The following is a 54,334-nucleotide window of genomic DNA, read 5'->3' as shown; positions in this document are numbered from 1 at the left end:
GTCTCGCAATCAATCGTTAACGAAACTTATGACACAGTAAGACTAGGTCGTTGATTAGATGTTCAGGTAGATTGAAGTTCGATGTGACGGAGGTCAGTCGGTTCGGGACTGTGATGCCGAAGTGCTGAACTGGCCTGGTATGCAACTCGCCTGGCCCGCATTATGTTGCCCAAGGGTCGATGATCTTCTGTCGCATGCCATGGGGAAAACGACAGGCGATCCACCTCCTCGCTTATTGCACGGGTAAGCGGATGATCCAGATCGCAATTAGGGATGCGCAGTTTCGCAACTTTCACAAACGGCGCGTCCCACGCGACAGAGGTGTCTTCGATCGGGGTGCGGGTATCGTCCACATAGAACTGGACTAGGAAGTCCAGCATAAGGTCCGCCCTGCGAAGTCTCTCAGCCAGTTCATCTCGAAGGAAGTTGGGCGTTAGGGGACGTCTTTCCGTCGGCTCAGTTCCCTCCGCGGGGCATACCGTGAATTTGACGGCGTAGGGACCAAGCTTGATCGGCGCAGTGCTGGAGAACTGCTCTCTGGCCATGCTACGTACCCGACTGAGAAGAACCGTACTGATAAGGGCCCTTAGGATGCGGAAGGCTTCGCGAGCGCCCACCGCGCGAGCGAGCGTGAAGAGCATGGTCAAGCGGTTGCGTGAAGCTCGGATGAAAGCCATAAACTGCTCGACGTTTCGAACGGTCGATGTGACCGAATGGCTCGTGGCAAGAAAATCCTGAGTAATTGCATCCTCCTGACCCGGCAACAATTTCGGTCCGTGGACTCCAATCAGCTTGATGGCGACGCCTCGCGGCTCAGGGTGTTTGTCCGGCCGAGGAGCGGGCTCGCCGTTGGAAAACCGCACCAATGCCGGGAACACCCGGGGCTCGCCGAACACTCCGAAACGCGCATGGTCTGGTAGATCAGTCAGGACCTGAAACTCGGCCACAAACCCTGCGTGGAGCTTGGCATGAAAACCACGGCGGAGCGGTCCACGCGTCTTCGCGGCCACTTCTCTTTGCGAAGCCATGATCTCGCGTGCGAAGCCCTCGAACAACGTGTCCTCGGATGCCCCAACTACCTCCCTCCAGGCTGTGCTGGGAGACTGAGCGGCCGTCGGGACCGCAGCAAGGTCGGCAGTTTGTACCATGGTCTACCAGCTCTCCAGAGGACCAATTCTGCGTATGGTTAGGTCAGGCGCGCCACAACTAAAACGGGCAACTCTGCCGCATCACACAGAACCTCCAGATCGAAATATCCAAGCCTTCTTGTACTCAACGCGCAGGGCCAGAGTTACTATCGCTTGCGCCGCAAGTATAGAGCGCAGTACTTCCATACCATCGATTGCGGCGGATTGCGAGCTTCAATGCTCTCGCTCAGCAAGGGCTCGCGCAGCCGACGGGATTCGAGAAGCGCACTGTGTTGCTCAAAAAGGGCGTAAGCGCGCATTTGGCCCGCTCGATTTCCGACCTGCTCGACCTGACCTGACATGCGAAGGTCCCTCCGATGTGGACGGGCTCTTATGCATGGCAAGAGACGACAAAATGGACGCCCAGTTGGACGTCCCGAGTGGATGCTATGGCCGTCGGCTTGAAGTGATCGAAGGTCCGACAGGCCGCCGGCGGCGCGGATGCGCCGGACAAGCCGGCGCAGATGGCTGCCCGTCGGGGTCTTGCCAGGACGCAGGATCATGGCGACCGGACGTCCGGTCGCGGCGTCGCAGATGCGGGCCGGCAGGAAGCATCGCTCGTCGTAACGATGAGGTGGAACGGCCCGCTACCGCAGCATCAGAGTGCTAAAACGTGGTCGTTTATTCAACGCCACAAAATAGGAGCCGTTTCGGGAAGCATATTACCACTATCGGGCTGGATTTGGCCAAGCAAGTTTTTCAGATTCACGGCGCTGACGTCGAAGGGACTCCAATCGTCAGCCGGAAGCTCCGCCGTGCCGAGGTGTTGCGGTTCTTCGAAAAGCAGCCAACGTGTCTGGTGGCATCGAGGCCTGCGGGGGTGCGCATTACTGGGCGCGCGAGATCGCGGCACTTGGTCATGAAGTGCGGTTGATCCCGCCGGCCTATGTCAAACCGTTTGTGAAACGCGGCAAGACAGATGCGGCCGACGCTGAGGCGATCAGCGAGGCGGTGACCCGCAAGACCATGCGCTTCGCTCAGATCAAATCGGCCGAACAGCAGGCTGCCGCGATGGTGTTGAAGACGCGTGGGCTTCTGGTCCGCCAGCAAACACAGGCAATCAATGCTCTTCGTGCGCATCTGTCGGAATTGGGCATTGTCGCCGGTATAGGCACGGCGAAGATTGCTGGCCTGATCGAGACCGTGCGCGACGAGACCGACGCCCGCCTGCCGAAGGCGGCTCGCTTGGCCCTGTCGGCCCTCGCCGACAAGATCGAGCGGGAAATCATTGCCGAGGCGAAACGAGACTAGGATATGCGACGACTCGCTACGATACCGGGTGTTGGCGCCATCACGGCTGCAACCATCAAGGCGCTTGTTTCGAATCCCGGCGGTTCAAGTCCGGGCGGCACTTTGCGGCCTGGCTCGGACTAGCGCCGAAATCTCATTCGAGCGGGGGCAAGGAGCGGCTGGGAGGTATTATCGAAGATGGGCAACCCGGAGCTTCGTTCCCTGCTGGTGCTCGGCGCGACGACCGTCCTGCGATACGCGCGGGGCAACGACAAGGCGCCGAAATGGCTTGCTGCGCTTCTGGCGCGACGGCCGCTCAAGGTCGTCGCTGTCGCGCTCGCCAACAAGATGGCGCGGATTATCTGGGTGCTGCTGAACAAGGGCGGGACATATCGGGGTCTGACGGAGGCGAGCAGCGTGGCAAGCGCTTGAGCCGAAAACGACCCGGACGAGCTGACCGGCGCGGTAGCCGGCAGAGGCGAGGTGCACGAAACAGACGATGATTCCATGGGACGAAATCCCGAGGCGAGAGAGGCCGAAACGCCCGATGCGCATCACAGCGCGCCGTAATGATCAGCCACTCGCATCGCGGACTTCATCGAGGCCAGCGGTTAAATGACCGCGCTGAAAGGCCGAACATGTGACCGCACCGTTCCCGCGTGATCAGCCGTCGAAAAATGCGCTTGTCCAAAAGGGCCAATGGTATGGACCCCGCCCTTTAGGCGCGGTGAAATCTCGAACGCCAACTGCAACGAAGGAGGATGTCATGCAGGTCGTTCGAATAGGTCTGGATCTTGCGAAGTATGTCTTCGAGGTTCACGGCGTCGACAGCCACGGAAAAGTCGTCGTGCGAAAGACGCTGCGTCGCGACGCGGTAGCCCGCTTCTTCGCCAATCTGCCGCGATGTCTGGTCGGCATGGAAGCCTCGAACGGAGCGCATTATTGGGCAAGGGTGCTTTCCGATCTCGGCCATGAGGTTCGGCTGATCAGCCCTCAGTTCGTGACACCATACGTCAAGTCGAACAAGAACGACCGGAACGATGCGGAAGCCATCTGCGAGGCGGTCGGCCGGCCATCAATGCGCTTTGTGCCGCCGAAGTCGACTGATCAGCTGGCAATCCAGGCCGTTCATCGCATTCGTCGCGACGCAGCCTTGCCGTCATCGTCGGGAACGACGATGACGGCCTCAGCGACATGGTCCGTTCGCTCATGAGGGAGTTGCGGGCGGAAATGGCCGACTCGATGATCGCATTGCAACCTATGATCGGCGGATACGAGAGATCTTCCGCGCCAGCGAGCAGTGCCAGCGGCTTGGAAAGATCGAAGGCATCGGCCCCGTAACGGCAACCGCCTTGATCGCTTCCGTAGGCAATAGAACCTGCTTCAAGAACGGCCGTCAGTTCGCGGCCTGGCTCGGCCTGGTGCCGAAACAACGATCCAGTGGAGGGCGAGCCCACCTATTCGGTATCAGCAAACGCGGCGATCGCTATCTGCGCACATTGATGATCCATGGTGCTCGCGCTGCGCTCGGTAAAGCAGCCGGCAAGCAGGATCCCCGAAGCCTCTGGCTCGGTCAGCTGCGGCAAAGGCGGCATCCCAATGTCGCGGCTGTCGCGCTCGCCAACAAGAATGCGACGATTGTGTGGGCCATGCTCTCGGGCGGCACATTCTACGAGCCCGCACAGTCGGTGAAAGCAGCTTGAGGCGAAGCGGCAAACGAAGGAACAACAGAAGGAGGTCTCACCCCGGCAATTGCAGCAAAATGGTAGGAGATGGTGAAATCGTCATTCCGTCGCTTCCCGAACCTGGTGTGTGGACCGGCTTGGCTTCGGCCAATGTCTAGGGGCCGATGAGGTGGAAGCGCGCGAAAATCCATCGGGGCTCGCGGCGAAGACGTTGTCCAGCCGCATCAGGAAGCCGGATATACGTCAGCAGTTGTGACCAACGATCCTGATCCAGCCGACTTGTTGCAATCGGGCGGGGTCCATATATGGGCGTTGAAGAGCGAGAGCTGCTGATCCATGATGTTTGGCGCTGGCTTCGGCCATGACGCCGTTCACACCATCATTGTGAGGGACGACCGCCGCGACCAAAACCTCTCGGTCGCCGGCGCGAGAGGCCCGTTACCTCATCTAGGTGTGTTCAATTCCATTATCTGCCGATACATGTCTTCTTCGCTCCCTTTGAACCTCGCCAATTCGTAACAGCCTAGCGGACTGGTCGCCGTGCGGGCGCAGCAGCGGTTGCAGAAAGTGCATGGTGCTTCGGGTTTATCCAATCCTTGCTTGAAGCGGTCCACGAGATCGGGCGTCGCTATGAGGGCGCGTGCCATTGATACGAAGTCGCATCCTCGCTGCAACGCGGCCTCCATGCCCGGGCGCATCTGGTATCCGCCATTGGTTATGACAGGCAGACCGGTGCCTGCACGGAACTGCAGAGCGTCATTAAGGCTAATTCCCTCTTTGTAGCTCCAACCCAAACCGAAGATCGGACGGGCGATCCAGTTCGGTACCAGATTCAGCAGCGCGGCCCTAATGGCAGCCTTCCAACTGAGGTGTCTAGTTGCGTTACAGAAGAGCTTAACCTCTTCAAGAGGAAAGGAACCGGGATTGCCCTTGGGATTCGGGAAACCGTACCCATTCACAACATGGAGGTAGTCGACGCCGAGTTCCTTCAGCCGCAGCCCATAGCGCATAGTCGTCTCAACGGAATTGCCGAGGAAGTGATGCCGGAGCGGCCACACCCAAGGCACGCGAAAGGCGAAATTCAAATAGGGCAGATAGTTGAAATCGGCTGCCGCAATGCGGACGCCCACGAGGTACTCGCGGCCGACTCGGGACCTCACAGCTTTCACGATCTCCTCGAGCAACCTGAAACGTCGCTCGGGTGACCCGCCCCAATCATCCTTTCTGCGGTTCATGCCCGGATTGAGGAACTGGTGTATCAGATAGCCCTTTTCCGCCGTGATCTCCACGCCATCTGCACCGGCGTCCTGAACTCTCGCGGCAGCAATCTCGAAATCGAAGATCGCTTTCGATATTTGCTGCGCCGACATTTCTCGCCGGAAACTGCCGTATCCATACAAGGGCTCGAAACCGTTCGAGGAAGAGAGCTCGTCCTCACGTTCGGGAAAGAGACTCAACTGGGTGGCAGCCCCTGGATCGCCGATCTGGACGATGTATCGGCACCCCTCGCCTTTTATCGCATCGATGGCTACCTTGAGCGGACGCACATATTTTTTGTCGCTGATGGTCGGATATTCCAGGGGCGATTGCCTTCGGGGATTCGTGCTGAACGTCGTCGAAATAATTCCGCCGACGCCGCCGCGCGCGAACTTCAGTTCAAAATTGCGCCAGACGTCCGTCACAGTGCCGTCATAGGCACACATCCTGCCCCCCACAGAGGAGCGAAGGATCCGATTTCTAAACGTGACATTCCCGAGCGTCCGTTCCTCGAATATCACGGCCGCAGCTCCTTATAGCGCCAGCGTTCCATCCAGCAGTGCGTCAGCGGTGCTAATGTCCGCAGTACCTTCACCCTCGGTGAACCTGGCGCGAGTTGACCGGACGGCAAATAATGCCCGCTGCCTGTCTGCTTCGCGATGGGAGTATTTGGCGACGCTTATCGAAGCTCGCAGCTCCAGCGCAGTCGCGTGCTGGTGGCGTGCAATCATGAGGGCGCGGCGGATCTCCTTCATCGCCGATCGGCTCTCCGCGCCAGTCTCAAACAGGAGTTCGCCCTTGAGTCTGTGGAGTTCCGCCTCCCAGTGACGCTCATCGTTTCTCCTAAGGCCGAGGAGAGCCTTGTCGATCGCCCGAATTCCCTCCTGGGGCCGACCCAGCGCTCGAAGGCCGGTTGCGACGAGGGTCATTGCCCAGGGCCAGCCCAGTCCACCGCTTTGCTGCTCGAAGTGAGAGAGGCCGGATATGACCAATGCGATGCCCTGTTCGGGATGACCCGAAGCAATGAGGTCCTCACCCTCGAGCACCTTGGCGGAGGCGGCCAGATATGAGATCCCATAGTCGGCGGTCACTTTGCGGAGCTCCCGGCCAAGCATCCGGGACTGCTCCCGATCGCCTCTCCACGATTTCATGATGGCCACCAGAAGCAGGGCCATGGAGAGTCCAAATGGCTGCCCGATTCGCCTCGCCAAGGACAAAGCCTCATCGCCCAATCGCAGGGCGGTATCCGGCAGGCCCATCTTCCATAGCACCCAGCACGAGTGAATCCTGGCGTTTACCGCCGGATCGATCTGTGTCGACAGCAGCTTCTGTCGCTGCTCGGACTCATGGTATTGGGACAACGCCAACTCCAGAAACGTGCGGGCGTCAATCAATCGGCCACGCCAAAGCGCGATCTGCCCGGCGAGCAGATTTGCCACGCACTGATCGCTGGGTTGCCCTGTCATGTCGGCGACTGCGCGCACGTCTTCCGCCAGTCTGGCTGCGCGCAGAAGCTGTCCGCGGCCGTAGTAGCAGCCGAATAGGCCACGAAGGGCAATGAACCGTTGGTCGAGCTTGCCGCAGTCTTCCGCCAGTTCGCGGGCGCGGAGGAAGGTGCTCTCAACCTCGGCCGACGAGAATCCCTCGATCACCCAGAAGGCAGCCCCCCGCATCAGCTGTAGGGAAAGTTCTCGATAGCGCCGCGTGCCGTCCCGGGGCAACCTTGCAAGGAGCTGGAGTCCTTCCGAAGTGTGTGCGAGAACTTCCCTGTTGGAGGCCCGCTCGAGCAGTTTCGCCGCAGCTTCGAGGTGAAAGTCCACCGCCTTGTCTAATATACCGGCTTCAGTGAAGTGATGGGCGATGATCTCCGGGGCGTAGCCTGGATCTGTGGGAGCTTGCTGTGCCAAGAGTTCCGCAAGTCTCTGGTGCAGCTGACGTTTATCGCTTCTGAGCAAACTGCCGTATGCGCCATCGCGAACGATGGCGTGATGAAAGACGAAACGGTCGCCTTTCCCAAGTGGGGACACAAACCCGGACCTAGCCAGGTCCTCGAGTCCGCGCCGAAGAACGGACTTTCTTTCGCCCGCAAGATCCTCGAGGACTTCAAGGTCGAACTCGCACCCGATCACCGAAGCGATCTGGGCCACCCTCTTGGCGGCGGCGATCTGGTCCAACCTGATCAGAACAGATTCCTTCACGCTTGATGGTAGAGTCCCTTCGAAGAGGGCTCCCATTTCGGAGCTCTTCGCCCCATTGACTCGGCCGCAGACAGCAAATGTCAGTTCTTCAACGAACAGTGGAACGCCTTCGGTTCGCCTCGCTATTTCGCCGGCCACACCGGAGGGCAACGAGGCCTTGGCTGCCAGTCGGGATATTATGGTTAGCGTTTCCGCTTCGCCCAAGCGGCTAAGCGTCAAGGTATGGGATTCCCCACCCAACCTGGCGAGATGGCCTGTAGTCCGGGTGGTCACGATCATCAATGCGCTGGTGGCTTGCAGTCGGTTCCTAAGGCCCCACAGAAGTTCGGCCGACGTCGGATCTATCCAGTGTGCATCCTCCACGTGCAACAGTAGAGGCTGCCGGTCCGCGAGCTCAGTGAAATATTCGATCAGCCCCTCGATCGTTTGCCTGCGAAGCTGTTCCGGATCGATACTTTTTTCCGGCTCCTCGATTCCGAGTAGCCTGATCAACCATGCTGGAGTATGCAAATCGGAGAACTGCGGGAGACGCTTGATCTTCTCTAGCTTCTTCTCGCGAGCATCGAGAAGTCGCATTCCGGCAGCCTCGTGAAGGTGCTGCACGAACGGAAACAGCACCGTCTTGGACCTCTGCGCGTCGCAAGCGACACTGACGTGGAAAATGTCGGGTGCAAGGTTGCCGACGAACTCCTTGACGAGCCTGGACTTGCCAATCCCGGGTTCCCCGACGACGAGAACAGACTCGCCGTGACCCGACTGACAGCGTTGCCAGGCCTCGGCGAGGGACCGCAACTCCGTTAGCCGCCCAACAAAGGGCGTCCTTGGCCTGTTGACGGCATGGTGGCGGCTGTCCCCTGAAGGCGGACGGACTTGCCAGACGGCAACTCCTTGCGAAAAGCCCTTTAGCCGTTGGACCCCGCGGTTCCGAAACTTGAAAGCCAGCCTCGCCAATGCATGCGTTGACCCCGAGACAAGCACTTCGCCGGACACTGCTAGAGACTGCAGCCGCGCCGCCAGCGTCAGAGGCTCACCCACAAACTTGGGGACGCCATGGGCAACATGGATGACAATCGTCCCTGTCGCGATGCCGGCATGGACCTCAAGAGGCGGCGCCCCCGGCAGCATGAGCCGCCCAACTCCCGAGCGGATCGCAAAGGCTGCATCGATGCTTCTCTCGGCTTCGTCGCCTCCCGATGTGGGATACCCGAAGAAGCCTACCGCGCAGTCTCCATGAAGATTGTCGAAATAGCCGCCGAACTGCTCGATCGACTGCCTACAGGTCTGCTCATAGGCATTGATCACCTCGTTGAGATCTTCCGGATCGAGGTTTTCCGAAAGGTTTGTAAAACCTACCAGATCACAGAAGAGAACGGTCAGCTGCCTGCGCTCGCCGCTGAGCGCCATGGCTTCGCGCGCCGGTCTCCGACCTGCCCTCTCCTCATGACGATCGTGCATCCTGAGGATCTCACGACAATTGTTTCGAAGAAAGTCCCGACTGCGATCCTACACCTTTTGCCGACACAAGTCGTGCGCTCAGATTCCCACCCACGAATGCCCCCCGTTGGGGCGACCGGCCAGCCTGAAGGAAGCTGCGATGGAGGTTCAGTCGCATGCAGATACCTCGTGCGTCGCGCTCGCAAACGTCCGACGTTGTTGCTTGGCACTTAACTGTAATGCGGCCGTTTCGGTCATATTTGGCGGTAAGTTATGAGAATTTGGGGCTGGTATTTCTCAAAATAAATGCACACTGCACTGGTGTTCGGGACCTATGGCTACTGGCGATCATCGTGATGGCCGAACCGGGTTCTATTTTCACCGAACGTATGGTCGTGCAACATCTCAAGCATCGCCGGTCCGCTGCGCACGACTATGGCAACGCCGGCCAACAAATCCGGCCGTAAATGAAGCGGAAGAATGAGCCTTGCTGGGGAGGGCAGATCGATCTGCTCGGCTGCGATGATGTCGTCGAGTTCTGGAAGGATGATGCCCAGAACCCCGAAGTGTCCGAGACGCCTATCGGAAGGTAGGTTTCGGGATCCGACGCATTAAAAGCATGCGAGAGATATCGGTTGGAGAGCCCAGGGTCGAATGCCGCGTTCTGCCTCAGCGTCGAGCAGTTCTTCGCCGCCCAAAACAGCCTCAAGGTAATGGCGGAAAGGGGGAGGGCACTTTGTATTTTGTCACTGTCGCCGAATGATCGTCGGCACAGCGAGCAGGTGATGCGCCATTCCAGCAACTGGCTTCGACGAGGGCCGGATCCTTGAGATCATCAGGTCGTCGCCTATTTCGCCTACGCCAACCGCACTGTGCTCGGCATCGGCGTGAGTACCCAAGCGCGACATTCTTGGATTTCCCTCGGCAATTCGGCCGATCCCGACGACTAGTCGCCCAGGTGAAGCGGCGCTTTGCACGGCATTCGCCGCCGCCCGCATGCCCGCATGCCCGCCATGCACTGCATCAGACGTCGCCGATGGCGCTGTTCGACGAACATTCGCGGCTCGTTGGCACTAAACGCGGTGTTGAGGCGGTAATCGCCGAGGTCCGGCAATCCAAGGTGCTGGAACTTTCCCTTGCGTTAAGGTAGCGTCGCCTCCTGTCCTACCGGGTCATTCAAATGAACCGACGCGACGTGATCATTCTCGGTGGCGCTGCCTTGGGCGCAAGCTACCTTCCCAAGGCGGCGGCACAGCCTGCAAGCGGGAGCGTTCGAGGCGCAATTGTCATCGGGGTCGACAGGATCGACGGCCTTGCCACGCTTTCCGCATCGAAGGATGCTGACAAAGTTGCTGCGTGGCTCGGGGGCGAAGGTTTCAAGGTCGAGAAGCTGACCGACGCGAATGGCGGCGCGGTTTCGGTAGACGATGTCTTCGATGCCACCAGCAAGTTTGTGACACCTGGCACCTTCCACGTTCTCGTCATCTACTTTGCCGGGCATGGCTTCGCCACGGGCTTCACCGAATGGTGGATGCTGACAGGCGCGCCGATCAATCCGAACCGCGCGGTGAACTTCTTCGAAAGCCAGACGCTGGCGCAGACCTGCGGCATCCCGACTGTCGTCATCGTCTCCGACGCGTGTCGGTCGCTTCCGACCAACGCGCAACTGTCGCGCGTGAAGGGCGGCCCGATATTCCCGAACACCGCCGATTTTCTGGATCAGGGTCAGGTCGACACATTGAAGGCATGCACGTTCGCTGCGCCTTCGTATGAGGCGGCTCTCGTGGATCGGATCGCTCAGAGGGGCGGCATTTTCACGGAGACGCTGATGGACGCCTTCCGCGCTCCGTGGGACAAAATGACCACGACGCTTGATAATGGCGATGTCGTCGTGAAGAACAGCAGCTTGAAAGAATATCTCAAGGCGGAGACGAACCGGCGGGTGCAGGAAGTAATTGGCCTGACGAAGAGCCAAATCCCTGACATCAACGCGTTCGCCGACATCCATCTTTCCCGAGTGCTTGAACCGACCCGGACGCCACCCGCTCCGTCCACCAGCATTCCGGTGTCGTTCCAGTCTGTCGCCAACGTGGCGCTCAACGAGGCCGGCATCAACATCAGCGACAGCTCGCCGTTGTCGTCCTCACTTTCGAACGCGATCAAGAACAGCGGTGCCTATCGCGATTTCGATACGCTGAAGACGCAGATATCGAGTTCGGCGTTCCCGTCGAGTTTCGAGACCCAGACCGGCCTGTCCGTCAGCGGGATCGATGTCGTCGACATCATCACCCATCCAAGCGTCCAGTCTGAGAAGCTGATTATCGGATTCTCGATTCAGAATATCAGAGTCGATTTCGCAGGCCACTATCGCGTCTGCGATTGCCTGGTTCAGTTCGCGGACGGAAACTTGTCCGTCTTTCCGGTCATCGATGGCTTCATCACCAACGTTTTCTACGGAGAGGTCGGGGTAGACAGCGTGACCTTCGTTCCATCGTCGAACAGCTCTCGGTGGTTTGAATATGGCGACAACAAAGATCGGATCGACAATCTTCACGCTATCGTAGCCAGCGCTTCGGCCCTTGGAGGTTTCCGGATTGAGGGCGATGCATCGACTCGTGCCAAAAATGCGGCACAGATAGCTGATCAAATCAGGCTGATGAAGTCGCTTGATCCGACACTTGGCATCTATGCTGCATATGCCTACGCCCAGGCCGGTCTCCCCGAAAGCGTGAGCTCCGTTTCAAGCTTCATGCGAGACGATCTGGGTTTCGATTTCTTCGACCTCGCAATGCTTGATCGGCGCCGTGATGTCGGAGGCGCCATCCCGACGGCGTTTCCGTTCTGGCCCATGCTTACCCAAGGCTGGGAATATTTGCGCCCCTACGACATCGCATCGCCACATGGCCTTGCGGAGTTGAAGCCGTTCCTCATGCCTTCATTGTGGACGACCCTGTCGGGGGAGGCGAAATCGATCGTTTCTCCGATCGTCAGCGGCCGCCTCCCCGAACCGAGATAGGAGAGGTCATGACCACCCGGCGAACCTTCATGGCAGTCGCGGCGGGCGCGGTAACAGCGCTCTCGATCCCGGAGGCCATGGCGACGGCCAAACGCCTCGTGCTCATCCATGGCCGCCAGCAACAGGGTCTCGACCAGGTCGCGCTCCGCGACAGATGGGTTAAAAGTCTCAGTGACGCGCTAAAGAAGAAGAACTTGACGCTCGCCAGCGACCTCCAGATCGAGTTTCCCTATTATGGCGACGAACTCGACCGGTTCGTCACGCTTTCCAAGCTACCGCTCGTAACTGACATCACTTCGCGAGGCGACGGCACGACGGATGACCTGCTCGCGTTCCAGTCACAGTTCGTTGACGAGATGATCAAAAAGGCGGCCGTGCCGGATGAGTTGGTCGACGAGGAGTTCGGCAACCGGACGACCGAACGCGGGCCGCTCAACTGGGAATGGGTACAGGCAGGGCTCCGTGCGCTGGACCGCCACACCGGCCTCAGCGGACCTATCCTCGCGGAATTCACGCGCGATGTGTACCTCTATCTCAAGGTGGACGCCTGCCGGAAGGCAATTAACGGCATCGTCGGCGCGTCGCTGAACGCCGAGCCGACCGTAGTCGTCGCACATTCGCTCGGAACGGTCGTCGCGTACGATGTGCTGCGTGCGCAGAACTCGGCCACGAACGTGCCGCTATTGATCACGCTAGGATCACCGCTGGGTATCATGCAGATCCGCAATTCCTTCCGCCCGCTCGAGTATCCGCAGGGCGTGCAGGGCTGGTTCAACGCATATGACGAGCGCGACTACGTGGCGCTCTACGCCCTGGATGAATCGAATTTCGCGATAACTCCGGCGATCGAGAATTACGGCGCCGTGCAGAACCAGCCGCCGAGCCGACATGCAATAGTCGACTATCTTTCAAACGAGAAAGTCGCGGAGCGAATATACGGCGCGCTTTAGACGTCAGCGCGCGTCGCCGGCCCGATCGGCGTGCGGGATGTACTGCCAAGTTCTTCCCCGCCTACTTCCCGTAGGCGCTGACCAAGAGCTACGGCAACACGGGCGTCGATGCAGCTGTCTTTGGTTGACAAAGGCCGCGTGTTGCTGGGAACAGTTCTTGTTCCGACCCCGCTTTCGAAGGAAAAGCTGCTGGCGGGAGACTCGCCGGCGGCGTTCGTCGATCCAGCCGGCGATGAAGATGTTGAAGCTGGGTAGAGCAGTTGGTCAGTTTCAATTTTCGGCTTGGTGGTGTCTTTGCCATTCTCTGAAGCGGCTCGAGCGGCTTAGTCGCGTTATTGCAGACCTATGTCGGCCTCTGAGCAATGTTCGAAATGCTGGTGCCCGTAGCCGCCAATGGACATGGTGGCATGGCACAAATACCATCGGCGGAAACTGGCCCTAAGGCATTATCTAAATGGCCGATGAACGCGCCAAACGCCGCCTTGCCGCCATCGCCGTCGCGGACGTCGTCGGCTACTCGCGCCTCATGGAAACTGACGAGGCGGGAACGCTTGCGGTGCTGAAGGAGCGGCGGAAGACCGTCCTGGAGCCGATAGTGCGGAGCCATGAGGGGCGCATTGTCAAAGTCATGGGCGACGGCGTGCTGATGGAGTTCGCCAGCGCGGTCAACGCAGTTGGCGCGGCGCTGGAACTGCAGGAGAAAATGGCCGAGGCCAACACGCTTTTGAATGAGGATCGACGCATCTTTCTGCGCATCGGCATCAATCTTGGCGACATCATCTGCGAGGGTTCGGACGTCTATGGGGACGGCGTCAACATTGCCGCGCGGCTGGAGGCGCTGGCGGAGCCGGGCGGGATCTGCCTCTCGGCAAAGGTGCGCGATGAGACCCGTGGCCGACTCGAGCTTGCTTTCGAAGACATGAGAGAGCAACAGCTGAAGAACATCGCCAATCCTGTGCGTGTGTTTAGGGTCGCGGATTGGGCGATATCTGCGGCCGTCGGTCCCTCGTTGTCCCTTCCCGACAAACCTTCCATTGCCGTCCTGCCGTTCACCAACATGAGCGGCGATCCTGAACAGCAGTATTTTTCCGACGGCATCACTGAGGATATCATCACCGAACTGTCGCGCTCCCGGGCGCTGTTCGTCATTGCCCGAAACTCGTCGTTTCAATATCGCGACAAAGCCGTGGACGTGCGCCGGGTCGGGCGCGACCTAGGCGTGCGCTACGTCTTCGAGGGCAGCGTCCGCAAAATGGGCAGCCGGATTCGCATCACGGCGCAGCTGATCGACGCCGTTCCGGGCAACCATCTGTGGAGCGAGCGTTTCGACCGCGGCATCGAAGAGCTTTTCGACGTTCAGGACGAGCTGACGCAGACCATCGTCGCTACTGTGGCGGGCCGGTTGGAGGACGCCGAAATCAGGATGGCCGCAAACAAGCGGACCGACAGCTTACCGGCTTATGATTGTCTGCTGCGCGGTATCCAGCGTTTGCGCGGCTATGATCCTGACGACAACCGTCTTGCTCGCGAATTGTTCGAGCAGGCAGTGGTCCTCGATCCGCGATACGCGCTGGCTCATGCCTACCTGGCCCTTTCGCTTCTGGTCGAAAATCACTACGGCGGCGTCCGATGCCATCAAACAACGGGCACTGGACATTGCCACGGCGGCGGTCCGTTTGGATCCGCACGAAAGCCGATGTCACACCTTCCTCGGGCAGGTCTACCGATTTCGAGACGAGTACGATCTGGCAACATCGCATCTCGAGCGCGGTTTGGTGCTCAATCCCAACGACTCCGTTGGCCTTGTTCATTTGGCCGCAGTGTTTGGCGTCTCCGGCCGCGCCGAAGAGGGCATCGAACTGTCTCGCCGGGCCATCAGGCTCGACCCCTATGTGAAATTTGCATGGGGCACCCTTGCCATCTGTCTATACGCCGCGAAGCGTTATGAGGAAGCCTTGGCGGCAAACCGGAAACTCGGGCACGAGATGTCCCCTTGGCTGATGGCGCGCGAAGCAGCCTGCCTGGCGCAGCTTGGGCGTCTCGACGAAGCTCGCACTAAAGCCGCAGAGGTGCTCCGCCGCAAGCCCGGTTTCAGCGTGCGAACAGAGATGCCGCACTATAGATATCCAGCCGATGCCGAGCACCTGCGCGACGGCTTGCTGAAGGCAGGCCTTCCCGAATGAAGTGAACGTCCGCCTTGCATCGGTGAACATGGTGCTACATCAAATCCCCCGCGGCAAGGCAACCGCAAAGAAGATCAGACCGACGTAGGTCAATTGATGCACGAATTGATCGGCGCCATGAAGTGCCCAGTATGCTCGCGTGTTGGGACCCGCATGACTCCGCGCCGACAATCCGGCCTTTGTGTAGTCGGTCGCGTAGTGGACCGCGAATTCGGCGACGGACAGGAGCACGATCACGGCCGGCTCCAGTCCGGTAATGAGGAAGGCCGGTAGCGAGCCCAAGGCATGCAGGCCCGCATGGGCATAGCCGCCGGCGCAGCGCAGATCCCCCTTGCCGCGCAACATCCAGCCGGGCTGCAGCAGATAGTCGGCGACAAAGTGCTTGAGCTGGAAGCAGAGAAGCATTGCGAGCGTCAAAGTCATCGTCTGCATGACCATCCTCCATGGTCGAGTGTGTTCCGTTCAGGGAGAGAGCGTATGCACAGTAACCGGCACAGCCTTCCCGCGAATATTGGCGACGCCGAGTGGCCGAGAAAGCAGACGGCTGCCGGCATGCGAAACGGTCATGTCGCTGAGCACGATCTCGACCCCGTATTCCTTGGCCACGCCGACCAGGCGGCTGGCTATGTTGACCGTATCGCCGATGGCCGTGTAGCTCAGCCTTTCGGTAGATCCGACATTGCCGACGATCGCGGTGCCGGTGTTAACCCCGATGCGCACCCTTATGTCGCCGTAGTCCGGCGAAACGGCGGGAAGCGCATGCATCGCAGCCCGGATCGCGGCGGCCGCCCGGCATGCCCGATGCGCGTGATCCGGCACAGCCGTCGGTGCGTTCCAGATCGCCATGACCGCGTCGCCGATGAACTTGTCGACCGTACCGCCTTCGGAGTGGATGGCTTCGACGGCGAGCGTCAGGAAATTGGTGAGATGCGGCTGGACATCCGGGCCGAGCCGCTCGGTGAGTTCGGTGAAGCCCGGCAGGTCGGCGAACATGACGGTCACCTCCACCAGTTTCCCGCCCGGCGCCGGTTCAAACCCGCCGGCGACGAGCGGCCTGACCACGTCGAGCGGCATGTATTTGGCGAAAGCCGACAGGCCGGCAGCCATCCGTTTCAGCGCTTCGGAAAAATCGTTGAGTTCGGCAAGGAATGTCGGAACGTGGCGCACCTGGTCGAGCGAAAAGCGCTCGATTAAGCGCAGTTGAGCAGCCAACGCGCGGATCGGCCGCGCGAAGAGCAGGTTCGAAAACAGCACCGCCGTTGCTGCCGCCAGCACGACCAGGCCGACGACCACGAGCAGAACGCGCTGCGTGTTGCGGTCGATCTCTCCGGCGAAGGTCGAACGCGGTATCGCAGTCAGAAGACGCCACTGCTCGAAGGGAAGCGTGAAGGACGAGACAAAAACCTTGCCGACATCACCGCCATCGACCTGCGTGCGGAATTCATGCGTTTTGGTCACCGAAATCGCCTCATGCGCAGCCGCAGCCAGGGCATCGTCCTGTGGGAAATCGCCCAGATGCGCAGGCATCACGCCGGGTCCGTCGGATGCGGCCAAGACCTTGTCGCCGTCACCCAGTACAAAGGCCCGCCCGTGACCGGACAGCCGCAGACCGCGCAGCCTTTCCGACAGATTGGCGAAGCTCACGGCAACCATGACGACGCCCTGATATCTGCCATAGAGCTCGACCCGTTTGGAGACGACGATCGATGGCTCGAAACCATTGGGCAGAACGTCGACGGTGCTCCGTCAAAACCAACATTCGCGGGGTTGGCGGTCAGCAGCGCGCCTGGCGAGCCAGGCCGGTTCTCGAAGTATCCGTGAGCCGCGAAATTAATCAATCGTTCGGCGACTACGTGCTCGATACGTCGATATCGCCCGCGCCCACTATCATTAGCGCTGCCGCAGGGTCGACACCTAAGGCGCACTGCGGCCGACCCCTGAGTTGCATCCCATAAGAGCCAACTTTTAACAAGCTAACGTCGCCGTCATCCATAGCGATGTCTCATACATCACTAGTTGACTATGATGCATTCTAATGTATGCCTTCAACAGGTAGAAATCATAGCTCAAAGTAGAAAAAGGGCCGACCGGTGATAACCGCACCACAGTTGCGAGCCGCGAGGGCGCTTCTCGGCATCGACCAGCGTAAGCTCGCCGAATTGTCCGGCCTTTCAGTGCCGACAATCCAGCGTATGGAAGCCAGCGAGGCGATGATACGAGGCAACGTCGACTCCCTCATGAAGTTGATCGGGGCGCTTGACGTCGCTGGCATCGAATTGATCGGGGAAGGTGCGACCAGCCTTGCCGGCGGGCGCGGCGTGCGGCTGAAAGCCGACTTCAATCCCGCCAGGATTTCCGGCGGCGGCAATGCAGACGCCAAATTTGGTGTGAGGAGCGTGGCGTGACTGCGGGCGTCGCGGTCCTTTTATGGGGTGTCGCTGCACTCTTGGGAACCTCTGTACTGGCTATTGCTGCCAGTCGAAGCAACTCGGTGACGCACGCCACCTACGGTGCAACCCTTGGCATTTCAGCCATCGTGTTGATGGCTGTCGTCAGTCGCCTCGCGGGCGATCCTGCCGCCCCATCTGTTGCCACGCTGCCACTCGGGCTGCCCTGGATTGGCGCTCATTTCCGTCTTGATGCGCTCTCGTCATTCTTTCTTGTCGTCGTCAACCTCGGCGCCGCCGTGGCCAGCCTCTACGGCCTCGGTTAGGGCAGCCACGAGCAGGCTCCGCACCGAGTGCTTCCCTTCTTCCCGGCTTTCCTTGCAGGCATGAATCTTGTCGTGCTTGCCGATGACGCCTTCACGTTCCTCCTTTCCTGGGAATTCATGTCGCTCGCCTCCTGGGCGCTTGTCATGTCCCACCATCGCGAACAGGACAATACGCGGGCGGGTTACATCTATCTCGTAGTGGCGAGCTTCGGCACGCTGGCGTTGCTGCTCGCTTTCGGTCTGCTGTCCGGTCCGGGCGGGAACTACACGTTTGAAGCGATGAGAGCGGCTGAGCCCACCCGGTTCGTCGCTGGTTCCGTCCTGGCGCTGATGCTGCTGGGCGCGGGCTCCAAAGCCGGCCTGGTCCCGCTGCATGTCTGGCTGCCACTCGCTCATCCGGCAGCCCCAAGCCATGTTTCCGCCCTTATGAGCGGCGTCATGACGAAAGTCGCCGTCTATGGCTTCATACGCGTCATCTTCGACCTGCTCGGTGAACCGGCATGGTGGTCTGGTGTCGTCGTGCTTTTCCTCGGCGGCCTGACGGCGGTCCTCGGCATCCTCTACGCCTTGATGGAAAAGGACCTCAAGCGGCTCCTTGCCTACAGCACCATCGAAAACATCGGCGTCATCTTCGTTAGCCTTGGCCTCGCGCTCGCCTTCAAGGCCAACGCGATGCCGTCGGCCGCAGCACTGGCGCTCACCGCCGCGCTCTTCCACGTTCTCAACCATTCCTTTTTCAAGAGCCTGCTGTTTTTCGGCGCGGGCGCCGTGCTGACGGTGACCGGCGAGCGCGACATGGAGAAGCTGGGCGGTCTTATCCATCGCATGCCGCTGACCAGTTTTGTCTTTCTCGTCGGCTGCGTTTCGATCTCAGCACTTCCGCCCTTCAACGGCTTCGTCTCCGAATGGCTGGCGTTTCAGGCCATATTGCTGAGCCCCGATCTGCCGCAGTGGGGCCTGAAGGTGATGGTGCCCGCAGTCGGCGGCCTGCTGGCGCTGTCGGCGGCGCTGGCCGCGGCCTGTTTCGTAAAGGCGTTCGGCATCACGTTTCTCGGCCGGCCACGCTCGGCGGCAGTGGAGCAGGCGCGGGAGGTCGATCGCTACTCGCTGGCGGCGATGTTCATTCTCGCGGCCCTTTGTCTGCTTGCCGGCATTCTGCCGGGCCTGGTCATAGACGGTCTTTCACCGGTGACGCTTTCGCTGATCGGCAACCGCATGCCGGTGCAGATGGCGCAGCCCTGGCTGTCGATCGTGCCGATCGCCGAGAGCCGCAGTTCCTACAACGGCTTGCTGGTGTTTGTGTTCATTGCAATCTCCGCATCGCTTGCGGCATTCGTCATTCACCGCTTCGCCTCCCATGCGCTGCGTCGCGGTCCCGCATGGGGTTGCGGCTTTCCCGACGTCACGCCGGCCGCGCAATACACGGCCGTCAGTTTCGCGCAGCCCATCCGCCGCGTCTTCGGCACATTCGCATTCCGTGCCAGGGAAAAGGTGGAAATGCCGCCGCCGGGCGCCACCGCTCCGGCACGCCTCACTGTGGAAATACACGATGTGGTCTGGGAAACGTTCTACCAGCCGATCGCCGGCGCTGTCGGGTTTGCGACCGAGAAGCTGAACCATCTACAGTTCCTAACCATCCGGCGCTATCTGACCCTGGTCTTTCTCTACCTCGTCACCTTGCTTCTGGTGCTCGCGCTATGGCCCTGATCGCTGAACTGGCCGTCCAGGGCGCGCAGATGGGGTTGGTGCTTTTGCTGGCACCGCTGCTGACCGGCTTCGTGCGCAAGATGAAGGCAAGGCTGCAGCGGCGCCAGGGACCTTCGCTGATCCAGCCCTACCGCGATCTCCTGCGGCTGATGCGCAAGGAGGTCATCCTGGCCGACAACGCATCCTGGCTGTTCCGCGTCATACCCTACCTGATCTTCGCCGCCACCTGGGTCGCCGCCGCGCTTATCCCGACATTCGCCACCGGCCTCACCTTCAGTTGGACCGCCGATCTCATCGCCATCGTCGCGCTGCTTGGCAGCGCGCGTTTCTTCCTGGCGCTGGCGGGGATGGATGTCGGCACGAGCTTTGGTGGCATCGGCGCCAGCCGCGAGGTGATGATCGCTTCTTTGGCCGAGCCCGCCATGCTTTTGATCGTGTTCAGCCTGGCGCTCGTCGCCGGCGCGACGCAGCTGTCCACCGTCGCCGCCTTCATGGGCTCGCCGGAGGTCGGCCTGCGGGTATCGCTCGGCATGTCGCTGATCGCTCTCGTCATGGTGGCGCTCGCCGAAAACGCCCGCATACCCGTCGACAATCCATCCACCCATCTGGAACTCACCATGGTTCACGAGGCGATGGTGCTGGAATATTCCGGTCGCCACCTGGCGATGATCGAATTCGCCGCGTTCCTCAAGCTGCTGCTCTATACGTCGCTGATTTCCTGCGTCTTCATCCCCTGGGGGCTGGTGTCCGCTCGAGCCGGACCGGGATCTTATGCTCTGGGCGTCGTTGTCTACATCGGCAAGCTTGCCGTGAGCGGCATTCTGCTTGCCGTGTTCGAGACTGCCATCGCCAAGATGCGCGTCTTCCGCGTCCCGGATTTCCTGGGCGCGGCGCTCATGCTGGCCCTGCTCGGCACGCTCTTGCTGTTCGTCTCACGGAGCCTTTGATGAACGGTCTCACCTTCGACATCGCTCATCTGCTCGCCGGCGGCCTGGTGCTGGTCAGCTTCATGATGCTGTATCAGGATCGCCTGTTTGCGCTGATCAATGTCTTTGCGCTTCATGCCGTCGTCCTCGCTTTGTCCGTGGCCTGGCAGGCCTACGTCCAGGACGCCCATCACCTCTATGTCACCGCGGCGATCGCCCTCATTTTCAAGGCGATCGTCATTCCCGTCGGGCTTCACCGCATCATCCAGCGGCTCGGCATCCATCGCGACATCGAGACCGCCGTCGGCATCGGTCTGACCATGCTTGCCGGCATCGGCTTGGTGACGCTGTCCATGGTGCTGATGCTGCGGGTCACGCCCGAAGCCGACCCGCTCGCCCGCGAGGATCTGGCGTTCGCGCTGTCGATAATCTTGCTGGGCCTGCTGGTGATGGTCACCCGCCGCAACGCCGTCAGCCAGGTTGTCGGGTTCATGTCGCTCGAGAACGGCCTGGTGCTGGCCGCCACCGGCGCCAAGGGAATGCCGCTGGTCGTCGAGATCAGCGTCGCCTTCTCGATCCTGATCGCCTTCATCGTCATCGGCGTCTTCCTGTTCCGCATCCGCGAGAGGTTCGACTCGGTCGATGTCGGCGCGCTCGACGATTACAGGGGAGAACGCCGTTGACCGCTCCCTTCGATGCGGTGGCCGCCATCCTGCTGATACCCGTCGGCGCGGCAGCACTTCTGGCGGCGCTGCCGAACTACCGGATGTCGGCGGGCCTGAATGTCGCCGCCAGCTTCTTGACCTTGCTCGCCGCGCTGTCGCTGTTCGTCACCGACCGGCCGCAGCCGGGTCAATACCTGCTCGTCGACGATCTCAACATCGTTTTCATCGTGCTCAACACATTCGTCGGCTTCACCACCAGCGTGTTCAGCGCGTCCTACATTGCGCACGAACTGGAGAGCGGCCGGCTGACCGCACCGAATCTGCGGTTCTATCACGCGATGTACCAGATCATGATGTTCGGCATGAACCTCGCCTTCGTGTCGAACAATATCGGTTTGATGTGGGTGGCGGTGGAGCTTGCGACGCTGACCACCGTGCTGATGGTCGGCATCTATCGCACGCATGAAGCGCTGGAGGCCGCCTGGAAATATTTTATCCTGGGAAGCGTCGGTATCGCGCTTGCGCTGTTCGGCACCATCCTCGTCTACATGGCCGCACAGCCGGTTGTCGGCGAGGGCACCAATGCCATGGTCTGGACGGTGCTTATCGAACAGGCGGCGCGTTTCGACCCGGCTTTGCTCAACGTCGCCTTCGTCTTTCTGCTGCTCGGCTACGGCACCAAGGTCGGCCTTGCTCCCTTGCATGCCTGGCTGCCCGATGCGCATGCCGAAGGCCCGACGCCGATTTCGGCGGTTCTGTCGGGCCTGCTGCTGAACGTCGCGCTCTATGCCGTGCTGCGCTTCAAGCTGTTGCTCGCCGCAAGCCCGGAGGCGATAGCCCCGGGACCATTGATGGTGGCGATGGGGCTCACCTCGCTCATTTTCGCCGCCTTCATGCTCTACCGCCGCCGCGACATCAAACGCCTGTTCGCTTACTCCTCGATCGAGCATATGGGCATCATCGTGTTCGCGTTCGGCATGGGCGGCCCGCTCGCGAACTTTGCCGGCCTGCTGCACATGGTCATGCACAGCCTGACCAAGTCGGCGATCTTCTTCGCCGTCGGCCACATCGCGCAGGTCAAGGGAACACAAAAGATCGCCGACATAAGGGGGCTGACGGAAACCCATCCCGGGCTCGGCTGGGCGCTCGTCATCGGCGTCGTTGCCATTGCCGGCCTGCCGCCGCTCGGCATCTTCATGAGCGAATTCTTGGTCGTGAGTTCGACATTTGCCAGGCAGCCGCTTCTGGCGATCCCGCTGGTGTTCGGGCTTCTGCTCGCCTTCGGCGCCCTGCTGCTGCGGCTGACCGGCGTCGCCTTCGGCGAGCCGCGCGGCAGCACCGCGCCCGTCGAGGCATCCTACGTGCCGGTGTATTCCCACCTGGCCCTGGTGTTTGGCGCCGGTGTCTACCTGCCGGCGCCTCTGGTCACCTGGTTCCAGCACGTCGCGACCATTTTGGGATGAAGCGGATGAGCAAAAGAAAGATGCCCGCGCTGATAGACCTCATCGAGGCCGGCCGCGCTGTCGAACACCATGCCCCTTGGCGACGCGCCGTGGTGGCTCCCAAAACCTGGAACCTTGCCGTCGAGCAGCTTGCCGAGGGCCGCTGGAGCCTGCTCGGTCTTTGGGGCGAGCCGGAGACCGTCCACATGGCGCTTCTCGACGCGGCCGACATCGGTGTCATCAGCCTGAAATGCCCCGGCGGCCGCTACCCATCGGTCGGCCAGCGGCATCCGCCCGCACTGCGCCTCGAACGCGCCGCCGCGGACCTGTTCGGGCTGCTGCCGCAGGGGCTTCCCGATCCCCGCCGCTGGCTCGATCACGGCCAATGGGGCATCAGTCATCCCCTGGCAGCGGGTGCATTGGCAGAGGCGGCATCGGCAACCCGGACCCCGCCGCCGGCCGCGGCATACCGCTTCCTGCCCGCGGAAGGCGAAAGCCTCCACCAGATCCCTGTCGGACCCGTGCATGCCGGCATCATCGAGCCCGGGCATTTTCGCTTCACGGCAAGCGGCGAAACAATTGTCCGGCTGGAAGAGAGTCTCGGGTATGGGCACCAGGGCATCGAGGGCCTGATGGCGGGCTCGCCTGTCGAGCGCGCGGCCAGACTGGCGGGCAGGACGTCCGGCGACAGCACCGTGGCCTATTCGCTGGCCTTTGCCCGCGCGGCCGAAGCCGCACTTGGTGTCGAGGTTCCCTCGCGTGCCGTCTGGCTGCGGGCGCTGATGGCCGAACTGGAGCGTCTTGCCACCCATCTCGGCGATATCGGCGCCATCTGCAACGACGCTGCCTTCGCGCTCATGCATGCCCATTGCGGCGTGCTGCGCGAACGTGTGCTGCGCGCCAGCGATGCAGTCTTCGGCCATCGCCTGATGCGCGACCGCATCGTGCCCGGCGGGGTGGCAAGCGATCTGGGCGAGGCGGGGATGACGGCAGTCCGGTCGCTGGTCGCGGAGATCAGGCAGCGGTTTCCTCATTTGGTCGAACTCTACGACAACACGGCGTCGCTGCAGGACCGGACCGTCGCGACCGGCCGGCTCAAGCCGGAGCTTGCCCGCCAATACGCAGCGGGCGGCTATGTCGGCCGCGCCTCCGGCCGGGATTTTGACGCGCGGCGCAGTCCGGGCTATCCGCCCTATGACGAACTCGCCTTCGACGTCCCTGTCCTCCAGGAGGGCGACGTGAATGCGCGCGTCTGGATCCGCATCCGCGAGGTCGAGCAGAGCCTGTCCCTGATCGAGCAGATTCTCGAACGGCTGCCCGGCGGTCCGATCCGCGTCGGCATTCCCGAGCCAGATGAACCGCGTGAAGGCATGGCGCTGGTCGAGGGGTTCCGGGGCGACATTCTGGCCTGGCTGCGCATTGGCGCCGGCGGCATGGTCGAGCGCTGTCACGTGCGTGACCCGTCATGGTTTCAATGGCCGCTGCTTGAAGCGGCGATCGAGGGCAACATCATCGCCGACTTTCCGCTCTGCAACAAGTCGTTCAACTGCTCCTATTCCGGCCACGATCTCTAGACCATGATCTCGAATCGAAGGTCAGCGAAAGCAAAAAGTGGAAACCGGTTTTCGGAAAAGATCATGGTCAAACAAAAAGGCACGCGGTCATGCGAAAGCTTCTTTTCGAAAGCCTAATAAGACCCCCTCTCATCGAGCGTCCGCCGGCGGCGAGCGACAGTGCGGTCGACGAGCTCGCGCGCGCCCTCGACGGCACTGCCCGCAAGAGGCTGGGTCGAAGCCTGTCGATCCGGGCGGTCGACGCCGGTTCCTGCAACGGCTGCGAACTCGAGATGCAAGCGCTCAACAACGCCTTCTATGACTTCGAGCGCTTCGGCCTCCGTTTCGTCGCCTCGCCGCGCCATGCCGACGTGCTGCTCGTCACCGGGCCGGTCACAAAAAACATGCGCGAGGCGCTGAAGCGAACCTGGGACGCGACACCCAACCCCAAATGGGTGGTCGCACTCGGCGACTGCGCCAGGAACGGCGGCTGTTTCGCCGGCAGCTATGCCGTCGTGGGCGGGGTGTCCGAGGTGTTGCCGGTCGATCTGCACATACCAGGCTGCCCGCCGTCGCCGGTGGAAATTCTGAAGGGGCTGCTGGCGCTGCTTGACGGGGTGAATCCAGGAACTGGAGCTGCCCGGAGTTGATGCCGGCGAACTCCCGTGCGGCAATCGGCAAGACGAAGCCCGCAAATGCGTGGTTCCGCCCGACGGACCCGCCTCAACCATGCCTATCCGACCTATCCAGGCTCCCCCTGTGCGGATCAGATTGTGAAAACGCGCCGAACAGTGACCCCAGGCATCAGAACTCTCAAGTGTCTGATTCAGCTGCTCTTTCCGGATTTTCGGAGGGTCACAACAGACTGGAAGTCCTTCAAGAAAGACGTCAAAACGATAACCGAGTTGCTCGGCCTGTATCGAGGCAAGGACGTGCACTGACAGTTCACAAATAGGGGCAGGGTAAGCCGGCTCGACGAGCTGGCCATTGGGACCTCATCTCCAAGAACTTCGGCCGGCACCGGGCCCGCAATGATTGCTGAAGAGAACTCGGCGGTGGCGAGGCATCTCTCTAATCACCGGGCAAACTGTAAGAGGGGCATCGGCGATCGATTAGATTGCAAAATCGGGATGTAGCAATGAGCCAGCCTCATCAATTGGCGCGGGTGGCGCTCGGGCTGGCTGGGACCTTTTCAAGCGTAGTTCCTGAACAGTCTCATCCGATTGATGAGAATGGCTCATCAATCGGATGCCAATTTGAGGCGCTAATCCCCAATGGGCGCCTCGACTATGTCTGCCGTGACGGATCAACTCCGTATCTGGCTGATTCATCGATGGCTCGGTAGCGGCTGACCACGGACAGACGGCCGGACTGGAGAAGCATCCAAGGGAAATCAAACAATCCCGCTGGGGCGCCGCACGCCGCCGTGGCGGGCGGCCGTCGTTCTGCGGCCGCTGCAGGCTCGAGGTAAAATGAAAATGCTGGTACAAGTCTCTTCTCTCAGCCCTGAAGCCGAGGAACGGTCCGCGGCGTGGGGATGGGGTCTTTGCGCTGTCACTAGGCGCCTTCGCATTAATCGCCTCCGCGTTCATGCCGGTCAGCCTGCTGACGCCGATCGCGGCCGACCCTTCAGATCACCGAGGGTCAGGCTGGACAGGCGATCTCGGTGTCCGGCGCCTTCGCCGTTCTGACCAGCCTGTTCATTTCCTCGCTGGCTGGCCAGCTCGATCGCAAGATGCTGCTGCTGGCGCTGACCGGCCTGATGATCGTCTCGGGCACGATCGTGGCGATAGCTCCGAACTATGAGATTTTCATGATCGGGCGCGCCTTCATCGGCGTCGCGATCGGCGGCTTCTGGTCGATGTCGGCCGCGACGGCGATGCGGCTCGTGCCGGAACATCAGGTGCCGCGGGCTCTGGCGATCCTGAATGGCGGAAATGCGCTTGCGACCGTGATCGCCGCGCCGCTTAGAAGCTTCCTCGGCGGCCTCATGTCAGGGAACAGGCTCCGCGAACCGCTGGCGAGTGCGGCGTTTGCGCAATCCTCGACCGTCAGGAACCCGATGTTACCTTGATCCGCTTTGCCGCTGCCTCCGGAGCTCTCGGGATGGCGAGGTGAAGCACACCGTGCCTCAAGTTCGCCTCAATTCCATTGATGTCGAAATCCCCGGAGAGAGTGAACTGCCGCTCGAAGTCGCCGACCGCGTACTCGCGATAGGCCTGGCTGTAGCCTTCGGGGGCGTTCTCTTCGACTCGGCCATAGATCAACAGCACCCGCTTCTCCAACGTGACCTCCAAACCCGCTGAGCTGACGCCCGGCAGATCCGCAACGACAACAAGGCCGGTTTCGGTCTCGTAGATGTCAACCCGTGGTACGAAGACCGGCCTCTCATGGGTCCGCTCGCCCGCGTCCTGCTCCGCGGACAGCTTTCCCTCCAGTTCCGGTTGGCTAGTCAGCGCGGCCTGAGACTGCTGCCTGCTCTCGCCCTTGGTTCCAGCTTTGGTGGTCTCTCGCTTAGCCATGGCCCGCCTCCTTACTCGCCTTCACATTAATGCGCTTGGGCTTGTCCTCTTCAGCGCGAGGAAGATCCAGAGTCAGCACCCCATTGACGAGATCAGCTGCAACCTTGTTCGGGTCGACCACAAACGGCAATGACACGGTGCGCACAAACCGGCCCCGACCACGCTCACGCCGGTGGTATCCCTGGGCTTCCTCAGTTTCGGTGTGCCGCTCTCCGCTGAGCGTAACGGAATCTCTGTGCGTTAAGATGTCCAGGTCTTCTGATCTTACTCCAGGCAGTTCGGCGGTGATGATGACGCCGTCCTGGTTTACGAAGACATTCACCGCCGGGAATTCCACTCGGCTCACTTCGTCTTGGAGGCGGCGTATGTTGCGGAACGGATATACGCGGTATTGCATTCGTGCGACCATTGTCTCCTCCCAAAGCCGTCCTGATAAAGCCCTCGGCTTATCTCGATATACAGCTGGGCCATCGCCGCTTTTTACCGTTCAGGCTGAACACGATCCACGCATCGGTGGTGCGGCATGGAGCGAGGAGTGCCGAGCCCGCGGCTCCCACCCTCCAGCTCTGAATTTAACTCCAGAGTCGCCTAGGTAGTGCCGCGGGTTCGTCCATCATGTTTCACCGGCAATCTGGTTCACCTCCCTGAATTCCCATTCGCTTGAACGGTTCTCCATGGCGTATCACCAGTTGTCTCCGCATGATGACGAAAAGAATGCCCAGATTGACCCTTTGCTGCTTTGATCTGAATCAATTCGACAGCTCATTGGAGGGTTCCGTCACCAATGCCGAGCTGCACCGGCCATCGAGTGCTTCTCCGCGTCGCTGCGGCGCGAGCGGGGCCAGCGGCAACCGTGGTGAATTCCTACATTGGGCGAAAGTCGCAGGAGTTTTAGGCGCCAGACAGGAGACGGAACGCAATGGCTAGCTGCGCTGCAGCGGAGCGATCTTGAAGACTGGATCCGAGACGAACTTGTCGTCCCGCAACAGGACGCGGAAAATTTGCTCTTCACCGATATGGAATTGGCACGCGTCCGTCTGATCTGCACCCTTCACTATGAATTGGAAATCGGCGTTGACGCGCTGCCGGTCGTATTGTCGCTGATCGATCAACTATACGAAACACGGCAGCGTCTACGATCATTGAGCGCGGCCGTAACGACGCAGGACAAGTCCATTCAGGCCGCAATCATCGCTGCGATGGAGCGGGACAGCGGCAGCTCTGCGCCCGGCAGGGAGGCGATATGATCGTGAACACAATCCAACGTGTCGCAAGCGAACCGGGCCATATCGGCCCTGCTCAACCGGAACGGACCGACAATCACTCAGTCGTCTTGCCGTCGAAGTGCTCTTTCGATGCCTCGGCAGCTAACTTTGTGGTGTGCACCGTTCCGTCGGCGTGGTTAGGGGGCGCGTACAGCGTGTAGAGCTTCAGGGTCTCGTCCCCAGTGTTCTTGATATTGTGGCGGGCACCAGCTGGAACGATCATCGCGGTCCCGGTCTTGATCTCGCTGATGGTGCCATCGATCGAAATCTCGCCGTTGCCTTTCTCCAGACGGAAGAACTGGTCGCGATCGTTGTGAACCTCTTCGCCGATTTCCTCACCCGGTCTCAGGGCCATGACAACCAACTGCATCTTCTTGGCCGTGTATAGCACTCTTCGGAAACTCGAATTTTCTTCCGTCAACTCTTCGATATCGTCTACAAAACCTTTCATTGCGAACTCCTTCCTGGATAGACAAGCGCCGCGTGGCAGGTTCTAGGACTTTCCGGATCACTGCTCCGCCTCGAACTACTCCCCGTACCGTCCGCGGCATTGATTCAGGACAAAAGACCATGAACCGTTCGGTCTTTTAAAGAGACCCCGCACCGGTGGCGGCGCGATCTCTCAAGCGAAAGATCTGCCGGCGGCCGAAACGGGCAGGAAATTCGGGCACGGTTGATCCTGCTTGACCTGCGTCAATGTGTGGCCGGTTCGAAAGCAGTATTCCTTGCGCAGTGGCGACCAGTTTATCGCCCTTGAGGGCTGCGATATGACAGAGAAGTTGGCTAAGCGGGTCGGCTCACATTCGCCTGCCGCGTACGACAATGCCGTATTGCATACCGCGGCGGAATGCGAGCGAGAGGAGCTCGCGCGCCTGAGGGCTCTGCTCCGTCAAAAGCACCACCTGATCGAACAGCAGAATCTCGCAGCCAAAGAGGCCGAACACAGGATGCTGAACGATCTGCAGATCGTCGCGAGCCTGCTTGCTGCGCAAGGCCGGGCTTCAGGAAATGCCGTTGTCGTTTCGCAACTTGCCGTCGCGGCCAGTCGTGTCGTCACAATCGAGCGCATCCACCGGCGGCTCCATTCCCACGACGGGGCGCAACGAATTGCGTTCAAGCGGTATCTTGAAGATCTCTGTTGCGAATTCTCAACGCTGTTTTCCGAAGATCGAACTCGGGAGCAGATGATCAGCGTGGAGGGAATCGAGGCCGACCTGCCCGCTGTCACTGGCATTTCGCTCGGATTCATCGTGAACGAGCTGGTTACGAACGCGATCAAATACGGCGCGGGGCACGTCATGGTCAGGTTAGAGCCACAAACCAGCGGGGGCTATGCGCTTTCAGTTTCCAACGATGGCCATGCTTTACCAGAAGGATTTGAACCAGCCGCCACCAAAGGCCTGGGAATGAAAATTATTCGATCTCTTGTCGAAAGGATCGGCGGGGAATTGCGCGTCGGCTTGGGTGACAATGGGCAAGGTTCGCGGTTCACCGTGCTTTTTCAGTAATGGCAGGTAACCGTCGAAGCAATCGTAGCGCGAGAAATCCCCGTCGCCTGCCGGCAGATCGGAGGGCCGCTCGCCTCAAAGGCATCGGTTGCCCCAATATCTCGCTGGCCGACCGCCCTCTTGACAAGCTCGATGCCGACCTTGCCGGAGGTCCTCCGAACGACGGTTTCGGAAGAACGGACTCTCCTGACTATTTCGCGATTGGCCGCATCCTGTGGACAAAGTGGTTGTTGCTGCGATCCGAACCGGAGAATCATTGACCCGTGCGGAACGCCACATGACCCTTAGTAGCCAGAACCGTCCCGTGCGCGTTCGGGCGAAACGGTTCTGGATTAACCTCATCTTATCCGGAATTCTTGCGCCGGCTTGATTCATGTCAATCGCCACACTGCTGGCCCAATATCATAGCGTTGCCAGAACGTGGCATGGCAGGCCGTTGGAAACGGTTCAGTTCTTTGGTCCACGAAGAGGAGCGGACGCTATGGGAAGTACAAGCGACAAGGCTGCCGGACTTGCAGATCAGGCAGCCGGAAATGTCAAACAGGCGGTCGGCAAAGCGATCGGCAATGAACGGCTGCAAGTTGAAGGCGCGGTTCAGGAAGCCAAGGGTAAGGTGCAGAAGGCTGTTGGCGATATGAAGGCAGTCGCGAAAGACGTCACCGACACCGCGGCAGCCGCTATCAACAAGAAGCTCTAATTCGAAGCGACCTGACAGGAGCCAGCATCTTCCGGCCGGGGTCGATCTTTGCTAACTCGTCTGTATCGGTTCGGCCCCAGATCAGGCTTGAGCGAACCGAGCCACAAGACGACCGGCGGATGGCGGCTGTCCTGGCAACACTCACACCCGGGATCATGAGGGCTGGAATAAATTAAGCTCTTACGATCCGCCGGGGGAGCAGACGGATGTGGGCGACGAGGAGCCAAGCCACGGCGCAGGCGACTGTGTGTTCGAAGTCCTTTGCGAGGCGCCGGCGGCCGTTGCCTACTCACAGACGGACCATGCTCGCAAAGTTCGCAGGGCAGCACAATGAACTTTGACGAGATGCGCGGCATGATCGACGAGGTGAGGGATCGCTCGTATACTCGGTTGAGCTCGTCAAGAGTCTTGGCTATCTCGACCCGACGCCATCGGTTCCGCTTAAGCACTTCAGTTTAGCGTGTTCCAGAAGGGGCGATGATCAAGCTGGTTGAAACGCCGACGGCCTATTTGCGCCGAACGTAGTTACTTCATCCAACTCCCTTGACGCAGATCAACGACCTCGCGCTGCAGAGCGCTCAATGTCGCCCCGAGCACCCGAATGCGAGGTGTGAAAGGATATCCGATGTCAAAGTTGTCGATGTGTGCAGCCGTAGTGGTCGCGGTTGGAGCAGCATTCATTTCATCATCTCACGCGCAGCCCCAACAAGGGATGATGGGTATGATGGGGGGCGGATGCCCGTCCTTCGGCATGATGGGGCACGGTCGCATGGGCCAAGGGAGCTGGGGCGATGGGGGCTGGTTTCGCGGAATGATGGGACGCCAGCCGAAGATGGGCGCCATGGTCGAGGGACGTTTGGCCTATCTCAAGGGCGAGCTGAACATCACGGTGGAGCAGCAGCCGGCATGGGACGCCTACGCGTCTGCGGTTACCGGACGCGTCGAGCTCATGCAGGGCATGCATGAGGGCATGGCAAAGACGATGCAGACGGGGACCGCGACGGAGCGCATGGATGCGCGTATCTCCGGCATGGAAGCCATGCTGGAATCGATGAAGGCCATGAAGCCCGCCACGGACGGGCTCTACTCCGTGTTGAAAGATGAGCAGAAGGCCGTTGCAGACGAACTGATTGGCGGCGATTGCGGTGCCTTTTGAGGCTTTAGTAGCGGACAAGAGGAGTTCTCGATGAGCTACCACTTCAGCAAGACCATCTCGATGCCGATGGACAAGGCGATCGATCACGTCACGGCGGCGTTGGCTGCCAAGGGGTTTGGTGTCCTCACCACCATTGAAGTCGCGGCGACGCTGAAGAAGAAGCTGGATGTCGAATTTCGAGCCTATGTCATCCTCGGCGCCTGCAACCCGGGATTCGCCTACAAGGCCCTGCAGGAGGAGAGCCGGATCGGCACTATGCTGCCATGCAACGTTATCCTGCAGCGGGTCGGCGAAGGCCTCGTCGAGGTCTCTGCCGTCGATCCGATCGCCTCGATGCAACGGGTCAACAATCCCGGCCTTGCATCGATCGCGGGAGATGTGCGGGAGTTGCTCAAGCAGGCGGTCGACGGGCTTTGACGAGTAGATCGGAGATCGGCGCGTTAACGGAGCGCGAGATGGACAACTGGAGTTCCCGTTGGCGGCCCTGACGATCATCGCCCGGCATCCCCCGCAATCGCTCGCTCGATCCCTCACGCTCACCCATGCCGTTCTCTACGGGCTGGGCGTCACCATTGGCGCCGGCATCTATGTATTGGTCGGCGTCGCTGCGGGTCGCAGCGGCATGCACGCGCCGCTGGCCTTCATCGGCGCCGCGCTGGTCATGTCGTTCAGCGCCGGGACCTTTGCCGAACTCGGCACGCGCATGCCCGTCAGCGCCAGTGAAGCTGCCTATGTTGAGCAGGCATTCGACCGGCGCTGGCTGAGCCTCGGCGTAGGATTGCTGGTCGTCGTGACCGCGATCATTTCCGCCGCAACGATCAGCGTGGGAAGCGCGGGCTATTTGGGCGTGTTCGTCGACCTTCCCGCGCCTTGGATCATCAGCCTCGTCGTGGTGGGGATGGGTCTCGTCGCCTGCCTGGCCACGCGCCAGTCCGTGACGCTTGCGGGCATCATGACGCTCATCGAGGTCGGGGGGCTTGTGCTGATCATCGCAGCCGGCCTGGGGGCGGGGAGCGACGTCGTCACCCGACTTTCTGAAATCCTGCCAGCTTCGGGTGACATCGCCGTTTGGGTCGGATTGTCCGGAACGACCTTGATCGCGGTCTTCGCCTTCATCGGCTTCGAGCATCTGGTCAACGTTGCCGAGGAGGTGAAATACCCCTCGCGCACGCTGCCGCGCGCCCTGTTCGCAACCCTCGGCCTGACCGCGGTCATCTATGCGCTCGTCGTTTGGATCGCGATTGTCGCGGTGCCGCCGGAAGAGCTCTCCCGGTCGCCCGCGCCGCTTGCGCTGGTGTTCGAGCAGTTGACCGGCATGCCGCTCGTCACGATGAGCATGATCGCCGTGGTGGCGACGCTCAACGGCGTCATCGTCCACATGATCATGATAGCCCGCGTTCTCTACGGGCTCGCCAGCCAGGGAAACCTTCCATTCGCCCTGACCCGACTGAACCCGACGACCGGGACCCCGGTTCTGGCCACAGCCATCGGAGTGGGCGCGATCCTGATGCTTGCGCTCGCGGTGCCGCTGGCAGGGCTCGCTGATCTGACCGCCCGCTGCACGCTAGCGATCTTCGCGATCGTCAACCTCGCGCTCATCCGGATCAAGTCGCGCGAGTCGGAGCCCCCGCCGGGCGTATTCGTCTGTCCAGGATGGGTTCCGTTTGCGGGACTCGTTTCAAGCATCACGCTGCTGATGCTCGATCGGGTCGCGGGATAGGACGATGGCGCAAGGAGCACCGTCGGGACACGAAAGCCGGCTCGGCACCTACGCGTTGGCTGCCGGCGGTATCGTGGGCGTCCTGGCTTGTCTTCTCATCGCGTGGCCCTTTCTCGGCGCGATCGTCTGGGCGCTGGCGCTGGCGATCCTCTTCTCGCCCGTCCATGCCAGGATCAAGCACAGGTTCGGACATCCCAACCTCGCCGCCCTTCTCTCGGTCGCGATCCTGGCCATCGTCGTCGTCGCGCCCGCCGCCTTCGTCATAGAACGCCTCATCACGGAAGCCGCCTCAGGCGCGGTCTCGCTCCAGGCACGCGTAGCAGGCGGCGAATTCCAGAAACTTCTCGACGCCTATCCGAGCATCGCGCCGCTCGGCGCGTGGATCGACCGGCAGTTCGACCTTCCTTCTATGATGGCCAGCCTCGCGACTTGGCTGAGCAACATCGGAGCGACCTTCGTCCGCGGATCGTTCCTTCAGGTCGCCGAGGTGTTCCTCACCTTCTACCTGCTGTTTTATTTCCTGCGCGACCAGGCGGCCGCCATCGCCTTGATGAAGGCCTGGCTGCCGCTCGATTCGGCAGAGGTCAATCACTTGTTTCGCCGTGTTGTCGATACCGTGCATGCCACGGTCTACGGAACGCTCGCGGTGGCGGCCGTCCAGGGGATGCTCGGCGGCTTGATGTTCTGGGTGCTTGGGCTGCCCACGCCGCTCCTATGGGGGCTGGTGATGGGCCTGCTCTCGATCATTCCCGTCCTGGGCGCCTTCGTCGTCTGGATCCCCGCCGCGATCCTGCTGGTGCTCGATGGAAGCTGGGGGCGCGCCCTGATACTTGCGATCTGGGGCGGGATCGTCGTGGGCGGGATCGACAACGTGCTACGGCCGATGTTCGTGGGGAACCGGCTTTGACTGCACACCATACCCGCCTTCATATCGATGATCGGTGGTTTGGTCCTCTTCGGCGCCCCCGGCTTCATCCTGGGGCCCTTGACGATCACCATTACGTTGCTGCTGGTTGAGTTCTTTGCCAAGCGCATGGATCGAGACGCTTCCCACGACACCAGGAAAGCTTCATCTCAATAATGGATTTTTGGTTCGGCTCCTGCTCTCAATCAGGATACGTCCGTGCCGGTGCCATTACGGTGCCCGGGGTGAGGAGAAGGGTAGATGAAAACCTTGTTGAAGTTCCACGGGGCGGCGGGCGGCGTGACCGGCTCCTGCTACGAGATCGAAACCGCCCGCGGGCGAATCCTGATCGATTGCGGGCTGTTCCAGGGGTCGAAGTCCGAGCGTGAGCTGAACTACGGGGCGTTTCCGTTCGACCCCGCCGGAATCGACGCCGTTGTTCTCACTCATGCCCATATCGATCACGGCGGTCTTCTGCCGAAGCTCGTCAAGCAGGGCTTTTCCGGCCCGATCCACACATCCGTGCCGACCATAGACCTTTGCTCCGTCATGCTTCCGGATTCCGCTCACATACAGGAGACGGAGGTGGAGCAGCTCAACCGGCGCAACGCGCAGCGGGGGCGGCCTGCGGTGTCGCCCATCTACACGCAGCAGGATGCGGCCTCCTGCATGACCCTGTTCCGGCCCGCGGGATTCGGCCAATGGATCGTCGTCGCGTCCGGCATTCGCGCCCGCCTTTGGAATGCAGGCCATCTGCTCGGCGCCGCCTCGGTTGAACTGGAGATCGAGGGTGAAGACGGGCCACCGCTGAGGCTGCTCTTCTCGGGCGACATCGGCCCGAGCCAGAAGCTTCTGCAGATGCCTCCCGAAGGACCCGAGGGAATCGACTACCTCGTCTGCGAATCGACCTACGGCGACCGTGATCGGCCGGAGGTGTCCCGCGAGCAACGCCGCTCGATGCTTGGCCAGGAGGTGCTCAAGGCGGTAGGCCAAGACGGTCCTCTCATTATCCCGTCCTTTGCCGTCGAAAGGACGCAGGAGCTCCTCGTCGATCTGTTCATGCTGATGCAGGCGGGAACGTTGCCTTCAGCGCCGATCTTCGTGGATTCGCCGCTTGCGACACGGGCGAGCGCCATCTTCGAGAGGCATGCCAGCGAGATCGAAGGCGGTGAGGTGCTGCAGGCAGCCCTGAGATCACGGGACGTGCGGTTCACCGAGACCGTTGAACAGAGCAAGGCGATCAACCGGCTCGCCGGGTTCTTCATCGTCATAGCCGCTAGCGGCATGTGCGATGCAGGGCGCATCCGGCATCATCTGAAGGCAAATCTCTGGCGCAGGAACGCCACGGTCATGCTGGCCGGGTTCCAGGCTCAGGGATCACTCGGTCGGATCCTTCTGGACGGGGCCCAGCGGGTGCGCATCCAGGGCGAGGAGATCGAGGTCAAGGCAGCGATCACCCTGTTCGATCTCTATTCCGGCCATGCCGATGCCGGTGAGCTGGTGAATTGGGTCAAGGCTCGAATGCCCGTGAGACAAGGCGTCTTTCTCACGCATGGGGAAGAGGCGGGACTCAATGGGCTGCGGCAGGGCCTCAGTGGCGAGCTTCCACCCGACCGGATTGTCATCCCGCGGATCGACGACGCGTTCGAGTTAAGCTTGCACGGGTTCAGGCCGGTCGAGCTCAATGGCCGGCGCCGCCTGCAACCGGAACGGGTCGGGCGACTCGACTGGCACAACGATCTGTCCCGGCTCCTCCTCGACATTACACAATCGGTCAACGCTGCGGCCGACGAACGCGGGCGCGCCGCGACCATCCGTCGGCTCCGACGCGCACTGGACACGAATGAAGCTTAGGATTGTGTCGGATACAGTTAGGGTAGGCCCGACACTGCCCATTCACTCAGACAGCCGTGCCGACCAGCACGCCGATTCCAGCGGTCAGCGCCATCGCAAAGGCGCCCCAGAAGGTGACCCGCAGCGTCGCCTTCATGACGTTTGCCCCGCCTGCCTTCGCGCCGATCGCGCCCAGAAACGCCAGGAACAGCAGTGAAGCAGCTGACACGACCCAGACCAACGAGGCGGTGGGCGCCACAAGCACCATCGCCAGCGGCATCGCGGCTCCGACCGCAAATGTCGCTGCCGATGTGAAGGCTGCCTGGATCGGCCGCGCCGTCGTCATCTCCGAAATCCCGAGCTCATCATGCGCGTGGGCGGCAAGCGCATCCTTCGCCATCAGTTGGTCCGCGACCGCATGTGCGAGGTCAGTCGTCAACCCGCGCTTGACGTAGATCTGCGCCAATTCCTCCCTCTCGAACTCGGGCTGCGTTTCCAGTTCCCCCCGCTCGCGGTCGAGGTCAGCATGCTCGGTATCCGACTGCGAACTCACCGATACGTACTCGCCGGCCGCCATGGACATAGCCCCTGCAACAAGCCCGGCCACACCCGCGACAAGCACCTCTGAAGTTCCGGCGGCAGCGGAAGCCACTCCCACGATAAGGCTGGCTGTGGAGACTATACCGTCGTTGGCACCGAGTACGGCAGCTCGAAGCCAGCCGATCCGCGAAACGAGATGGTTCTCCGTGTGCAGCCTGCTCATGCCTGCCTCCTGATGATACCGTTCAGCTCCGTGGCTGCAGCGACGGTGTTCGAGATGGTGCCGTATTTGCGGACGTTCCTGTGCAGCAGTTCCAGACGCTGATCCGACTCGTCCGTGTCGACCGTCAGCACGTAGTCGATTGAGACCATCTTCGGCGGGCTATCCTGCCGTACGGCATGAACTTCGACATGAACACCTTTGAAGTCGAAGTGCAGCATCGGAGCAACGCGCTCGATTCCCTTGATCATGCATGCCGCGACAGCGGCGAGCAGAAGTTCCGCAGGATTGAAAGCATCAGATCGACCACTAGGATTCGTGTCGAGCCCAATCTGTGCGTTCTTGGTCGTGGCGAGGGCGCCGTGCGCATCCACCCGACGGGCTTCGACCTTGTACTCGAGCATGATGCGACCTCTCGCTTGGAGCGCGTCATGGACGACGCACGAGAACATCGTAACACGACCGAATTCCACGAGAATTGATCCGGGTCAGGTAGCAACGGCAGGCGCGACAGAGCCGCGCGTCGGGGGGAAGGCGCCGCGATTAAGCCCACCATTGCGGTACAACCAACGTGCCCGTTCCGCCGCTTGAGCATCGGCGTTCCCGGAAATCTTCGCGGTCGGTGTCTGCGTCGCTATCCCGCCGATCGGCAAGATGCCGGTTCCGGTGGGTGTGCCGAAGACCGGCTTCATGATCGAATCCATGGTGACGGCGACGGCGCGCAAAGCATCTTGAATGACGCGGGGTGGTTGCCCTGACCCTCGCGCCAGATTCCCGCGATGGCGAGAAAGGGATGTCCGTTCAGCGTGAAGCGATGCTTGGTCTTCGGATATTTCTTGCCAGTGAACTCAAAAAATCCCGATGCCGGAATGAGACACCGGTTGCTGTTGGCGAAACGTCTTCCTTCCGACCGAAAATGAAGACGAGCCCGCCCTTGGGTCCCGAAGGCGGAAAGCTGAAATTCATCGAGACCAGCTCGATACTATTGCCGGCAGCACGCATGACCGGCGCCATGTCGTTGATCCGGACATCGTCGCTTTCAGGAAGGTCAAGCTCGCTCTGCTGAGTGGGGATGCCAAGCTCCAGGGCCTGCATCATCTTGCAGTATTCCACCCACTTCACGTGCTGTTCGTACGCGTTGCACATGCCTAAAGTTACGCCAGATCGAAAGATCTTTCGAGAGGGAGCGTCGCCCTGTCGGGACCGGGCTGCCGGCGAAGCTGAAGCCCCGGGGGGTCTTCAACCCTTCGGGCGTCCAGTGACGCGGCGGGTCAGCGGCGCAGAATGAAGGGTATGATGTTGCTTAGGGCGTTGAAGCGATGGGCAGCAAAGCGGCGCATGATCCGGAGCCGATGGCAGCAGGATGCGCGCGCACTCGTCGCCCGCGATGAACATGCGGCATATTATGAAGCGCATCGGCTCGTTGCCAGGTTTCGAGCGCGCGGCGACGCCGGCGAGGCATTTCATTGGGCGAAGGTTGCGGCGGAGATCGCGCGCATCGCACCGGGCGCAGAAATGGATATCGATGTCGTTCGTGCAGTCGTCGACGACGAGCTCGATCGTCTTCGACCTGGGTCGACGCGCAGGATCTGACTGCGGCCCTGAGCTCGCAGCAGATTATCAGCCAGTTTCTCATATCAGATCCTGATAGCTCACGCGGACGCGTGGCATGTCGTTCGATGTTCTCCGTGACACCCGGCATCGAGACACTGCCCTCCGTGTGCCGGATCATTTCCGCGGACGCCCAAAGGATTGCAGGATTAACGTAGGTCTGGAGCCCCGCTGCCGGCGACAACCCCATCACGACCAGCCGCTTCAGGATGGCGAAATGTGGGGCAGCGATCCCGATGCCCGGTGCAGCCGAGACCAACAATGGCACGTATCAGCGTTTCACTATCTGTGCTGAAAAAGTCGCATAAAGGGCAGCCTGGAACTTGAGAGCCGTGGGATCAAGCAGGGCCAACATGGTAGCCACCAGAGTCGCACACCCGATGCGACCGATATGATTGGCGTCGGCGCGGATCGTCAGGGCGGTCATGGCTTCCCGTGTTCCGATGTCTCACAGTTCATGAAGATCTCCGCCGCCAGTTATCCTCTCCGCCGCCGCGCCCATTTGCGGATCTCGCTGAACCAAAGGACGCTGCTGCCCATCGCGACGCAGACCAGCCACTGTTCGAGCGGCAGGGGGACTGTTCCGAACGCCACGTTGAGCGGGCTGAAATTGACGACCGCGACCTGGAGCAGGAATGATAGGCCAATCGCCGCCCACAGCCACCGGTTCGCAAACAGATGGCCGAAAGCGCTGGTGGTTTCGGAACGCGCATTGAAACAATTGAACAGCTGGGCAATAACCAGCACGGTGAACCCGGCCGTGCGTGCCTGATCAAGACTCTGCGAGCCCTCGATCAGCCCGCCGGGCAGGTAGAGATCGATGGTGAGAAGCGTCGCCAGCGCCATTACCAGACCGATCTCGATCACGCCGCGCCACATGCGCGCGTCGATGGCGCGCTCGTTTACCTTGCGCGGCGGACGTGCCATCACATCGTCGGTTTCCGGATCGATGCCCATGGCGAGCGCGGGACCGGAGTCGGTGATCAGATTGATCCAAAGGATCTGGGTGGCCAGCAACGGCAGCACCAACTCGCCGCCGCCGGCGCCACCCAGCCCGATCACGCCGGCCCCGACGACGCCGAGGAACACGGTCAGAACCTCGCCCATGTTGGACGACAGCAGATAGCGGAGGAACTTGCGGATATTGTCGAAGATGCCGCGCCCCTCGCGTACCGCCTCGACGATGGTGGCGAAATTGTCGTCGGCCAGGATCATCTTGGCCGCCTCCTTGGTGACTTCGGTGCCGGTGATCCCCATGGCGACGCCGATATCGGCTGCCTTCAACGCTGGGGCATCATTGACGCCGTCGCCGGTCATCGCCACCACATTGCCGTCGGCCTGCAGCGCATCGACGATGCGCAGCTTGTGCACGGGCGCCACGCGGGCATAGACCGATGTCGTGCGAACCGCGGCCGCGAAACCAGCATCGTCCATGGCGTCCAGTTCGGCCCCGGTTAGTGCCTTCTTCCCGTTTTCGACGATGCCCAGCAGTGCGGCGATGCGCGACGCGGTGCGTGGATGGTCGCCGGTGATCATCATCACTCGGATGCCGGCGCGGCGAGCTTCCGCTATCGCGACCGCCGCTTCCTCGCGTGGCGGATCAATGATGCCCACGGTGCCGACGAAAATCAGGTCGTGCTCAAGCTTCTCGCCGGCTTGCGGGTCTTCGTCGGCTCTCAGCGGCCGATAGGCGACCGCCAGGGTGCGCAACGCCTCGTCCGACAGGCGCTCTACATTGGCGTGCGCGTGTGCACGCTGCGCCTCGTCGAACGGGACCACGTCCATGCCAACCCGGATGCGATTGCAATGCCCCATCAGCACGTCCGGCGCGCCTTTTGTGATGAGGATACGTTCGCCGCCATGCTCGTGGTCGCGCTCGATGGTCGACATCATCTTGCGTTCGGAGCTGAATGGAATCTCGCTGATACGCTCGAAGCGTCGCTGGCGGCGGTCCTCGACGCCGAGCTTGCGCTCAGCCACAAGAAACGCGGCTTCTGTGGGATCGCCCTGGATCTCCCAGGCTCCGTCTTCCGTCTGCCGCAAGGCGGCATTGCCGGCCAGGCTGCCACCGCTCAGGACGACGATGTGCTCGGCGCGAAGCGCTGCTGCCGGTGCTACCCCGTCCTCGACCTCCAGGCGGCCCAGCGGCGCATAGCCGACGCCGGTAACGCGGCTGCCGCCCGATGCGGTCGTGATCCGCTCGATCGTCATCTCGGAGCGCGTCAGCGTGCCGGTCTTGTCCGAGCAGATGACGGAAGCCGAGCCAAGGGTCTCCACCGACGAGAGGGTCTTGACCACGGCGTTGCGGCTGGCCATGCGCTGCACCCCGAGCGCCAGCACGAGAGACAGGATGGCGGGGAGACCTTCCGGCACCGCCGCAACTGCCAGCGATACGCCCAGCAGCAGCACGGTGATGACGTCCGAAGGGCCTTCTATGTCGGACACCAGCAGCACCGCGGCGACGACGATAACGGCGATGACGACGACGGCGATGCCGAGCGTGCGGCCGATCAGCGCCACCTCCCTCTGCAACGGCGTCGGCTGCTCCACCGTGGCGTCGAGCATGGTGGCAATAGCGCCCATCTCGGTCTGCATGCCAGTAGCGGTGATGACGGCGCGGCCGGTCCCCTGAACAACCGCAGTGCCCTTGAACACCATACAGGACCGCTCGGCGAGTGGCGCGAGGTCATCCAGGGCGGCCGCGTCTTTCAGAACAGCCTCGCTTTCTCCGGTGAGCGAGGCTTCCTGCAAGCGAAGGCTCGCCGAGCGCAGCAGCCGACCATCGGCTCCGACGGCGTCGCCTTCCTCCAGCAGCAGGATATCGCCCGGGACCAGCTCGGCGCTCGGGATGCGCCTTCGCTCCCCGTCGCGCAGCACCGAAGAGGTCACGGCGGTCATTCGCGCCAGCGCGGCAACAGCGTTGGCGGCCCTTGCTTCTTGCACGAAGCCGAGAACCGCATTGGCCACAACCACCATGGTGATGACGATCGCATCGATAGGCCAGCCCTCACGGCCCTCGATCAGCCATGCCACAAGGGCGATGACGATCGCGCCGAGCAGCAGATAAACGAGTGGGTCCTGAAACTGCGCGAGTAGGCGGCGCCAAGCGGGCATCGGCGCCACCGCCCGCAGTTCGTTACGGCCAAATTCCGCCAGAAGCCGCGTCGCCTCGGATCCGGTCAGGCCGCGCTCGGCATCGCTGCCAAAACTCTGCACTACGGCGTCGGCTGCCAGCAGCGAATAGTCATCGAGTGTCGGAGACTGGAGCCGCTCGTTCAAATCACTGCCCTTGCTCTGCGGATTTCACGCGTGCCGGCCGCGTCGAGGAAGGACATGATCAGGCTCCGATGATTGTGACCCAGCGGTGAGGACGGTGAGGTGCCAGTGCGGTTTTGGTTCCATAATTACTGCACTTGCTGGCGAGGGTCGTATCAGAACGCGTGGAATGCTATTCCTTTGCCTCCCGCCCGGACATCTGCTCGATCGAGATTCGAAAGAAGACGTGCGGCGAATGGTCCGACACCTCAGATGCGACCGGTTTGAGACCGCCCGGCTCCCACCAGTCGAAATGTCTGCTCAATTGCGACCAAGCATGATCCCGCCCGACACTATCAAGCATTTCTTCATAACGACCGTCGACAACCACGCTTTTCCATTCGCGCCGTTCGCCCCCCTCGTGTACCTGAAGTGACACCATGGGATTGCCCCGCATCCATTCAATCTTCTTGCCCGGCATGGAGAATGCGTAAAGATGGCTGTCCGCGTAAACACAGTAGATCGGAACCACGTAAGGCCGCCCGTCTTTTGCGCAGGCCAAGCGGGCTAAGCGATTTGCCGCAAGCAGCTTCGCGCACTCTGAAGTGGAAAGTGTACGGATTATCATTGGCCGACCTCCGGCTGTAACTCCCCTCATGAAGGCGCAGTACAACTCTATGACGCCTATCGTAGACGCTTCCCCCGTTCACAGAAACACGATTCGCATGATGATTGGAGGTGATACCTCTCACCTACAATGGCAACTCGTTTTGGGTCAGCAACATATCGAATCAGTTCTCAGGAGACGGTAGGCACGAATGCATCGGCCGTAGAACACCAGGCGATGAAGCTGAACAAGGTCAGTCCAGACGATCTATCCGTCTTTGATACAGGTTAAGGCCAGTTCGAACGGAAACGTGATACCGGCATCGCATGTATTGCGCATCGCGTCGCCGTACGCGTTTGTCATGATGGTCATGAACTGCCGCCAAATCTGACAGGGCAAAACCGGAATGGTCCGGAATACACGCTTGGAATGCCAGAACCGCGAAGGCGAGCACGCAGATCAAGCCTTTGCGGCCGAGACGGCTGTTCGGGTCGGTATCATCATCCAGCGGTCTAAGGCGTTAGTTGGGGCAAGGGGTTAGGGTGGCGGGGGCGCTGCGCTTGTTGACGACATCCCTACCAGGAGGATAGCAACTGCGGCATGACAGAGCACCGCCACGCCTCCCACCCCGACATCGTCAAGCGCCTGAAACGCGCCGAAGGCCATTTGCGCAGCGTCGTCGCCATGATCGAGGCGGGAAAACCCTGCCTCGACGTCACGCAGCAGCTTCACGCGGTAGAGAAGGCCGTCGCGCAGGCGAAGCGCACGCTGATCCAGGACCATCTCGAACATTGCCTGGAGGACGCCGTCGGACCGCTTCCGAGAGAGCGTCGCCGCTCCGTCGACGAGTTCAAGGAAATCGCGAAGTACCTTTGATGCTCGGCGTTCTTTCCAACCGCACCTACCGCCACCTTTTCCTTGCTCAGGTCGTCGCGCTGATCGGAACCGGGCTTGCGACAGTGGCCCTAGGCCTGCTCGCCTTCGACCTGGCGGGCGAGAACGCCGGGGCGGTGCTGGGCACGGCGCTGGCGATCAAGATGGTCGCATATGTCGCCGTCGCGCCGGTGGCGGCCGCTTTCGCGGAACGACTTCCGCGCCGGGCCATGCTGGTCTCGCTTGACATCGTCCGCGCTGCGGTCGCACTTCTCCTCCCGTTCGTCACTGAGATCTGGCAGGTCTACGTCCTGATCTTCGTGCTCCAGTCTGCCTCCGCCGGGTTCACGCCGACCTTCCAGGCGACGATCCCGGACGTGCTTCCAGACGAGAGGGAGTACACCCGAGCGCTGTCGCTCTCGCGGCTCGCCTACGATCTGGAAAGCCTGGTCAGCCCGGTGCTGGCGGCGGCGCTCCTGACCGTCATCAGCTTCCACAATCTGTTCGCCGGGACCGTCGTCGGCTTCCTGGTCTCCTCGGCACTGGTCGTCTCCGTCGTACTGCCGAGTCCGAAGGCGAGCGCACCGCGCGGCATCTACGACCGCACCACGCGCGGCATCCGCATCTATCTGGCGACGCCGCGCCTCAGGGGCCTGTTTGCGATCAACACGGCGGTCGCTGCCGCCGGCGCGCTGGTGATCGTCAACACGGTCGTCTACGTACAGGCCGTCTTCGGTCTCGACCAGAGCGAGACGGCACTGGCGCTTGCAGCCTTCGGCGGCGGGTCGATGCTGGTCGCCCTGGTCCTGCCGAGGCTGCTCGATAGCGTGTCCGACCGAGCCGCCATGCTGGCGGGCGCTTCGGTCCTCGCCGCAGCGACTTTCGCCGCGGCAGCCGTCCCTTCCTATGGTTGGCTGCTTCTGCTCTGGTTCGTCATCGGCGCCGGCTACTCGATGTCGCAGACCCCGTCCGGGCGGCTCTTGCGGCGCTCATCGCGCGCCGAGGACCGTCCGGCGCTGTTCGCCGCCCAGTTCGCCCTCTCGCATGGATGCTGGCTTGTCACCTATGCGCTTGCCGGATGGGCCGCGGCCGCGTTCGGGCTTCAGGCAACCGCTTTGATTCTCGCCGCCATCGCTGCAAGCGCCGTCGCGGCTGCCGCGTGGCTGTGGCCTGCCGCCGACCCTGAGATCGTCGAGCATTCCCATGACGGCCTGCCCGTAAGCCATCCGCATTGGGCAGAAGGCTCTGTCGCGGGCCGGAACAGCCATGCCCATGCTTTCGTCATCGACGACCTTCACGGCACATGGCCGCATGCGCGCTGAAACCTGTTCGCATCGATTCCAACGACCCGATGGATGACATCGCCATTCTGGGCGGGCTGTTCGCGATCGCCTTCGTCGCCGCCACGATCCTGCCCGCGCAGTCGGAAGCCGCCCTTGTCGGCCTTCTCGTGGCCGACACTCACCCTGCCATTCTGCTGGTCGCCGTCGCCAGTATCGGAAACGTGCTGGGCGCCATGGTCAACTGGGCGCTCGGGCGCGGCGTGGAGCGTTTTCGCGACCGACGATGGTTTCCGATCGGCCCTGCCGCGCTCGACCGGGCGACGGGGTGGTATCGCCGCTGGGGACGCTGGAGCCTGCTCCTGAGCTGGGCGCCGATCGGCGGGGACGCGCTGACGGTCGCGGCGGGAGTCCTGCGCGAGCCGCTTTGGAGCTTCGTCGTCCTGGTCACGATCGCCAAGACCGCGCGCTACGTCGCGCTGGCCGCCACCACGCTGGGCGTCCTCGGATGATGGGTCTGCTTCAGGAACTGGTCGCGATCCAGCGCGAGATATACCTCGCCTTCGCCGACCGCATCGGGAACTTCGCCGAGACGGGCGACTGGCAGCTGCTGGCGGCATACCTTCCCATGGGGATCGTGTTCGGCGCGGTCCACGCGCTCACGCCCGGTCACAGCAAGGCGGTGCTCGCCATCTACCTGACGGGCTCGACCGCCACCCTCGCGCGCGCCCTGGTGGTGTCGCTTGCGCTGTCCTTCACGCATGTGACGATGTCCGTTCTAATCGCGCTGTTCTCCCTGCCGCTGGTGTCCGTGGCCTTGGGCAGCGTCGGCCGAGCGCCCCTGCTGGAAGATCTCAGCCGGGGCCTGCTCGGTCTGATCGGGCTGTGGATGCTGTGGCAGGCGTTTCGCGGGACCGGGCATTCGCATGGCCGCGAAGGCTCCTTGGTCGGCTTCATGGCCGGGCTGATCCCCTGTCCGCTGACGCTGTTCGTCATGACCTTCGCCATCTCGCGGGGCGTGCCGCAGGCGGGCGTCGCCTTCGCGGCCGTGATGATGATCGGCGTGGTGCTGGTGCTGGCGGCGGTGGCGCTGGCGGCCGTGCTGTTTCGGCAGCAGCTTCTGCGCCTGCTGGCAGCCCGGCCCCGCGTGGTGGACGCCGTCACCCGGACGATCCAGGTGACGGCGGGCCTCATCCTGGTGGCAGTAGCCTGGAACGCGATCGTCGGCTGAGCCTGCCTGACGCGGGCCGCTACCGGCTCGATGGATTGCGCATGCAGATCGCGGTCTCCCCATAGAGCTCGGGCCCAAGAATCGCGTCCATCATCCCGGCACACGGAAGGACGCACCATTCCAAGCCAATGACGCGCAGGCGCACGGCAAGACGGTCTTCCTTTATCCGACCAAGGTAGAGGCCCGAAACTCGCGGTCCAGACATTCGAAATGGACATGGCGAGATCAGCTGTTGCGCTGGATGAGGATTTGATCAACCCGCATGCCCTGGTTGTCGCTTATCGGTATCGGGCTCGTTCCGGTCCTGCGGTGGAGCATCGTTCCATCGCTTGTTCTTTAGTATCTGCGCTGGCTTTCTTCCCTGACCGCCAGGCTGATTCACGTATCCCCAATCGGAAGCCGCACCATAGCGTCCAACCCGCCTCCAGCGCGGTTCCGCAGCAGGACCGTTCCGCCATGCGCCTGAACAATGGTTCGGGCGAGGGCCAGACCCAGGCCAACCCCGCCCGTATCCCGGTTGCGAGACCCTTCCAGCCGCACGAAAGGCTCAAAGACGGCCTCAAGCTGATCCTTGGGCAATCCCGGACCCGTGTCGGCGATGGTGATGATGACCGTTCCCGGTTCTTGCGTCAGGGTAACGTTTGCCACGTCGCCATAGCGGACCGCATTGTCGATCAGGTTGCGCAGCGCTCGGTTCAGCGCGTGAGGGCGAATGGTGACGGGCATCGGCTGCGATGGTGTGAGGTTCGCCCGATCCCCGCCCACATCGCCCACTATATCGGCCAGCAGAGCAGCTAGATCCACCGTGGCTTCGGGTTCCGCCTTGGCGACTCCGCGCGCATATTCCAGCGTCGCTTCGACCATGGCCTGCATTTCCTCGACAAGCGACTTCAGGCGGACACTGTCCTCGGTTTCGTCCAACATCTCGATCCTGAGCCGCATCGCGGTAAGGGGTGAACGCAGATCATGGCTCAGCGCCGCGAGCATATGTGTGCGCTCGGTCACAAAGCGCGTCAGCCGGTCCTGCATCCGGTTGAAGGCCAGCGTGGTGTTGCGGATCTCTGATGGCCCGGTCATGGGCAGCGGACCAGCATCAAGACCACGCCCCAGCCGGTCGGCCCCTACGGCAAGCGCGCGCATCGGGCCCACGACACGCCGAGCCGTCCACCAAGCCACCAGGGCCACGGCAACTGCCATCAACAGCAGCGGCAACAGGGCCTTCGGCGAAAGTTGCGGCCCCGGGCGATGGAACATCGTGCGCACATTCAGCCAATCGCCTCTGGCAAGACGGATCGAAAGCGTCATTTCCACCGCTTCCGTCCGCCCGGCCATCATCGCGTCGTGCATGGGGCGCATTGCGGCTGGCATGCCCTCGGGCATCGGCATAGGTGTTATGGAATTGGCATGAATATCTGCCCGGATTTCACGTTCTGGATTGCCGAGGATCTGCCGGATCTGGCCCAGAACAGAGTCTGTATCGGTGCTATCGTGCGGTGCTTCAGGCGTAGGTCCGACTTCAAACCGAACCAGGGGCGAATCTGCCGCCCTCAGGATAGAGGGGCGCAGATCTGCTGGCGCGTCGTCCAGCAGCAGCACGACATTCGCGGCGCGTCCCGCCACCTCGAAACTCAAGGCCGCCCGCACGGCGAGGTTGCGCTCGTCGGTCAGCAGCAGGAGTCCAAGCCCCTGCGTCGCGACGAGCGCCAAAAGCAGCATAGCCAGCAACTGACCACCCACGGATTGCGGGAACAGATTGCCCAGACGGGCGAAGCGCGCCTTCACGGCACCTCCCTTACATCGGCGGCAAAACTGTAGCCGCCTCCCCAGACGGTGGCGATTAGTACGGGCTTGGTTGGATCCGCCTCGATCTTGCGGCGCAATCGGTTGATTTGATTGTCGATGGTACGATCAAACACCTGTGCCGCCCGGCCAGAGGTCAGGTCGAGTAGTTGATCGCGACTGAGCACGAAGCGTGGGCGGGCCAGGAACACCGTCAGAAGGCGGAATTCGGAGGTGGTCAGCGCGACTTCGGCGCCTTCGGTATCGATCAGCTTTCGCCGGTCGGTATCCAGAACCCAACGGTCGAACGCCAGCCTGTGCCCGGCAATGTTGCGGCCCGGCATCCGCGCCCGTTCGGACCGTCGCAGGATTGCCTTGATCCGGGCCAGGAGTTCGCGCGGATTGAACGGTTTCGGCAGGTAGTCATCGGCCCCGACCTCAAGTCCTACGATGCGGTCGGTATCATCCCCCAGTGCGGTCAGCATCAGGATCGGTATGCCATCCTGGGCGCGCAAACGGCGGCAGACCGACAGGCCGTCTTCGCCCGGCATCATCACATCCAGCACGATCAGATCGAACTGCCCCACCTTCATCGCCGCGTCCATCGCCAGGGCATTTGCCGCGGTCGTCGCGCGCATGCCGTTCTTTTCCAGATACTTGGCAATGGCATCGCGGATCTCGCGGTGGTCATCGACGATCAGGATATGGGGCGAACCGGTCATCATCATATCTCCTGGACCTGACCCTAGCCGATCCTGGGGGTAACGCGGGCGGAAGATTGTCGCAAACCTTCACCGGGACGGTGTTTGCGACAGTTTGATACAAATGACCTTCCCGCCTGACAAACCTGTGGGACACCTGCATCCCAGATTGAACCCATCGCAGATCAATTCAGGAGTGATGATCATGAAACGTTCAACGAAGCTGACCCTCTCAGTCGTTGCAGCCCTTGGGCTTGCGGCGGTTGCAGTACCCGTCATCGCCCAGCAGGCGCAGATGCAGTATGGCGGTATGATGGGCGATGGCATGGGTATGATGCGTGGGCACGGCGGCATGAGGGATGCCGGCCATCACGGCATGATGGGCGGCGGTATGGGCATGATGATGGATGGGCACCAGAGCAATGCCATGGCCGCCTTTGATACCAACAAGGACGGTACGCTCAGCCCCGAAGAGATGACGGCAGGCATTCAGGCAGAACTCAAGACCTATGACACCGATGCCAATGGCAAGCTGTCGTTGGAGGAATTCGCGGTGATGCATGCGGCCCACACCCGGCCGATGACGGTGCGCGCCTTCCAGATGCACGACGCCGACGGTGATGCGCAAGTGACCGAGGCTGAAATGGCTGCCATGGCTGAAACGATGCAGAGCCACATGGCCGGGCAGCAAGGCGGAATGCCGGGAATGGGTAAAAGTATGATGGACAACAACTGACATGAGTGCTGCCCCCGCCGCTTTGACGCAGGTCTGTTGTCGGGGGCAGAACCATCACGTGATAAGGAGAATTCGATGATGAACGATTACGGTATGGGCTTGGGGATGGGGTTCGGATGGCTGGGGACGATCGTCATTCTGGTTCTTGTGGGTCTAACAATCGCCGCCCTGGTCAAGTATTTACGAAAATGACCTACAGGGAGAAATCGCCATGAATTATACGTTCAATCGGTTGGTAACCGGGGCGAACTTTGACGAGGTCGACGCCCGCACCCGGAAGGCGCTTGCAGACAAAGGCTTTGGCGTCCTGACCGAAATCGACGTCAAGGCGACTATGAAGAAGAAGCTCGACGTGGACATGCCGCCCTATCGAATCCTTGGCGCCTGCAATCCGAAGATGGCGCATCAGGCCATCGGTATCGAGCCGCGCGTTGGCGCGATGCTGCCCTGCAATGTGATCCTGCGCGAGGTCGCAGGCGGGGTTGAGGTCAGCGCCATTGACCCGGTGGCCTCGATGCAGGCGATCGATAATCCTGAACTGCATGCGGTTGCGGGTCAGGTACGCGACCTGCTGGCCGAGGCGGTCGCTGCGATCTGACAGGCAGGCCCGCCGATCTCGGCGAGTCGCCGCACGGCGGTAGCCGTCCGTTTCGAGCCCGAATTCGGCCGCCGCCTCAACAAGGTGATGGGAGGCTCAAGACTGCCGGAGGTGTTTTCGGTACGGTGCTCTTTGGAGGGCGGCGTCCTCCACAAAGCAGGGCAGGGACGTCAAGAGTAGGATCCCGACAAGAAAGGTCCCTTGCGAAAAGCAGCTACGGCTGTGTTCTTCAATTCTGGCTTTAGTTATGCCCGCGGGCGCCGAGACGGTCTCGGCACCCGCGTTCGCGTATCAAGGGGTCTGAAAAGTTACGCCGTTCGGTCCCTTGCCGACTGTGTAGGTGTCGACGACCGACTGGCTTGCGACTGATATCCGCGAAACCGTGCCAGCGATGATATTGGTCACGAAAGCAAAGTCCCCGTCGCTGCTGACGGTCACCCCGTGCGCTCCCTGGCCTGTCCGAATTGTCTTAACGACCGTGTCGCTGGCGGTATTGATGACCGAAACCGTGTCGTCCGGCTCCTCGTCGGTTCCCTGGTTTGCGACATAAACGAAGCGGCCGTCAGTGGTCGCATGCACCTGAATGGGTGACCGTCCGACGTCGATGCGCTTGGTGACCTCGCGCGTGGCGGTGTCAATGACCGCCGCCTGGTTCGCGTCGCGCAGCGAAACGTAGACACGCCTGCCATCCGGGACGAATCCCACCTGAACCGGAGCGGCCCCGACCGCGATCCTGGCTGTTTCTGCAAGCGTGGCGATATCGATCACTGAGACAGTGCCGTCCTCGACATTGGCGACATAGATCGACTTTCCGTCAGGACTCATCCGCAGGCCGTGAGGATAGTCGCCCGTGGCGATCGTCGCGACGGCTTCGCCCTTTTGCAGATCGACCACCGAAAGAGTGTCGTCTTCGGAGTTGGACACATATGCGCGGTTGCCTTCGGCATCGGCGACGACATGGGCCGGATGAGCGCCAACGTCGATCGAAACTGTCGGAGCGGAGGTTATGTCGGCCGTGTCGAAGATTACCAACTTGCCGCCACCAGCGGCCTCTTCATGACCGTCGCCACCGTCCTCGCTGCCACCATGGCCACCACCATCGTGACTTTCGGTCCCTCCACCCGTTGCGGAGGCGCCCACCGCAAGCAAGAGGCGTCTGCCCGGGACGAACTGGACATTGTGGGGCGTGATATCGACAGGAATGATGTCGACCTTTCCGCTTTTCAGATCGATGCGGCTGACCGAGTTGCCATATTCGTCCGCGGTGTAGACGAAGCCAGACGATTTCGGCTCCGCCCCGACCGGGTGTGCGAACGACATCACAATCGCCAGCCCGAATGCAGCCGCCAGGGCGGCGAAGGTCATGCGCGACCGTTGCTCAACCGCCAGCGCGGCAGCAGCACTCATGGCTGTCTCCCGGCCGTAGCGGCAATCAGGGATGGAGTGGCGCGGGCGAGACCACGCGGCGGCGGGAGTGCCGGAAATGGGCGTTGGGATGATTGCTATGCGACTTAAAATTCTCATCTTCGTGACTCCGGATTGCAGATGGCAGGCGCACGAGCCGAACGGCAGTGTGCGCTTAGGCGATCGCGGAGACTTTTGGAGGTCGCATTTGGAGCGGACAATCGCCCGGCAACGAGATGGTATCCGAGGCGAGGGCGAGAGGCGTGCTTCGCGTAGAGCCGTCGAGGGCCTGCGCGAACCCAGGGACGCAGATGGCGCATCCGGATGTCGAAATACAGCAGCTGCCGTCGTCCCGCGCTTGTTCTTCGCCGCCGCAAGGCTTGGCATGGCTGTGTTCGGCCGCAGGCTCGGCGTGGGTGTTTTCGATTGCAAAGCGAATATCCTCGGCAGCGGCCGCCGGGGCGTGTCCGTCGTGAAGCAGGGCAGAGATCGCAATGAGGATGGCCATGGACAGGGCGAGCCAGCGCGACGCATCGAGCGCCCGCATTCCAAGCCGCAGTCTGGACGGTCCCAAAGGGATCACACCCGATCTCAACTGATTCCGCCCTTTCCTCGATGCGCGCTGTACAGGGTTGATTGCATGCCCACCATAGAAGGAACCTGAACGGCTCAATTTGTCCAAGATCAAAGAGAGTACCGAAGCCGAAAAAAATGCGGCGTGCAGCAAAGATACGACTGACGACGGAAAAACGCAGCGATCAACCCCAACTCGGTTTTACAGAAGAGGACCTGCCAGTCGCGCCAAGTTCTCGCAGATCTTGTGGGCGATCATGCGCTTTTCCCAAGCGTCGAGGGTGAGCGTCTCGCTGGCGCCGAAGCAGCGGATTTGCTCACGCCGCAGTTGCGCCGTGACGCCACGGTCAAAAGCGACAAGGCTTATTTCAGCGTTCAGGACAAAGGAGCGGATGTCGACATTGCTGGAGCCCAGCAGTGCGATCTCGTCATCAAATGTGACATGCTTGGCGTGCACCGGCCCGGAGAAGTTCGGAATAATAGGATCGCTGCGCGAATTTCACCAGAATGTGATCCGTCAGGTACGAAACCACCAGGTGGACTTCGACTCCACGCAACGCCGCGGTCTTGAGCGCCTGCAGGAATGCCTCGTCCGGGACGAAGTAGGGGGTCGTGATGACGACACGCTCGCGCGCGCCGTGAACCAGCGCGGCCATGAGGTGTCCAACGCCGGCATCCGGGTAGTCGGGGCCGCTTGGCAGGACCTGCGCGACGACCCCGGAGTCGGGATGATGGTGCGGAAACAAGGCGGGCATGGCCAGTTCCTCGTCGGTTTCCATGAACCAGTCGGCGATAAACACGGCTTGGAGTTCCGCTGTGATCGGACCGACCACTTGCGCGCGACCAGTTCTTCATTGGCGATGTTCCGGCTAGACACGGCATTGGTGATGTTCTGCGAGCCAACATAGCCGACACGGCTGTCGATGATGGCAATCTTCCGGTGATTGCGCAGATCGGCGCGTGCCGACCTGCGCCGGAAAAGGCCGACCCGAAGGGCGAGCCGAACCTCCACGCCGGCCGGGGGCGAGCAGCTTCGCCACGCGATGCGCCCATTGTCGCGACCCGATGGCATCGATCAGAACCCGGCACTTGACACCTCGTCGCGCGGCCCGGTCCAGCGCGTCCATTATGCGCCGGCCGGTCGTCGGCAAAGATGTAGAACAGAAGATGGACTGTTTGTTGTGCCTGGTCGATGTTGGCGACGATTCGGTCGATCACGTCATCATACTCGGAGAGAAGCCTGACGTCGTTTCCGGCGAGTGCCGGGAATTGCCGAGCTTTTCGATCAGAAGAGCTGGCCCTGCCAGTGTGCCCGGCAGGTCGGGACGGCGGCAGAAGCGGGAATGGGCAATCTCCCTGGACGCAGCCGCGAGGATGGCCGGCAATCTGACAAAGCGTTGGCGACGCCAGCGCGGGTAAGTAGGTCTTCCGATGAGAAGGTAGATGACAAGCGCCGGAATCGGCAGGAAAAATACCAGCAGAAGCCAACTCCGCGAGGCCTCGGGAGAACGCCGCAAGGGCACGACCACAATCATCACGAGGCGGATTGACCATTCAACCGCCAGGTAGGCGATCGCCCAGGCTTCGCCCCCAATGAACACCATCGCCGTTGTCCTGCCTGCTTTCTTTGCTCTCTCTCAGCCGCAATCGCCCTAGCTGCTGGTAAATCAGCCGCGTTTCCTTGACGTGTATCAAGAAACCTTCCGCGATCCCGAGCTAGTCTGCCATATTTGTAACCTCTTATCTGGGTCGCGGCTCCGATCGGCGAGTGGCAACGTCGGCACGCGACGCCGAGAGCAAATTCCACTGCGCTTAGGGGATCAGGCAGATGAAGGCAAAAGACGTCATGACCGTGGACGTAGTCAGCGTTTCGCCTGACCACAGTGTCAGGCATGCAGCGCGGATCATGCTGGACCACCGCATCAGCGGCCTGCCCGTGATTGACGATGATGGCCGCGTGGTCGGTATCGTGACCGAGGGCGATCTAATGCGCAGGTCGGAACTCGGTGCCCAGGCGCTGGCGCCGGTCGATCGGCAATTCAGCACGGAGGAGAACAACGCTGGCGCTTACGTGAAAAGCCACAGCTGGAAAGTGGCGGATGTAATGACCGAGGATCCAGTCAAGGTCGAAGAAGAAACGCCGCTGCCTCGAATCGCTGCGCTCATGGCGGAGCGCGGCATCAAGCGCGTACCGGTAATGAGAGGAGGGCACCTGGTTGGGATCGTAAGCCGAGCCGAACTCCTGCGAGTTCTCATCACAGCCAAATTCGACGCTACGGCGCCCGGCGACGATGCGATCCGGCGCAGCATCCTTACACGGCTGCGAGAGGATGCAGGCATCAAAGGAGATGAGCTGGCTCTCACTGTCGCCGACGGCCTGGTGCATGTATCGGGAGCGGTCTCCTCGCAAAGTGAGCGAGATGCTGTCCGCGTGGTTGCCGAGGGCGTAAGGGGCGTCAAGGGTTTTTTCGACCACCTGTCCCTTGCCTAGCTCCACACAGGCGGCCGATGCTGGACGAAAGCATCCTTCGAAAACCTGTCAGGTGACATCGTGAGCAACTCCGCCATACAAGACGACCTGGCAACGCTACAGCGGGAGACGTTCGACTACTTCATCCATGAAGCGAACCCTGCCAACGGCCTCATCCTCGATAAGACGGAAGCGAACTGGCCCGCAAGCATCGCTGCCACCGGCCTTGCGCTGACCTGCTATCCGGTGGGGGTCGAACGCGGATTCATGAGCCGGCGCGCGGCCATGGAACGCACTTTGGCCACCCTGCGCTTCTTCTGGAACAGTCCGCACGGGCCGGAGCCGGACGCCACGGGATATCGCGGTTTCTACTATCACTTCCTGGATATGCAGACCGGCCGGCGAGCCTGGCAGTGCGAGCTGTCGACCATCGACAGCACCTTTTTGTTGGCCGGCGCGCTGGCCGCGGCGGCGTTTTTCGATGCGAACACGCAGGACGAGGTCGAGATCCGTACACTGGCTGATGCGCTCTATCGCCGAGCCGATTGGCGCTGGGCGCAGGACGGCGGAGAAACCGTCAGCCACGGTTGGACACCCGAGCGCGGATTCCTGAAGTACCGCTGGGAAGGATATGACGAGGCGCTTTTGCTCTATGTCCTGGGGCTCGGCTCGCCGACGCATCCTCTACCCTCGACCAGCTACGCG

47 protein-coding genes and 8 pseudogenes are annotated in these 54,334 nt (G+C 61.5%); 31 read left to right on the top strand and 24 right to left on the bottom strand.

Annotated elements, in window-relative coordinates; genetic code table 11:
- Positions 1-62 precede the first annotated feature (62 nt).
- Complete coding sequence (locus MAXJ12_RS18670; protein ID WP_139043938.1) at positions 63-1,055, bottom strand: catalase family protein; 993 nt, start codon at positions 1,053-1,055, stop codon at positions 63-65.
- A 793-nt stretch (positions 1,056-1,848) separates the two neighbouring features.
- On the opposite strand from MAXJ12_RS18670, the pseudogene MAXJ12_RS18665 reads away from it, so the two are divergent.
- Both MAXJ12_RS18665 and MAXJ12_RS34500 read left to right on the top strand, forming a co-directional pair.
- A pseudogene (locus MAXJ12_RS18665) lies at positions 1,849-2,849 on the top strand (IS110 family RNA-guided transposase).
- Between the two features lie 334 nt (positions 2,850-3,183).
- A pseudogene (locus MAXJ12_RS34500) lies at positions 3,184-4,120 on the top strand (IS110 family RNA-guided transposase).
- A 425-nt stretch (positions 4,121-4,545) separates the two neighbouring features.
- On the opposite strand, the gene MAXJ12_RS18650 reads toward MAXJ12_RS34500, so the two are convergent.
- Positions 4,546-5,880, bottom strand: a complete 1,335-nt coding sequence (locus tag MAXJ12_RS18650) for an NADH:flavin oxidoreductase (protein ID WP_008837515.1) — start codon at positions 5,878-5,880, stop codon at positions 4,546-4,548.
- Positions 5,881-5,892: 12 nt separating this feature from the next.
- Positions 5,893-8,961 (bottom strand): ATP-binding protein, encoded by a 3,069-nt coding sequence (locus tag MAXJ12_RS18645; protein WP_008837514.1) that lies wholly within the window; start codon positions 8,959-8,961, stop codon positions 5,893-5,895.
- A 1,210-nt stretch (positions 8,962-10,171) separates the two neighbouring features.
- On the opposite strand from MAXJ12_RS18645, the gene MAXJ12_RS18635 reads away from it, so the two are divergent.
- The 4 genes from MAXJ12_RS18635 (at position 10,172) to MAXJ12_RS38925 (ending at position 15,140) form a co-directional block, all read left to right on the top strand.
- Entirely contained in the window at positions 10,172-12,007 is a 1,836-nt protein-coding gene (locus MAXJ12_RS18635) for a caspase family protein (RefSeq protein WP_008837510.1), read from the top strand.
- Positions 12,008-12,015: 8 nt separating this feature from the next.
- Complete coding sequence (locus MAXJ12_RS18630) at positions 12,016-12,957, top strand: hypothetical protein (protein WP_008837509.1); 942 nt, start codon at positions 12,016-12,018, stop codon at positions 12,955-12,957.
- 454 nt (positions 12,958-13,411) lie between these two features.
- On the top strand, positions 13,412-14,905 hold the full coding sequence (locus tag MAXJ12_RS35310; protein WP_008837507.1) for an adenylate/guanylate cyclase domain-containing protein: 1,494 nt from the start codon (positions 13,412-13,414) through the stop codon (positions 14,903-14,905).
- Positions 14,906-14,912: 7 nt separating this feature from the next.
- The gene (locus MAXJ12_RS38925) at positions 14,913-15,140 is read left to right on the top strand and encodes a hypothetical protein (RefSeq protein WP_244421525.1); all 228 of its coding nucleotides are present in this window, start codon (positions 14,913-14,915) and stop codon (positions 15,138-15,140) included.
- Between the two features lie 39 nt (positions 15,141-15,179).
- Here MAXJ12_RS38925 and MAXJ12_RS18620 read toward each other — a convergent pair whose 3' ends face one another.
- Both MAXJ12_RS18620 and MAXJ12_RS18615 read right to left on the bottom strand, forming a co-directional pair.
- A complete protein-coding gene (locus MAXJ12_RS18620; RefSeq protein ID WP_008837505.1) occupies positions 15,180-15,572 on the bottom strand; it encodes a DUF3307 domain-containing protein in 393 nt (130 codons plus the stop codon).
- 30 nt (positions 15,573-15,602) lie between these two features.
- Positions 15,603-16,793, bottom strand: coding sequence for an adenylate/guanylate cyclase domain-containing protein (locus MAXJ12_RS18615; protein ID WP_008837504.1), 1,191 nt, complete (start codon positions 16,791-16,793; stop codon positions 15,603-15,605).
- A 437-nt stretch (positions 16,794-17,230) separates the two neighbouring features.
- Between MAXJ12_RS18615 and MAXJ12_RS18610 the strand changes: the two genes are divergently transcribed.
- From MAXJ12_RS18610 to MAXJ12_RS18575, 8 genes and pseudogenes are all read left to right on the top strand, one after another.
- The gene (locus MAXJ12_RS18610; protein ID WP_008837503.1) at positions 17,231-17,545 is read left to right on the top strand and encodes a helix-turn-helix domain-containing protein; all 315 of its coding nucleotides are present in this window, start codon (positions 17,231-17,233) and stop codon (positions 17,543-17,545) included.
- A pseudogene (gene hyfB, locus MAXJ12_RS18605) lies at positions 17,542-19,560 on the top strand (hydrogenase 4 subunit B). The gene MAXJ12_RS18610 and the pseudogene hyfB overlap by 4 nt, the downstream one beginning before the upstream one ends.
- Entirely contained in the window at positions 19,551-20,507 is a 957-nt protein-coding gene (locus MAXJ12_RS18600) for a respiratory chain complex I subunit 1 family protein (RefSeq protein WP_008837502.1), read from the top strand. The pseudogene hyfB and the gene MAXJ12_RS18600 overlap by 10 nt, the downstream one beginning before the upstream one ends.
- Complete coding sequence (locus MAXJ12_RS18595; RefSeq protein ID WP_008837501.1) at positions 20,507-21,169, top strand: hydrogenase-4 component E; 663 nt, start codon at positions 20,507-20,509, stop codon at positions 21,167-21,169. The genes MAXJ12_RS18600 and MAXJ12_RS18595 overlap by 1 nt, the downstream gene beginning before the upstream one ends.
- Positions 21,166-22,614 (top strand): hydrogenase 4 subunit F, encoded by a 1,449-nt coding sequence (locus MAXJ12_RS18590; protein ID WP_008837500.1) that lies wholly within the window; start codon positions 21,166-21,168, stop codon positions 22,612-22,614. The genes MAXJ12_RS18595 and MAXJ12_RS18590 overlap by 4 nt, the downstream gene beginning before the upstream one ends.
- Before the next feature lie 20 nt (positions 22,615-22,634).
- Positions 22,635-24,167 carry a hydrogenase large subunit gene (locus tag MAXJ12_RS18585; RefSeq protein WP_040586804.1) on the top strand — a complete coding sequence of 511 codons (1,533 nt, stop codon included), beginning with the start codon at positions 22,635-22,637 and terminating at the stop codon, positions 24,165-24,167.
- An 89-nt stretch (positions 24,168-24,256) separates the two neighbouring features.
- Complete coding sequence (locus MAXJ12_RS18580; protein WP_008837498.1) at positions 24,257-24,796, top strand: NADH-quinone oxidoreductase subunit B family protein; 540 nt, start codon at positions 24,257-24,259, stop codon at positions 24,794-24,796.
- An 828-nt stretch (positions 24,797-25,624) separates the two neighbouring features.
- A pseudogene (locus MAXJ12_RS18575) lies at positions 25,625-26,139 on the top strand (MFS transporter); the annotation flags it as partial.
- Positions 26,140-26,197: 58 nt separating this feature from the next.
- Here MAXJ12_RS18575 and MAXJ12_RS18570 read toward each other — a convergent pair.
- Positions 26,198-26,668 (bottom strand): Hsp20/alpha crystallin family protein, encoded by a 471-nt coding sequence (locus tag MAXJ12_RS18570; RefSeq protein ID WP_008837495.1) that lies wholly within the window; start codon positions 26,666-26,668, stop codon positions 26,198-26,200.
- Positions 26,661-27,077, bottom strand: coding sequence for an Hsp20/alpha crystallin family protein (locus MAXJ12_RS18565; RefSeq protein ID WP_139043937.1), 417 nt, complete (start codon positions 27,075-27,077; stop codon positions 26,661-26,663). The genes MAXJ12_RS18570 and MAXJ12_RS18565 overlap by 8 nt, the downstream gene beginning before the upstream one ends.
- A gap of 460 nt (positions 27,078-27,537) precedes the next feature.
- Between MAXJ12_RS18565 and MAXJ12_RS18560 the strand changes: the two genes are divergently transcribed.
- Entirely contained in the window at positions 27,538-27,915 is a 378-nt protein-coding gene (locus MAXJ12_RS18560) for a chaperone modulator CbpM (protein ID WP_008837493.1), read from the top strand.
- A gap of 73 nt (positions 27,916-27,988) precedes the next feature.
- Here the strand turns inward: MAXJ12_RS18560 and MAXJ12_RS18555 are convergent, their stop codons facing one another.
- A complete protein-coding gene (locus tag MAXJ12_RS18555) occupies positions 27,989-28,384 on the bottom strand; it encodes a cupin domain-containing protein (RefSeq protein WP_008837492.1) in 396 nt (131 codons plus the stop codon).
- 274 nt (positions 28,385-28,658) lie between these two features.
- Here MAXJ12_RS18555 and MAXJ12_RS18550 point away from each other — a divergent pair, with 274 nt between their 5' ends.
- Both MAXJ12_RS18550 and MAXJ12_RS18545 read left to right on the top strand, forming a co-directional pair.
- Complete coding sequence (locus tag MAXJ12_RS18550) at positions 28,659-29,441, top strand: sensor histidine kinase (protein WP_139043936.1); 783 nt, start codon at positions 28,659-28,661, stop codon at positions 29,439-29,441.
- Positions 29,442-29,814: 373 nt separating this feature from the next.
- Positions 29,815-30,138, top strand: coding sequence for a CsbD family protein (locus tag MAXJ12_RS18545; RefSeq protein WP_341872538.1), 324 nt, complete (start codon positions 29,815-29,817; stop codon positions 30,136-30,138).
- A gap of 172 nt (positions 30,139-30,310) precedes the next feature.
- Here MAXJ12_RS18545 and MAXJ12_RS38920 read toward each other — a convergent pair.
- Positions 30,311-30,412, bottom strand: a pseudogene (locus tag MAXJ12_RS38920) (IS5/IS1182 family transposase); the annotation flags it as partial.
- A 447-nt stretch (positions 30,413-30,859) separates the two neighbouring features.
- Between MAXJ12_RS38920 and MAXJ12_RS18540 the strand changes: the two are divergent.
- From MAXJ12_RS18540 to MAXJ12_RS18520, 5 genes are all read left to right on the top strand, one after another.
- Positions 30,860-31,294 (top strand): Spy/CpxP family protein refolding chaperone, encoded by a 435-nt coding sequence (locus MAXJ12_RS18540; protein WP_157999641.1) that lies wholly within the window; start codon positions 30,860-30,862, stop codon positions 31,292-31,294.
- A gap of 30 nt (positions 31,295-31,324) precedes the next feature.
- The gene (locus MAXJ12_RS18535; protein WP_008837488.1) at positions 31,325-31,711 is read left to right on the top strand and encodes a DUF302 domain-containing protein; all 387 of its coding nucleotides are present in this window, start codon (positions 31,325-31,327) and stop codon (positions 31,709-31,711) included.
- A 58-nt stretch (positions 31,712-31,769) separates the two neighbouring features.
- Positions 31,770-33,014, top strand: a complete 1,245-nt coding sequence (locus MAXJ12_RS18530; protein ID WP_008837487.1) for an APC family permease — start codon at positions 31,770-31,772, stop codon at positions 33,012-33,014.
- Between the two features lie 4 nt (positions 33,015-33,018).
- Positions 33,019-33,921 (top strand): AI-2E family transporter, encoded by a 903-nt coding sequence (locus MAXJ12_RS18525; protein ID WP_008837486.1) that lies wholly within the window; start codon positions 33,019-33,021, stop codon positions 33,919-33,921.
- Positions 33,922-34,179: 258 nt separating this feature from the next.
- Positions 34,180-35,772: an MBL fold metallo-hydrolase gene (locus MAXJ12_RS18520; RefSeq protein WP_008837484.1), complete on the top strand. Its 1,593-nt coding sequence runs from the start codon at positions 34,180-34,182 to the stop codon at positions 35,770-35,772.
- A gap of 46 nt (positions 35,773-35,818) precedes the next feature.
- Here MAXJ12_RS18520 and MAXJ12_RS18515 read toward each other — a convergent pair whose 3' ends face one another.
- The 4 genes and pseudogenes from MAXJ12_RS18515 to MAXJ12_RS18505 form a co-directional block, all read right to left on the bottom strand.
- Complete coding sequence (locus MAXJ12_RS18515) at positions 35,819-36,514, bottom strand: VIT1/CCC1 transporter family protein (RefSeq protein WP_008837483.1); 696 nt, start codon at positions 36,512-36,514, stop codon at positions 35,819-35,821.
- Positions 36,511-36,915 (bottom strand): OsmC family protein, encoded by a 405-nt coding sequence (locus tag MAXJ12_RS18510; protein WP_008837482.1) that lies wholly within the window; start codon positions 36,913-36,915, stop codon positions 36,511-36,513. Before MAXJ12_RS18510 ends, MAXJ12_RS18515 begins: the two co-directional genes overlap by 4 nt.
- Before the next feature lie 84 nt (positions 36,916-36,999).
- Positions 37,000-37,203 carry a hypothetical protein gene (locus tag MAXJ12_RS36850; RefSeq protein WP_139043935.1) on the bottom strand — a complete coding sequence of 68 codons (204 nt, stop codon included), beginning with the start codon at positions 37,201-37,203 and terminating at the stop codon, positions 37,000-37,002.
- A gap of 17 nt (positions 37,204-37,220) precedes the next feature.
- Positions 37,221-37,657: pseudogene (locus MAXJ12_RS18505) on the bottom strand (SOS response-associated peptidase family protein); the annotation flags it as partial.
- Positions 37,658-37,849: 192 nt separating this feature from the next.
- On the opposite strand from MAXJ12_RS18505, the gene MAXJ12_RS18500 reads away from it, so the two are divergent.
- Complete coding sequence (locus MAXJ12_RS18500) at positions 37,850-38,104, top strand: hypothetical protein (protein ID WP_244421524.1); 255 nt, start codon at positions 37,850-37,852, stop codon at positions 38,102-38,104.
- Between the two features lie 45 nt (positions 38,105-38,149).
- On the opposite strand, the pseudogene MAXJ12_RS40040 reads toward MAXJ12_RS18500, so the two are convergent.
- From MAXJ12_RS40040 to MAXJ12_RS18490, 4 genes and pseudogenes are all read right to left on the bottom strand, one after another.
- A pseudogene (locus MAXJ12_RS40040) lies at positions 38,150-38,372 on the bottom strand (peptide deformylase); the annotation flags it as partial.
- Positions 38,373-38,393: 21 nt separating this feature from the next.
- Positions 38,394-38,549 (bottom strand): hypothetical protein, encoded by a 156-nt coding sequence (locus MAXJ12_RS37695; RefSeq protein ID WP_008837478.1) that lies wholly within the window; start codon positions 38,547-38,549, stop codon positions 38,394-38,396.
- Positions 38,550-38,599: 50 nt separating this feature from the next.
- On the bottom strand, positions 38,600-41,401 hold the full coding sequence (locus tag MAXJ12_RS18495; RefSeq protein WP_008837477.1) for a cation-translocating P-type ATPase: 2,802 nt from the start codon (positions 41,399-41,401) through the stop codon (positions 38,600-38,602).
- Positions 41,402-41,570: 169 nt separating this feature from the next.
- Positions 41,571-42,005 carry a pyridoxamine 5'-phosphate oxidase family protein gene (locus MAXJ12_RS18490; protein ID WP_040586780.1) on the bottom strand — a complete coding sequence of 145 codons (435 nt, stop codon included), beginning with the start codon at positions 42,003-42,005 and terminating at the stop codon, positions 41,571-41,573.
- Positions 42,006-42,584: 579 nt separating this feature from the next.
- Here MAXJ12_RS18490 and MAXJ12_RS18485 point away from each other — a divergent pair.
- From MAXJ12_RS18485 to MAXJ12_RS18470, 4 genes are read left to right on the top strand one after another with little or no spacing between them, the layout of a single operon-like run.
- Positions 42,585-42,860, top strand: coding sequence for a metal-sensing transcriptional repressor (locus MAXJ12_RS18485; RefSeq protein ID WP_008837475.1), 276 nt, complete (start codon positions 42,585-42,587; stop codon positions 42,858-42,860).
- Positions 42,860-44,179, top strand: a complete 1,320-nt coding sequence (locus MAXJ12_RS18480) for an MFS transporter (RefSeq protein WP_008837474.1) — start codon at positions 42,860-42,862, stop codon at positions 44,177-44,179. Before MAXJ12_RS18485 ends, MAXJ12_RS18480 begins: the two co-directional genes overlap by 1 nt.
- Before the next feature lie 29 nt (positions 44,180-44,208).
- Positions 44,209-44,649: a YqaA family protein gene (locus tag MAXJ12_RS18475; RefSeq protein WP_040586795.1), complete on the top strand. Its 441-nt coding sequence runs from the start codon at positions 44,209-44,211 to the stop codon at positions 44,647-44,649.
- Positions 44,649-45,368, top strand: a complete 720-nt coding sequence (locus tag MAXJ12_RS18470) for a HoxN/HupN/NixA family nickel/cobalt transporter (RefSeq protein ID WP_008837472.1) — start codon at positions 44,649-44,651, stop codon at positions 45,366-45,368. The genes MAXJ12_RS18475 and MAXJ12_RS18470 overlap by 1 nt, the downstream gene beginning before the upstream one ends.
- A 378-nt stretch (positions 45,369-45,746) precedes the next feature.
- Here MAXJ12_RS18470 and MAXJ12_RS18465 read toward each other — a convergent pair whose 3' ends face one another.
- Together MAXJ12_RS18465 and MAXJ12_RS18460 are read right to left on the bottom strand one after the other, a co-directional pair.
- Entirely contained in the window at positions 45,747-47,150 is a 1,404-nt protein-coding gene (locus MAXJ12_RS18465; protein WP_008837471.1) for an ATP-binding protein, read from the bottom strand.
- Complete coding sequence (locus MAXJ12_RS18460) at positions 47,147-47,872, bottom strand: response regulator (protein ID WP_008837470.1); 726 nt, start codon at positions 47,870-47,872, stop codon at positions 47,147-47,149. The genes MAXJ12_RS18465 and MAXJ12_RS18460 overlap by 4 nt, the downstream gene beginning before the upstream one ends.
- A gap of 181 nt (positions 47,873-48,053) precedes the next feature.
- On the opposite strand from MAXJ12_RS18460, the gene MAXJ12_RS18455 reads away from it, so the two are divergent.
- Together MAXJ12_RS18455 and MAXJ12_RS18450 are read left to right on the top strand one after the other, a co-directional pair.
- On the top strand, positions 48,054-48,584 hold the full coding sequence (locus MAXJ12_RS18455) for an EF-hand domain-containing protein (RefSeq protein ID WP_050898851.1): 531 nt from the start codon (positions 48,054-48,056) through the stop codon (positions 48,582-48,584).
- A 211-nt stretch (positions 48,585-48,795) separates the two neighbouring features.
- Positions 48,796-49,182, top strand: coding sequence for a DUF302 domain-containing protein (locus MAXJ12_RS18450; RefSeq protein ID WP_008837467.1), 387 nt, complete (start codon positions 48,796-48,798; stop codon positions 49,180-49,182).
- Between the two features lie 291 nt (positions 49,183-49,473).
- Here MAXJ12_RS18450 and MAXJ12_RS18445 read toward each other — a convergent pair whose 3' ends face one another.
- From MAXJ12_RS18445 to MAXJ12_RS38900, 5 genes and pseudogenes are all read right to left on the bottom strand, one after another.
- Complete coding sequence (locus tag MAXJ12_RS18445) at positions 49,474-50,589, bottom strand: YncE family protein (RefSeq protein ID WP_008837466.1); 1,116 nt, start codon at positions 50,587-50,589, stop codon at positions 49,474-49,476.
- Positions 50,590-50,761: 172 nt separating this feature from the next.
- Positions 50,762-51,133: a hypothetical protein gene (locus tag MAXJ12_RS38240; RefSeq protein WP_008837465.1), complete on the bottom strand. Its 372-nt coding sequence runs from the start codon at positions 51,131-51,133 to the stop codon at positions 50,762-50,764.
- Positions 51,134-51,361: 228 nt separating this feature from the next.
- Positions 51,362-51,776, bottom strand: a pseudogene (locus MAXJ12_RS38910) (phospholipase D-like domain-containing protein).
- Positions 51,677-52,231 carry a phospholipase D-like domain-containing protein gene (locus MAXJ12_RS38905; protein ID WP_244421523.1) on the bottom strand — a complete coding sequence of 185 codons (555 nt, stop codon included), beginning with the start codon at positions 52,229-52,231 and terminating at the stop codon, positions 51,677-51,679. Before MAXJ12_RS38905 ends, MAXJ12_RS38910 begins: the two are co-directional and overlap by 100 nt.
- 142 nt (positions 52,232-52,373) lie before the next feature.
- The gene (locus MAXJ12_RS38900) at positions 52,374-52,763 is read right to left on the bottom strand and encodes a PLDc N-terminal domain-containing protein (protein WP_244421522.1); all 390 of its coding nucleotides are present in this window, start codon (positions 52,761-52,763) and stop codon (positions 52,374-52,376) included.
- A 224-nt stretch (positions 52,764-52,987) separates the two neighbouring features.
- Here MAXJ12_RS38900 and MAXJ12_RS18430 point away from each other — a divergent pair, with 224 nt between their 5' ends.
- Together MAXJ12_RS18430 and MAXJ12_RS18425 are read left to right on the top strand one after the other, a co-directional pair.
- Positions 52,988-53,650: a CBS domain-containing protein gene (locus MAXJ12_RS18430; RefSeq protein WP_008837464.1), complete on the top strand. Its 663-nt coding sequence runs from the start codon at positions 52,988-52,990 to the stop codon at positions 53,648-53,650.
- A 60-nt stretch (positions 53,651-53,710) separates the two neighbouring features.
- Positions 53,711-54,334, top strand: a 624-nt coding sequence (locus MAXJ12_RS18425; protein WP_008837463.1) for a glucoamylase family protein, incomplete at its 3' end; no start/stop codon positions are given.

Origin of the sequence: Mesorhizobium alhagi CCNWXJ12-2, assembly GCF_000236565.1 — a bacterium.
Lineage (GTDB): Bacteria > Pseudomonadota > Alphaproteobacteria > Rhizobiales > Rhizobiaceae > Allomesorhizobium > Allomesorhizobium alhagi.
This window is presented reverse-complemented; position numbering and strand designations above follow the sequence as displayed.

What these genes read in the sequence shown, in the direction of transcription:
- MAXJ12_RS18645 (WP_008837514.1), bottom strand. Translation starts at nt 8,961, where the DNA reads ATGGCGCTCAGCGGCGAGCGCAGGCAGCTGACCGTTCTCTTCTGTGAT.
- MAXJ12_RS18635 (WP_008837510.1), top strand. Translation starts at nt 10,172, where the DNA reads ATGAACCGACGCGACGTGATCATTCTCGGTGGCGCTGCCTTGGGCGCA.
- MAXJ12_RS18630 (WP_008837509.1), top strand. Translation starts at nt 12,016, where the DNA reads ATGACCACCCGGCGAACCTTCATGGCAGTCGCGGCGGGCGCGGTAACA.
- MAXJ12_RS35310 (WP_008837507.1), top strand. Translation starts at nt 13,412, where the DNA reads ATGGCCGATGAACGCGCCAAACGCCGCCTTGCCGCCATCGCCGTCGCG.
- MAXJ12_RS18620 (WP_008837505.1), bottom strand. Translation starts at nt 15,572, where the DNA reads ATGCAGACGATGACTTTGACGCTCGCAATGCTTCTCTGCTTCCAGCTC.
- MAXJ12_RS18615 (WP_008837504.1), bottom strand. Translation starts at nt 16,793, where the DNA reads ATGGTTGCCGTGAGCTTCGCCAATCTGTCGGAAAGGCTGCGCGGTCTG.
- MAXJ12_RS18600 (WP_008837502.1), top strand. Translation starts at nt 19,551, where the DNA reads ATGGCCCTGATCGCTGAACTGGCCGTCCAGGGCGCGCAGATGGGGTTG.
- MAXJ12_RS18595 (WP_008837501.1), top strand. Translation starts at nt 20,507, where the DNA reads ATGAACGGTCTCACCTTCGACATCGCTCATCTGCTCGCCGGCGGCCTG.
- MAXJ12_RS18585 (WP_040586804.1), top strand. Translation starts at nt 22,635, where the DNA reads ATGCCCGCGCTGATAGACCTCATCGAGGCCGGCCGCGCTGTCGAACAC.
- MAXJ12_RS18580 (WP_008837498.1), top strand. Translation starts at nt 24,257, where the DNA reads ATGCGAAAGCTTCTTTTCGAAAGCCTAATAAGACCCCCTCTCATCGAG.
- MAXJ12_RS18570 (WP_008837495.1), bottom strand. Translation starts at nt 26,668, where the DNA reads ATGGCTAAGCGAGAGACCACCAAAGCTGGAACCAAGGGCGAGAGCAGG.
- MAXJ12_RS18565 (WP_139043937.1), bottom strand. Translation starts at nt 27,077, where the DNA reads ATGGTCGCACGAATGCAATACCGCGTATATCCGTTCCGCAACATACGC.
- MAXJ12_RS18555 (WP_008837492.1), bottom strand. Translation starts at nt 28,384, where the DNA reads ATGAAAGGTTTTGTAGACGATATCGAAGAGTTGACGGAAGAAAATTCG.
- MAXJ12_RS18545 (WP_341872538.1), top strand. Translation starts at nt 29,815, where the DNA reads ATGTCAATCGCCACACTGCTGGCCCAATATCATAGCGTTGCCAGAACG.
- MAXJ12_RS18540 (WP_157999641.1), top strand. Translation starts at nt 30,860, where the DNA reads ATGATGGGGGGCGGATGCCCGTCCTTCGGCATGATGGGGCACGGTCGC.
- MAXJ12_RS18535 (WP_008837488.1), top strand. Translation starts at nt 31,325, where the DNA reads ATGAGCTACCACTTCAGCAAGACCATCTCGATGCCGATGGACAAGGCG.
- MAXJ12_RS18525 (WP_008837486.1), top strand. Translation starts at nt 33,019, where the DNA reads ATGGCGCAAGGAGCACCGTCGGGACACGAAAGCCGGCTCGGCACCTAC.
- MAXJ12_RS18520 (WP_008837484.1), top strand. Translation starts at nt 34,180, where the DNA reads ATGAAAACCTTGTTGAAGTTCCACGGGGCGGCGGGCGGCGTGACCGGC.
- MAXJ12_RS18515 (WP_008837483.1), bottom strand. Translation starts at nt 36,514, where the DNA reads ATGAGCAGGCTGCACACGGAGAACCATCTCGTTTCGCGGATCGGCTGG.
- MAXJ12_RS18510 (WP_008837482.1), bottom strand. Translation starts at nt 36,915, where the DNA reads ATGCTCGAGTACAAGGTCGAAGCCCGTCGGGTGGATGCGCACGGCGCC.
- MAXJ12_RS36850 (WP_139043935.1), bottom strand. Translation starts at nt 37,203, where the DNA reads ATGAAGCCGGTCTTCGGCACACCCACCGGAACCGGCATCTTGCCGATC.
- MAXJ12_RS18500 (WP_244421524.1), top strand. Translation starts at nt 37,850, where the DNA reads ATGATCCGGAGCCGATGGCAGCAGGATGCGCGCGCACTCGTCGCCCGC.
- MAXJ12_RS37695 (WP_008837478.1), bottom strand. Translation starts at nt 38,549, where the DNA reads ATGACCGCCCTGACGATCCGCGCCGACGCCAATCATATCGGTCGCATC.
- MAXJ12_RS18490 (WP_040586780.1), bottom strand. Translation starts at nt 42,005, where the DNA reads ATGATAATCCGTACACTTTCCACTTCAGAGTGCGCGAAGCTGCTTGCG.
- MAXJ12_RS18485 (WP_008837475.1), top strand. Translation starts at nt 42,585, where the DNA reads ATGACAGAGCACCGCCACGCCTCCCACCCCGACATCGTCAAGCGCCTG.
- MAXJ12_RS18480 (WP_008837474.1), top strand. Translation starts at nt 42,860, where the DNA reads ATGCTCGGCGTTCTTTCCAACCGCACCTACCGCCACCTTTTCCTTGCT.
- MAXJ12_RS18475 (WP_040586795.1), top strand. Translation starts at nt 44,209, where the DNA reads ATGGATGACATCGCCATTCTGGGCGGGCTGTTCGCGATCGCCTTCGTC.
- MAXJ12_RS18470 (WP_008837472.1), top strand. Translation starts at nt 44,649, where the DNA reads ATGGGTCTGCTTCAGGAACTGGTCGCGATCCAGCGCGAGATATACCTC.
- MAXJ12_RS18460 (WP_008837470.1), bottom strand. Translation starts at nt 47,872, where the DNA reads ATGATGACCGGTTCGCCCCATATCCTGATCGTCGATGACCACCGCGAG.
- MAXJ12_RS18455 (WP_050898851.1), top strand. Translation starts at nt 48,054, where the DNA reads ATGAAACGTTCAACGAAGCTGACCCTCTCAGTCGTTGCAGCCCTTGGG.
- MAXJ12_RS18450 (WP_008837467.1), top strand. Translation starts at nt 48,796, where the DNA reads ATGAATTATACGTTCAATCGGTTGGTAACCGGGGCGAACTTTGACGAG.
- MAXJ12_RS18445 (WP_008837466.1), bottom strand. Translation starts at nt 50,589, where the DNA reads ATGAGTGCTGCTGCCGCGCTGGCGGTTGAGCAACGGTCGCGCATGACC.
- MAXJ12_RS38240 (WP_008837465.1), bottom strand. Translation starts at nt 51,133, where the DNA reads ATGCGGGCGCTCGATGCGTCGCGCTGGCTCGCCCTGTCCATGGCCATC.
- MAXJ12_RS38905 (WP_244421523.1), bottom strand. Translation starts at nt 52,231, where the DNA reads ATGCCATCGGGTCGCGACAATGGGCGCATCGCGTGGCGAAGCTGCTCG.
- MAXJ12_RS38900 (WP_244421522.1), bottom strand. Translation starts at nt 52,763, where the DNA reads ATGGTGTTCATTGGGGGCGAAGCCTGGGCGATCGCCTACCTGGCGGTT.
- MAXJ12_RS18430 (WP_008837464.1), top strand. Translation starts at nt 52,988, where the DNA reads ATGAAGGCAAAAGACGTCATGACCGTGGACGTAGTCAGCGTTTCGCCT.